Raw genomic sequence first — 57,671 nt, forward strand, 5'->3', positions numbered from 1 at the left:
GAGCGTCGAGCAGCGCGCGGACGTCGCGCGTTTGAATACGTCGCTGAAGTCGCAACTCTCCGGCAAGGGACTAACGTTCGTGCCCGCGGACAGGGAAGCGTTTCGCGCAGCGCTCTCGAAGGGCGGCTTCTATACACAATGGCGCGACAAGTTCGGCGGTGGCCCGTGGAGTGCCCTCGAAGCGGTGACGGGGAAAATATCATGAGCGCGGCACACAATCTTGAAGTGCCGGGGCCCGCATTCGTGCGCGAGGCGCACGGCGAGACCGCCATCGAACGCTGGTTGCGGCGAGGGATCGAGGTGCTCGCCGCGGCGGCGGTCGTGGGCGAGGTGGCGCTGCTGTTCATCGGCATCGTTGCGCGTGCAGTGTTTCACCAACCGCTGATCTGGTCGGACGAACTCGCGTCGATCTTGTTCCTCTGGCTTGCGATGCTGGGCAGCGCGCTTGCGGTGCAGCGTTCGTGTCACATGCGGTTGACCTTCTTCGTATCGCACGTGACACCGCGCGCGCAGGCATGGGCCGAGACGCTGGCGGTCGCTGCTGCGGCCGCGTTCTTCGCGCTTGTCATGCATCCCGCGTTCGACTATGTGCAGGACCAGGCGTTCGTGGAGACGCCGGCGCTCGGCTGGTCGGGCTCGGTCAGGGCACTGGCGATTCCGTTCGGTTGCGCGGCGGCGCTGGTGAGTTGCGGGCTGCGCCTGGCGCGCCGTGATCGACGCCACATCGTCGGTGCGATTGTGCTGATATTGCTGATTGCGTTGGGGTGCTACCTTGCCAAGGCACCCTTGACGCACATGGGCCAGGGCGCGCTGCTGGTGTTCTTCGTCGGCCTCCTCGGTGCGGGGGTGATGGCGGGTGTGCCAATCGCCTTCGCGTTCTCGCTCGCGACGAGCGCCTTTTTGCTGACGACCACATCGACACCGCTCAGCGTGGTGGTCGGACGCATGGACGAAGGCATGAGCACGCTGATCCTGCTCGCCGTGCCGATGTTCGTGCTGCTCGGGCAACTCGTGCATGTGACGGGCGTGGCGCGCGTGATGGTGGCGTTTCTCGCGTCGCTGCTTGGGCACGTGCGGGGCGGCATGTCGTATGTGCTGCTCGGCGCGATGCTGCTGATATCGGGGATCTCGGGCTCCAAGACGGCCGACATGGCGGCGGTTGCGCCCGTGCTTTTCCCGGAGATGCGCAAGCGCGGAATGAAGGACGGCGAACTGATATCGCTGCTTGCGGCGGCCGGTGCGATGAGCGAAACGATTCCACCGTCGCTAGTGCTGATCGCGATCGCATCGGTGACCGGCATATCGATCGCGGCGTTATTTACCGCAGGCATCCTCCCGGCCATCGTGCTTGCTTTCGTGCTGGGCGTCGTCGCGTGGTGGCGTGCAGGGCGTGAGGACGAAACGGACGAGAGCCGCGCGGGAGCGGTGAGGGCACCCTGGTCGCACGTGCGCCGTACCTTCGTGATCGCATTGCCGGCGCTGCTGCTTCCATTCCTGATCCGCAGCGCGGTGGTCGAAGGGATCGCGACCGCGACGGAGGTATCGACGCTCGGCATTGCCTACTCGCTCGTGATCGGCCTGTTGATCTATCGCGGCGGCCTGAAGTGGAAAGCCATCATGCCGATGCTGCTGCAGACGGCGGCATTGTCCGGTGCCATTCTGTTCATCGTGGGGGCGGCGAGTGGGATGGGCTGGGCGTTGACGCAGTCGGGTTTCTCGCACGACCTCGCCAACATGATGACGAGAGTCCCGGGCGGTGCTGCCGGTTTCCTGCTGGTATCGATCGTTGCGTTCATCGTGCTCGGTAGCGTGCTGGAAGGCATTCCGGCCATCGTGCTGTTTGGGCCGCTGTTGTTTCCAGTTGCACATCAGCTGGGGATACACGAAGTGCACTATGCGATGGTCGTCGTGCTCGCAATGGGACTCGGGGTGTTCGCGCCGCCTTTCGGCCTGTGTTATTACGCGGCGTGCATCATCGGTGAGGTATCGCCTGAAGCGGGACTCAAGCGCATCTGGATTTATCTCGGCATGCTGCTTCTCGGGCTGATCGCGATAGCCTTCGTTCCTTGGATTTCGATCGGCTTTCTTTGAACTTATCGAGTAGATGTGGTGCTTAGCGCTGACCACACTTGCCGGTTCCGGCGGTGTGGTTTCGCCCTCGCCCTCGCCCCCGCCCTCGCCCTCGCCCTCGCCCTCGCCCTCGCCCTCGTGCGAGTAGCGATCCGTGTTGTCTCAAGCAATTGTTGGAGGCAAAGCCGTCAAATGGACATTCGTGCGACTGCTCCGCCTTTCTGAGCGGCCGGTCGATCACAACGACGCAGGTCGCGTCGATGAACCTGTTTGGATGCGGTCCACTCGCTCGGGCGCCACCGCCTGCACGCTCCCGGCGCGGCACCGCAGTGCGTGGTTCATAGATGTTTGAACACACCGCTCGCCAGCTTGCGCAGTTCGTCGAACTGCGTAACGAGTTCGAGGCACAGAATAAATGCCAGCATCGCTGAAGGCCCCGGCCAGCGTTCGATCCATCGCAGTGCCGGAGTCGCGTAGCGCACGCGGATCGCATCTCGCGTAACGACATAGGCAATTCCGATTCCCACGGCGGCGCCCACCAGCAAATCGGTTGGGTAGTGAAAGCCCAGGTAGGCGCGCGGAACGCAAATGAACAGCACGGTATAGGCAATCGCCAGTCCACCGATCCCCCGCCACACAAGGAAGATGCCGGTGGCGACCGCCATCCATAGCATCGCGTGATCGCTTGGGAAGGAACTCCAACTTGTCAGCAGTGCGTCCTTAATAGCGCTACCTGCAAAATGCAGATGCAGTTCGGCGCTATAGACGGGGCGCACTCTGAACGGCAACCAGTGAGTCAGCAGTCTTCCGAGGAAAAGCGCCACGACGCCACCGAGAAGCGTCGCGAGAACCATTTCTCGCCGCCATTCACGGCGTTCGTCCTGCTGAAACCACATCCACCACAACACGGGAATGAGTACGAGCCCTTTGAAGGTGTAAAGATCGGCGATGGCTTCTATGGATTGCGTTGCGAAATGACTGAAGTGTATGTTGGACAGATATGTCTCGATAGACGAATCTATGTTGTTCATTATTTTGTAAGAAGCTTAGGAAGTCGCATCGAGGGGTAGCATAGCCCGTTGGATGCCCCGGATTTCTGGTGCTTACTTTCACTGACAACTTTTACTGCGCGATCGACGCCCTCGATCCTTTTCCCAATTTCGTACGTCTCGGCATCTTCCGAACACTCGTTCTTACGTTCTTGGCGGCGTTCTTGCTCATACCCGTCGCGCAAGAGGCCCGTTGAGTCAGATCGATCTTCCGACCGCCGCTAACGCAGGCGCAGCCGACACGATTGCCCCATCTTCCGAAGTCTCGCGCAAAGATCGTCGAGCGCCGCCAAAGATATCGAGGTGCTCATCGAGGCATCGGGATCGCGGGTCGAGGCAGGAGCCGAACTTGTCGCGAGCGCAGGGGAAACCATGGAAAAGGTCAGCATCGCGATTCAGCGGGTGACGGACATCATGGGCGAGATTGCGTCGGCCTCGCACGAACAGAGCCGCGGCATTGAGCAGATCAATCAGGCGATCACGCAGATGGACGAAGTGACGCAGCAGAACGCCGCGTTAGTCGAAGAGGCGGCTGCGGCCGCCGGCTCTCTCGAACATGAAGCGCAGCAATTGCGCACCGCCGTATCGGTTTTCCGCACCGCCTGATACATGGGCCGGCGGGTTCGCGACACAATGCTGGATCATCCGTTATTTAAAGTCGCGTCGCTCGTCCGGCGGCCACGTCCCCTGTTGCGTCACCAGCGCGGCGTTGCGTTTATGGTTGTGTCGTCCGCTGACCAGGCCTGGCCGATTTCGTTGATGCCTTTGCCGAAAGCGAGGAGATGTAGAAACGCTGCGGAGATAGGGTTGCTGTATTCTGTTTCTCATGAAGAAACTCGTTCTCTCCGCCGCTGGCGCTGTAACCTCGATGCTTCCCTTGAGGCTTCGGCATGTGATGGCAAAGTCCCTCCTGGAAGATAACTCGCTCGCGAGAGAGTATGGCTATCTCTACCTGTCCAGCCTCTCACGGAAGCTCAATGTTGTGCGGTTCTCGGCAAATGGACAGTACGGCACGATGGTCAGCAGTTCGAATGATCTGAGCATTCTAAAGAAATACGCCGAGACCGGGCGTTGGGCGCCTGAGCTTTCCGACAAGTTGAAATTGTTCTTCGCCGGTTCGGGAGGAACATATCTCGACATCGGCGCGAACATCGGCATGACGACCATACCGATTGCGCAGCACAACGAGCGCGTGAAGTGTTATGCGTTCGAACCGGAACCGGTCAACTACCGCAATCTTCTGCGCAACATTGCGGAAAATTGCCCGTCACCCAACATAGAGACTTTCCAACTCGCGTTGCACGAACGCGAGGAAGTACTGCCCTTCGAGATTGCCGACGGCAATCTGGGCGACCACCGCCTTCACTTCGAAACCAACCTTCCGGCAAAACAGAACGAGGTGGGTCGCAAGATCATCGAAGTGCGCTGCGCAAGGCTGGATGATCTTCCTATTCAGTTGTCCGGCCCTGTGTTTGCGAAAGTCGACACACAGGGTGCGGAGCCCTATGTCTTTGCTGGCGGCAGCAAGACCCTTGCGAAAGCCGATGCGATTCTCGTGGAATGGTCGCCATATCATATGGCCCGGTTAGGGGGCGATCCCAACGTCGTGCTGCAGTTTCTCGAGGAGCACTTCACTTACGGCAAGGTTGAAGAAACCGACGCAAAGGCGGGAATACCAGCCGAGACGGAACCCATGCGAACAATCGCAGCGCGCCTGCGGAGCACAATTACAAAATGGCGCGACGATCCACTCAATTACGTCGATATCTTCGCGACAAAGACGGCGTCACTCGCGCGATAGCAAAAGCGGCTTGCCGCAAGCGAGCCGCTTGGCGCTATAGAGCCGCAGCGGATAACAGCCGGGACTAACACGGCCTCCGCTAACCAAGAACGTACCAACGAACCTAACAACGCGCTACCGGCTCGCAGCGTCACTCAGTGACCGGTTTTTCGACAGCGTTCGTATGCCCTACGACCGACTCGAAAAACTGCGCGTACTGCCGGGAGCAGGCGTTCCACCCGAACTCGTCGACAGCTTTGCGCCTGGCCGCATTGCTGGCAATGGTCTGCCACGACTCATTGACCGACTTCAGAATCGCAGGAAGCTCGCTTACGTCATTGAACAGCATGACGTTGTCGAACCTCCGCGCGGCCCACGCCATGAAAGGTGTCGATCGTGCGATCAGAACCGGCACGAGACCAATGGCTTCAAAGAAGACGCCGCTGACGAGCATGGAGTCGGCCGCGTGCGGCAAGATCAACACGTCGCTCTGCGCAATGCCTTGCGCGAACTCTGCGTCGGTCAAAAACTTCGAATCGATGCGCACGGCTTCTCGCAGCGATTTCCTGTCGATGATTTCGTTCAGCGTCGCGAGATAAGCTTCGGTGCCGTGGCCGGCGACGTGCAGTTTGCAATCGCCCGGCCAAACGTCGAGTACCGCGTCGATCTGCTTATATGGACGAATCACGCCGAGCATCGTATAAAGCGGCGCCGCGCCGCGGGGCTTCGCCGTACCTGACGGATGGCCGGGAGCGTCCCAATAGAGCGGATGAGGCAAATACTGCGCACGGTAGCGAGCCTGAAAATCCGGCGCGTGTACAACACGGACATCGACAAGACGATGCACGAGCGCAATGATCCGCATAGACAGGCGCCTGTTGAAGCCGACCGTATCGTGCACTGCCTGATCATGTACGAAACACACGACCTTGGCTCGCCCGATCAACATCAATGAACAGTAGAACGCCAGTAGCAGGCAGCCGGTCACGCTAAGTTGTGCCGTGCCTTTCTGACGCCTGAACGCCCGGTATTCAAGCCAATGAAATACGAGCATGTTCTCCGGCTTGAACAGATCGGCAAACCCGCCGCTCAGCAGTCCCCTGATTGACAGCGGGAACACATCGTAGCCGGCGGATCTATATAGATCCTTCTGAATGTCGATGTAGCGGTTTGTAGGATTTCTAAAAGGGCACATTAACACTCGCGGCCGTCTTTTCACTTCGTCTTTTCCATTCGCGTAACTGGTTTCGTCATTGACCTGCGACATTCGACAATCTCCGGTCAAGCTTCACGCGCGAAAATAACACGCTCAGGCGAATACCCGGACATTTACGATGCCCACCATTCAAACGCCTAAACCAGTATTGGGTGAATTAACGCTCCATCTTTAAGTTCAGCTTAGCATGCGCCAAATCGTTTTGCGAAGTTGCATCACCTTAGAACGCGCCAATCTCACAGGAGCCGCGGGCGCCCGTGTCCGAAAGTGCTGAACATAGGCATTCGTGTCGTTTTTGCCACGCGAGGGTGTGGCGGCGGGAAGCTAAGCTGACGCGCATGAAAGCGGAAAATATGACCTCCGTCTCTTAGGGTCAAAGCGAAAAAAATGCAGGGCGACCAGTCCCCATACGATAAGGAGAAAGTAAAACTTATTTGGGACAACCCGCCAAATCGGAAACGATCTTGCTTTCTGGCGGGAATTTGCTATTTCTCGTTTTGTCCGACGAGTCTTGCGGGTAAGATCTACCCCGTTCGCAGTAGCAACCCCGCAAATTTTACGGATTGCGGGTTCGCTTCCCGGCAAACGTTTGCACGGACACCGTTCTGATCCGCGGTTCCGGCAAACAGTTCGGTTGACCCCACTGTTGATGATTCCCCGACGCGCGAATCGGCCCGGCCGTTTCGACTGGCTCGTGCGCGTTTGTTTGAACCGCCTCGTTCATTAAAGCGGCGCAAACCGGTTCGGCAGACGCACGGCGTGACGCACCAAATAGCACTGAGATTTTATAGACGATCAGTAGTGCGAATAAAAACAAAGATTTTCTAGTTTCAAGATCAGTAATCAACAAAATACAAAATCAAATTTATAAATTTTTTCGGGGTTTTTTCGATAGCGGATAATTCAAAATGTTGAAAAGACGACAGTTTATTGGCGCACTGACGGCACTGAGCGGTAGTGTTATTTTGAGCGCATGCGGCGGCGGTGGTGCGGAAGAAGGCGGCACAATTACCGCTAATTCTGCGGCGCAAAAGACGAACGCAACGGCCAAAGGCACGTCGCCGAACGGCGCCGCGATGCCGCCGGCGACATCCCTGATCGACGGCTCGGGCGCCACCTGGACTCTTTCGGGCGGCGTCGCTTATCGCAATGGCGCGAAGGCCGGGAACAACTACAACGTGATTCTCGCGCTGTGCTTCAACGGCAACATCTACGTTGAGAACACCAGCTCACAGTTTTACCAGTGGACTGGATCGACGTGGCAGTCTACGAGTGACCCGCGCCAAGGCACGACGTCGCCGGACGGCACGACGATGCCGTCGGCTCCCAACATTGTCGACAAGACCGGCGCCGTGTGGACGCTGACCAACGGTGTTATCTCCCGGAACGGCGCAGTTGTGGGCAACAACTACAACGTGTCGCTGGTGCTCTGGTACGGCGGCAAGATCTATTGCCGCAACACCAGCGGACAGTTCTACGCGAATGCAGAGGTGGCCGCCCAATGGTTGCCATGTAGCGATCCGCGCATTGCCACCGCTGCGACCGCAGGAAGCTTCTTCGGCATTAACGGCCACTTCGATTACACGTACACGCCGACACAACTCATATCGATCCTGAAGGGCTTGGGCTGCACGAGCTACCGCGTCGGCTGCACGGCAGATCCGAATCAATTGAATGCTGTAGTCAAACTGGCACAGGCGTTCCAGTCGGCGGGTATGACGCTGCTCGTGCTGGTCAACCTGGGTCTTTACGACAGCAGCGGCAGACTGCTCGCAGGCGAATCCGCTGCGTACAACGCTACGTATGGACCGGCATTCACAATCGCCAACGCGTTGAAGCCGTACGGCGTGACGTTCTATGAATGCGGAAACGAGTTGACGCGCGACAGGGCGATCATCATCGATTCGACGAACGCAGGAACGAAGGCCCTCGACTTTAACAACGCAAACTGGCCCACCATGCGCGGCGCAATGCGCGGCATGATCGACGGAGTGAAAGCCGCGCAGCCCGGCGCGAAATGCGGTATCAACTTCTGCGTCGCCGACGTCGGCGCCTCGGACGCGCTGTGGGACGGCATGCAACCCGACGGCAGCGGCGGCTATCCGAAGGTGCGCTGGGACATCACGACATGGCACAACTATGAAGTGTATGGCGACATTTTCAACATCGGTACCGATGGCGCGGGTCCGGGCATCAACCTGCCTGCATACTGCAAGGCCCGATACGGTGTGCCGTTCTTCATCACCGAGTGGAACACTGGCCCGGAGCAGTCGCAAACATATCGAGCGAGTTACATTACGTCGCAATTGGGTTCGTTCTATGCGGCTCGCAAGACGCACAACATCCAGTCCGTCATGTACTACGTGCTCGACAGCGGCAACAACACGTTCGGCATTATGACCAACGGGACCGCGCTGAATCCGCCGTACGGCGCATTCACGAACTTTACGTCGGGCCACGCAGATAGCTGATCCGCCTGCCCGAGTTCGATGTACGAAATGGCCTCCCGCTGCTTTCTGGCGGGAGGCCATTTCTTTTTCACGAGACACCGACACGCGGCGCTGAGACTCTGGCCTGAAGAAATCGCCCGAAGCTGGCTCTACAGGCGACACGAGTTTTGGCGCACACTGCGTACAGAACTCACCGGAGCAGCCATGTACGTACCCGACCATTTCAACGAAGCGCGCAAAGACGTGCTGCATGCGTTCATCGCGCACAATCCCTTCGGCACGCTGATCACTCACGGCACGAGCGGTCTGGACGCTAATCACATTCCGTTCGAACTAGCGCCGGAAGAAGGCGAATTCGGCGTGCTGCACGCGCACGTCGCGCGAAACAATCGGCTGTGGCAGGACGTGGCCAACGCCGATGAAGTACTCGTCGTCTTCCATGCGGGCGATGCCTATATTTCGCCGACGTGGTACCCGAGCAAGCAGGAAACGCACAGACAGGTGCCCACCTGGAACTACATGGTGGTGCACGCGCACGGCCGCATCACGATTCGCGACGATGAAAAATACGTGCGAGGCGTCCTGGCGCGCCTGACTCGCACACATGAGGCGGGCCAGCCTCGTCCGTGGAAAATGGGAGATGCGCCGAGCGAATATATCGACACCATGCTCAAAGCGATTGTCGGCCTGGAGATCGAGATCACGCGGCTCGTGGGCAAAAGCAAGCTAAGCCAGAATAAGGACGCACGCGATATCGAGGGCGCGGCCGAAGCGCTGAAGGAAAACGGCGATCATCGTATCGCCGATGCGATGCTCGAGCACGCGCCCCATAAGCAGTAAGCTATGTTGGCCCCGGCGTCCACCTCATGTCGGCCAGTGGGCGACATGTGCGCTATGCGTTCAGCGCACTACGGGTTAGTAACAAAGCGCCAAAGCGCTGCACACTCGGCACTCGATAGCTCGAAATGAGGCATGGACTTGCGCAACACCACGCTTGCCGGATCTATGCCGTCTTTGACTGCCCGACAGAAGGCAACGGGATCGTACCGACTGGGCGGCCCGCCCCGGCGGCTTCTTGCATCGAGCAAGTAGCCACGAGTAAGGGGCGGTGCAAAGCCGGGCGATGGATCCGTCCGTGTGTGACAATTCACGCATCGCGTGGTCCACTCCGGCAGCGATTGATTGTCGTCGCGCAGGTGCGCTACTGCCGCACGTTGCCCGGTGAAAATCGCGCAGCCCATATCGCCCGGCGAACAGCTCAGGTCGGCATGCGCGAAATGCGCATTGCTTAGTATCGCCAGGCAGATCGTCAACCGAATCGCCCGGCGCAAGGTTGTCGACGTAATCATCAGTGCAGGCGCAGCGTGCGCGACACGCTCGGCACACCGTTGGTGTTCAACGCAAAGAGCATGTAGTAGCCAGGCACGACAACACCGGGATCGGCCGGAATCTTCAGAATGAATTCACCAGCCGTACCTACCGTGAAACTCAACGGCACGCGTCGCTGCTCGTTATTTACAGCATGCGTGTTGGACGACAGGCGCATGAGCGCGAATGCCTTGACACCACTGCTCGCTTTCACGGCGATGGAAGTGCCGAGCTGTGCATCAGCCGGCACGTTACTGAGGGTCGGCCGTGTCGCTGCCGATCCATCCGCATTGAGTAGATACGGCGGCGTAAGTATTTCAATGTCCGTGTGGTTAGTCGCGCAGCCGCCGCACAGTCCCCCGCCTCCGCTCAGCACGCGGCCATCCGCCAACAGCAGCGCAACGCTGTGATACGTCCGCGGCACGGCTTGCGGCGCGAGCTGCGAAAACACTTTCGTCGCCGGGTCCCACAACTCCGGAGTCAGCACAGCAGTGTCGTCCGAGAAAGGCTGCGCAAAGGCTTGACCGCCCACCACGACGACCTGCCCGTTCGGCAACACAACGCTGCTGCTGAATGCCCGCGTATAGCTCATCGGAGGCAGCGCGGTGGCAACCGCTGTGCCGGTGCTGATATCGATGAGCGTCGCATTCGACGTCGCATTCGACTGCTCATAACTTGGCGCACCACCAACTGCGAGAATTTTGCCGATGTCGTACATGACCGCGTTGCCATTCATCGCGTCGGTATCGTTCGCGCGCTTGCCGGCATCGGTCACGTTGCCGTTACCCGCGGTGTCGAACCAGTGCATGGCCTGGCTCGGGCCGGCGTGGAAAACGCGTCCATTGGACACTGCGAACAACCACGCGTGATTGTCGGCGCGGAATATGCCCGCCGCGTCCTGGGTCAATATGTAGTCGGCGAGTATCGCGCCGTTGATTTGCCAGCCCGAACCGGACGTCCACGTTTCGCCGTTTTTGCCGCCCTCGCCGCCATTCCATGAGCCACCGAGCGTGAATACGCTCCCATTGCTCAACGTAACGGTCCCCTGATAGCCGCGTGGGATCTTCATCAGGTTGCTCGACGACCATTGACCGGTCGAAGGCGTGTAGATGCTCGTCTTCGAGCTGCTCGATCCCCCGTTCACCAGCAAGCGGCCGTCCGGCAGATTCGCGATACCGGGGCAGAACATATCGTGCCCGGTGTTGCTGACCAGCACCTGCTTGTTGGTTCCCGTGGTCGGGTTGAAGACCGCGGTGTAGGTCTTTCCCGGCGTGATTTCACCGGACGTAAAGTCGAGAAGCATATCCGACGACCACACCAGCACGTTGCCGTCGGGAAGATTGGCGGCCGCCGCGGGAACCATCGGCACCCCGACGGGCGCCGACCACTTCGACGGCAACGTCTTCACGTTCAGGCCGCTCAACTGCCACGTCTGCAGAGCACTCCCATTGCATACCTGCTGCCGGATTTGCTGACCCCATCCAGTCAGACTCTGCGCCGCCAGACACATGCCGCTGTGCGCAGCGACGATCGCGTAGCCGTTGCCTTGCGGCTTCGCAGTAAATGTCTGGTTCGTCTGACCGTTGCACGCCCACTGGATAATGGCGGCACCAGCATTCAAGCTCTCACCTGTCACGTCCATGCACAGGCCGCTGTTCTGATTTACGAAGTGGAACTGAGATCCGGTGGGTACGGGCCGCCATTGCTGATTTGCACCGCCCGAACAGCCCCAGGAAATGACCGAGGCGCCACCCGTTGTCGATGCAGAGTCAACGTCCGCGCACAGATTCATACCGCTGAGCGTGATCGGACCTACCGTTTGCGCCTCTACGCGGGTCGCAAACGTGGTAAGCGCGAACGCTATAGCGGCGACGCAAAGTGCATTCACGCATCTGCCTGCATAGAGCCAGATGAATCTGACAAACGGAATTGGCGCCATGATCTCTGCTCCAGTTAACGTTGAACTACGCGCGCCCCAATGCGCCCAGCGCATTGCAAATTTCGTCTACACGTGGAAGATCCGCGCTGCGCCAGCGCAACCGCGCGCTTGCATCGAAGCAGTAGATCTGGGTTGCATGATCCGCAATGTTGCCGAGCGGCAAGCGGCTACCTGCAAGTGCCATCCGCATTCCGTCGAGGTCTCGCAGTGTCGGAGTCGCAGCAGTCCATGCTGGCCCGGCCTGAAAACGCTTGAGCCACTCATGCAGCGCGGACGGTGAGTCGGACAGCGGATCGATCCCGATCGAGAGCAATCGAACCGGATAACGTCCACGAATTTGTGCCAACCGTTGCTGCACCCCGCTGAATAGCGCTCCTTGCAGAGGACATACAGAACTACATCCGGTATAGATGGTTTGAACTGCCGTGACGCCATCTAGCAGCATGCTGTTCAGCGATCGCTCTGTACCGGTCTGATCGACCAGCCGCGTGTCTTCCAGACGAACTGGCGGAGTGACGAGCCCCGACGTCCCATGCTGTGCGTACGACGACAAAGGCGCCGCCGCGAGTGCAAGCATTGCGGCATCACGCAGGAAGACGCGCCGTGACGATCTTTCAACCGGCGGGGACTCGCCAGGTTCAGCGCGCATGAGAGCTTTCGGATCAAACAAGGCGTCGTCCTCCGCAAAAGCTCACAGAACTGCACACTCGCCTTCGCAAACAGCGTTTGGCGCGGCAGTCAATGAACACGTCGGGTGAGTCGGCGATCGCTACGTTGCTTCGGTTCCGGAGGCGGCGAACCGGTTACGTGTTTGGAGGCAGCGATTAACGTCGACGGCATTCGATCGTATGCGAAGACGGCGACGACGGTTTGTTTAGTACCCCACACTTCCTGGTGCTTCGTGACGTGAAACTTGTCCACACGCGGCGGCTCTGGACTTCGGCCAAATGAAAGAATCCGGCAATGCGAAGCGTTGCCGTGATCTATATTGATTCGCGTGCCGCGATGTTATTTTCTCAGCCCGCACTGGCGTTGCTTGCCAGGAGCATGCCGGCACCGCGTGCCTGCGAATAACTCGTGCCACAGCTCATTGCACTGTTCCCGGTAACCGACATGGCGGTGCAGCCGTTCAGATTCATGCCCGTCTCGCAACGGCGCACGAGATTGGCCGACACAACACCGCCAACGCGATTTGCCGCCGCAATTCCACTTCCTCCAGGCCCGCTAAAACCCTCGACAACATTTCCCACTACCACGGCCCCCGTCGCGCTCGACTCCAGATAGATGCCATTTTTCGGGCTCTCTTGACCGAGCACGGTATTGCCGTTGATTACCGGGTCGGACACGTCCAGACAATGGATTCCGTGCGCGCCCATGTAGCGCAGGTTATTGCCTAGAATCGACGGCGAATCCTGGTAGAGCGCGAGAATGCCAATTGCGCCATCCGCAGCATTACAAAGCACACTGTTATTGGTGACAGCTGTGCCTTGTCCGCGCTCGTGCCATATGAAAGTCAATAACGGCGAGCCGGAACGTATCGGGTTGCTCGCAACCAGCGCAGTTTCAGCAACGCTCACAACGAAGGTTGCTGACGGCACGCCAGGCCCAGTAATGAGTTGGCCGAGTTGAACCGCAGGATTTGCGGATGTCAGCGTCACACGAGCCGTGCCGTTTGTCGTCGCCCGCTGCTCCACTGAGACCGCATTATCGGTGTCCGAGCCTATCAAGCAAATTGCGGCTCTCGCGTGACCGCGCGTGAGGTCGACCGTGTTGCCCGATATGACGCACTGCACGGCTCCGCCATACACGGCAATGCCTGCGTGAATCGGGTCCCATGCGGACCCAGTGCCGTCGGTTGCGGCGCGGTCGAATATCACCGTGTTACCCGTGACCGAGCACGCCAGCGATCGGACGATAGCTATGCCCCACCACTTCGCGCCCTCGCAGGTGTTGCCCGTAATGGTCGAGTTATTGACGTTCTCCGTCACGATGCTGCGCCGGAACGAACCTCGCACGACGTTGCCCACTACCGTGCACATGTTGTCCTGCAGCGGGAAAGAGTCGGCATGGTAGTTCGCCAGCCCTTCCATGTGTATCCCGATGCGGCAGTCCTGACCGGCTCTGGCTGTCACGAGATTGCCGGTGATCGTCGCTGCGCAACCCCAGACCGTGATACCGTCGCCGCGATCCTCGCCATAAGTGGACTTTTGCGTGGGGCCGCCACCAGCGCCGATACAGTCAATAATCCTGTTATTGGCGATGATGAAGTCGTGGTACTCGCCCGTCGACTCAACCTGAATGCCGTTCTGAAAATAGCGGATGGTCGAGCGCGTCACGGAGCCGAGACTCGCGCGAAACATGATGCCGACGTTGCGCTCGCCGCTATTCGACTGAAGCATGTTCGGGTTCGTGAGATAGACTCCGTCGAATTCACAGCCTTGAGCAGTCACCGTGATCGCCGCTGCATTGGCGATGCCGGCTATAAATCGCAACTCGCCGCCGCCGACTACACAAATTGCCTTCTCAATCCTGAGCGGCTTCGTCACCTTGAACACGTGCCCGCCAGGGACATTCACGACTGCGGCACCGCTGCTAAATGCCGCTTGTATCGCAGCGCTGTGATCGACGGACGGCGCGCCAGAGCGTGCGTCAGTGCGTGCTTCGGGCGACATGAAGTCCAGCACGCTTGCTTCGCCACTCGGCCCGCGTGTATTTGTTGCATTCGACGCAGTTGCCGGTTTAGCCGAAAAGTATCCCGCCACTGCCGCGCCTGCGGTCGTGGTTAACTTCGTCAGGAAGTTGCGCCTCTGTTCGCTCAAAATTTTTCCCGCAGGTTCGAGTACAAATGTTGCCGTCGAGAAGACCTCAGCATCTGCCGCGATGCGATGATGACATCACCCACTGCCCCTACCGATCAATTAACCGGCATTCGTCTGCGGCTTGCCGATACGAGCGAAGTGAAACGTCCTGATCAATATCGACTTCATCGCGCCCAAAGGGAGCCTTCGCCACGCGAGCGGCACTCCGGTCATTTGCGCGGCAAACCATGGCAATGACGAATCGTCTTCGATGTCGAATGCGCTCAGACGAAACGGATCACATTTTTCGTCGTTCCAACCGACTGCTGTAGTGCGTCCACTCTTGTATCCGGTCGCCTTTAGCATCGCCACTTCGCGCGACCCATACCGGCCATAGGGATATGCGAAGTGTTCGCAGGGTGCCCCGGTAAGCTCTTCAACCTCACGCTTCGATTGCGCGAGTTCCTCGATGCACTCCTGATCGTCGAGGCGTGTGAGCGTCGGGTGAAAACGCGTGTGGGACTGAAAATCCACGTACGGCAGCATCGCTTGTATCTGGTCTTCGCTGAGTCCGCTGACCGGAGCTTCGTCGCTGCGTGCATTTTGCTGAAACCCGTACCGCGCCAGCTCTTCGAGCCTTTGCGCGTTTGGAAGCTTGATCAGACGCTTGACGCCCGCATGCTGGGCGCCCGGCGTGAGCCACCAGTGAGTGCGCTCATGTGCCACGACGCTGCTGCAAATATAAATAGTAGGACGAACGCCATGCTTGATGAAAATCGGCAACAGCGCAGCGTTTCCAACATGGCCATCGTCGAATGTGAGCGCCGCGCGCTGGCGACCTTTTCCAGGCGCATTCACTTCGGACATCGGAACAAAGTCGCAATACTGCTTCAAATACGCAAGGTGTGAATCAAGCGTGGCTGGATCGGGATCGTGATAAAGAAGTACCGCAACCCGGTCTCGCCACAGTAGAAAGCGTGTGAGCGCTGGTAAGCCGCTGAGAAGAATGGCGTGCGTAAAAATCGTGCGCATTAGTCGCTTCGGTTTCATGTCGCCTCTTCAAGTCACGAGATACAGCACGGGTTGAGCGCTTCCTTATACCGTTCCCAATAAGGCCCGAACGTGCGGTTAACCACAAAGACGCTGCTTGCCTGCATTCACCTCTAACGGTTTTACTTTTCGCGAATACCGTCGCCGACAAAGCGCATATTCATATCTTATGCACAGTGGTGCTGCGCCTATGCAGCGCAAATGATCCCGCTCAGGTTGTGCGCTCGCGAACATACGCGTCGAAAATGGCACCCCAGACTTTGGCAGTGCTGACTGGTGCGCATTACGCGCTAGTCCACCTTCACACCGTTCTACACGCGACCCGGCTTCATTCAGGCACGATCGGCGTCTGACGAGTCGCAGCATTCCGACAATGTATGAGCCTTGTTTGCCGCCCTCTTCCATTGAAGCGATGGAAAGACTTTCGTCGGCATATTCAGGGGTTCGAACGACGCTCGCAACTCGGGCGGAAAGTATGGGCCGCGACGCTTCACGCCGATACGCAGACGAATAGCGTGCGGCAACGTAACTTTGCTGGCATCAGCACCTGCACATCCATGTGTGCGGGTGGTCGGTTAAACCTCTTCGATGATGGGCTCCTTATGAACGAGTTTTCTCCAAAATCGCAGGCTGCCGGCTCCCGCCAGAATGACGTTGATCTGGTCCGTTACCTTGACGTAGTCCTGGCGAACCGGTGGCTCGTTCTGGCAATCGCGAGCATGGTGCTTGCAATGGGCGTGGCCTACAGTCTTCTCGCACCGCCCGTTTACCAGTCCGATATTCTCCTGCAGGTAGAACAGGAGAGCCCCACCAATACCAAGAGTCTGCTTGGCGACGTATCAAGCCTTTTCGACGTCAAAACAGAAACCACCGCTCAGATCGAGGTACTGCGCTCGCGCATGGTGGTAGGAAATGCGGTCGACAATCTCAAACTCTACATAAGCGCGGAGCCGAAGCGCTTTCCACTGATCGGCAATTGGATTGCGCGTTGGAACAAAGGCCTGTCGCAGCCCGGCTTGCTCGGAGCTGGCGGCTATGCGTGGGGCAGCGAATCGATCAACGTAGGGACGTTCGATGTTCCAGAAGATCTCGAAGGCGACGACTTCAAGCTGACCTCGCTCGGCGGAGGCCGCTATGTTGTCGAACAGAAGCAGCTTGACGCGCCGATCTACGGACGTGTCGGCGAGACGATCGTTTCCAACGAGAGCACGGGAAAGATAACGCTGCGCGTGCAGGCACTCAATGCGAATCCCGGCACGGAATTGCTGCTGGTGAGGAACTCGCGACTGAAGACGCTGGAGAACCTGCAAGACAAGCTGTTCATCGTTGAAAAAGGCAAGCAGAGCGGCATTATTGGCGCGTCGCTGACAGGCACCGACCGGCAGCTGACCGCGAAGATCCTGAACAACATCGGCGACGAGTACGTCGCGGCAAACATCGCGCGCAAGGCAGCGGAGGCCGAAAAATCGCTCGCATTTCTCAGCGACTTACTCCCCCAACTGAAAAGCGAACTTGAAGATTCCGAGCGCAGCTACAACGCGTTGCGAATGAAGCGCGGCACATTCGACATCAGCGAGGAAGGCAAGACCTATCTGCGCGAAAGCATCGAGTTACAGGCTAGTGCACTGGCGCTGAAGCAGAAACGCTCCGAACTCACCGCACTTTTCACGAGTGAGCACCCGTCGGTTCGTGCCGTCGATCAACAGCTTGCGGCCTTGAGCGCCAAAGAGGCCGCTGTTTCGCAGCGAATGACGTCACTGCCGGAACTGGAACAGGAGTCGTTGCGCCTGATGCGCGATGTGCGCGTCAATAACGATCTCTACGTCGGCATGCTCAACAACATGCAGCAGTTGAAACTCGTGCGGGCAGGCAAAGTCGGCACCGTGCGACTACTCGACCGATCCGTCGTACCGAAGGAGCCGATCAAGCCTAATAAGCCGCTGCTGATCGCAGGTTCCGCAGCACTCGGCCTCGTCCTGGGAATAGTGGTGACCTTCATGCGCCACATACTGCGCGGCGGCGTGACAAATCCTCAGGACATCGAGCAGGAAACTGGTTTGACTGTCTATGCGACCGTGCCGGTTTCGCGCACGCAAGCAGCGCTCGAGCATGAATCGCCAAAACGGAACGAGGGGTTGCTGTTGCTCGCCACGCATTCTCCGGGAGATCCATCTGTCGAGAGTCTACGCAGTCTGCGCATTGTGCTGCAGCTTTCAATGCTGGAAGCGGGAAACAATCGCGTGCTGCTCACCGGTCCGAGCGAACAGATCGGCAAATCATTTCTGTCCGCCAACCTGGCAGCCGTGATGACCGGATCGGGCAAGCGTGTGCTGCTAATCGACGCTGATTTGCGCAGGGGTCATCTGAACGAGTATTTCAGCAAGGAATCGCAACCAGGGCTCGCGGACGTTCTGACGCAGAGTGCCACGTTAGACGACGCCCTGCAGCGTAACGTAGCGCCCGGACTCGACTTCCTCCCCAACGGTACTACACCGTCCGACCCCGCGGAGCTTCTGATGGGCGATGCAATGTCCCGCCTCCTGGAGTCGGTAGGCGACAGATACGACATGGTGTTGATCGATACTCCGCCTGTCCTCGCGGTATCCGATGCCGCCGTATTGGCGCACCGCTGCGGCACTGTGTTCCTCGCAACGCGCTTTGGCACGACGTCGGTCGAAGAAGTACGCGAGTCCGTCAAGCAACTCAGGCATGCGAACGTGGAAGTCAAAGGCGTGATCTTCAACGCCTTCCATCCCGCCGCCTATCGCTACAGCTTGGGTTCGCATGCAGGCCGTAACCGATATCTGTCGTATCAGTACGCGACCGCCTCGGGCGACTCCAAATCCGGCAGTTGACCCGTGCGTGAGCGCATGCCGCGGAAAGCCTGTGTGGCCGATGCGGCATAACCGGTACGGCTCTGTCAAACCGAACTCCGAATAGAAGATGATCGTTAATGTAAAGCATTCGGTCGTTAGCATCGCGGGCGTTGTGCTCAGTCAGGCCGCGAACTTCATTGCGGTCATACTGATTGGCAAGTTCTGCGGGCCGAGCGAGCTCGGTTACTTCAGCCAGTTGAATGCGATTGGCCTTTTCGCCGGTTCGGTTCTGGGCTTGCGGCTCGAAGTGGCCTGTATGGCCGCGGATAAAACGCTTGCCGTTCGCGCGCTGGTGAGTTCGAGTTGCGTCGCCATGGCGATCGCACTGCTGCTCGCCGCCGTCGCGGTGGTCAGTGGCGAGCAGAAGTATTTGACCGTAGTGGTGCTGGCGAGCGGTGTATTCCTCCAGCAGGCACTGTCGTCTGCACTGGCAAGCGAGCGCAAGTACGTGAGCATCGCCGTGCAACGCGCATTTCCGAATGTCGCATTTGCGGCGGCATTCGTTGCGCTGATGATGGTGGCCAGACACCCGTGGAGCGGGCCGGATATTTTCGCGGTGTACAGCTTCGTGTTTTTTGCTTCAGCCGCCGTTCCGCTGGCTGGCTATCTTTTCACCTCCCGGTCGATGCTTTCGCCAGAGTGCCTGAAGTTCTCCCGGCTGCAACTCGATTACGCCAAATTCTCGCTGCCGACAACGTCGCTCAATTCGGTCGTGATCTATTCAATCGCGATCCTCATGCCACTCGCTTTCGCGCCCCACGACGCGGGCGTGTTTGCTCTTGCCTATCGCGTCGGCTATTTTCCTGCGTCTCTCCTGTCGCAGAGCCTCGGCGCGGTGTTCCGACGGGATCTCATCGATCTGGTGGAAAGAGGAACGGACGTGCGCGGCGCAAGGAATCCGGCAACATCGTTCTCTCTGGTTCTAATGCCACTGAGCGTGGTGCTCATTGCGGCTGGCTACCTCGGTCTCGCGCTCATCATCAACTTCAAGATGGGAGACCTCTGGCAGCAGTCGATGCACGTTTACATGCTGTTTTCGCCGTACTTCCTGACGATGGCCGTGTTCGGTTCGCTTGCGCAGGTATTTATCGTCTTCAAGCAGCAGAAGTTCGATCTGGTGATTCAACTGATGAGCGCTGTCAGCATATTTATCATTTTCGCCTTCACGAGCGTCTTCAAGCTGAACTTTATGTCGGTTGTTCTGCTTCTCAGCCTATCGGGAACGCTTGTGGCATGCGTCGGCATCTACTATTCGGTGAACGTGGCGAAAGGCGGCATGAGCATCAAGCCGCGGGATTCGGTTGCAATCTAAGGGGGTGAACGTGCGTATTGTCAAAGTACCCGGGCTGATCGGGCGAAGCGCGAGTCCCGGTGTGTCGGCGACGATCTGGCTGCTTCTACTCGCCCTTCTTTGCTTCGTTTCCATCGCCCATGAAACGGTGCTGCCGGCCAAGTTCCTGCTCGACGAGCAAGTTATCCTCGAACGAATGCTGACGGTTAGCCGCTTCGAGGCCTTTGGCGACTCCTTCGACAACCTTGCGTGGACCTTCCGGTCCCTCGGCATTAGCACGCCGGGAATATCGTTGATCGGATTTTTCGCTTCAACAGTCGGACTCGCGCTTGCGATCTGGCGCTCAGGAGTGACGTCGCTAACGTACATGGAATTCCTGCTGGCCTGCTTCTGGCTCTTTGCGCAGACGGTCTACATTGGTATGCCTTCGAAGGAGATCGTTATATCGCTAGCGGTTCTCTTCATCCTGCAGTGCAAGGACTCGCGGTTCATCGTTGTCGTATTCACAGTCTGCGTCGCGCTCATTGCGATCTTCTTTCGCACCTACTGGGCCATCACGTTAGCGCCAGCGCTGTTTCTGTACTTCGGGCCCGCTGTTCTGCGCAGGCCGCCTTTTCTAGCATTGCTGGCTGTCATTCTGTTCGCGTGCGTAGCCGCGAACTTTCGTATGCAATATGGCGAAACGCTGGACTTCGCACGGCAGATGGTCAACGAGTCGAGAGATCCGAGCGAGGTCGGCTCGCTTATCGTGCAGATCATTCCCGGCGGCAATATGGTCTCGGACGTGACCAATGCCATGCTTATTCTGGGCACCTTTCTGCTGCCTTTGCCGCTGGTTCTCTCGGGGGTGGCGACACAGACCATCGGTGGAATATGCACGTTCTTTACTCTCGCCTCGATGTTCTCGCGGTATCAGAAAAGAGGTGCGGTCGCAGCGCCTGCTCGCTTTGAGAAGCTGTGCTTCTGCTTCATCGTCAGCTTTCTTGCAACTCAGGCGATCTTCGAACCCGACTATGGGTCGTTTCTCCGTCACCTGTCGCCGATTTCGCCGCTCTTAATGTATCTGCTGCTTTCATCGCGATTGGAGCGCGAGCCGGACGCGCCTCATGTCGCCGCGACCCGGGGCGTCCGCTTCCATTTCGGCCAGCCAGAGCGCAGATGGCTCAGGTCCCACGATGGTCAATGAACGCGCAGCGCGGCGTTCAGGCAGCGGTCGATTCCCGATGACGCAATGACGTTATTCCACCGAAGATGTTCGAGACTGGAAGGGTCGTTGGCCGGCACCGTCTCATCCGACAGCTGACCTATTCCTGCAAAGATGTCGGGCCCCGTTACCTTGCAGAGAATCCCGAATGCGGCCGCCGCAGTGAGGTTTGACGGTGAGTCGTTACAAATGATCCTTTTGCCCAACGCGGCATATTCGAGCAGCTTCGTCGGAGTCTGGACGTTATAGGGGCGTGAGTACGGAATCGTCGATATGGCGTACTCGCAGTTCTTTACTACATCGAGAGCATCCCGTTGCGGTAGTTTTCCAGTGAATATCAGGCCAGGCGCTCCTTGATAAGCGTCGGCAATCTCCTTTTCCACGGCACCGACAAGTACCAGGGTTTCGGAACCGCGCCGCGCGGACGCGAAACCTGCAAGAAAATCATCGACGCCCCTCTCACGGGTGATCTCGCCCATATAGCAAAACGTTCCCGTCGGCAGCGCCCCGTTACGCGAGCCCTTGCAGGAGAAGATCCAGTCGGGCACGCCCATGGGCAACAGAATGGTTTCGACGCTGTCGTCGAAGTCCATTAGCTTCTGCATTGACTCGTTCTGGAAGATTCTCAGATTTGGACGCGGCTGAAGCAACTTTTTCGCCGCGTCTTTCAGTGTGATATAGCTGCCCACCGACAACGAGCGGTAGTCGTGAATCACGTAGCGGGAGGGCAGTCTCTTTGGGTAGAAGCCCATGATGCACCAGAGCACATAGTTGTGCGGATCCGCAATTTTCCGGTAGTCAGCCATCGTGCCTGAGTTGACGAAATAGCCGTTCTTTTCGAAATACTCCGTGTACGCGGCCACCTCTGGATAGTTCGCCTTGCCCGTATGCAAAATAAACAGTTTCACTTTTTCCTACCTCCGTTGCTCACACTCGGCACCCACGTGGTCGACGAACTCTTTGCTTGCGAAGGCGTTGCGTCCTACTGGCTAAAGTTTATTTTTTGCGAGATATAGCTATTGATGTTCGATTTCTCGATAACGTTGTCCCACGCGAGCTGCGTGAAATTCGCCCTTTGATTTGGCTTCGCCGTCTCGATGGTGGCGGCGGTCATACCGGTGAAAATGGAGGAGCTGGTGATGATGCTGTTGATGTGCAAATCCTCGCAGCACGCGACGTTCGACGGAGAGTCATTGCACAGAATTTTCTTTCCAAGCGCAGCGTATTCGAGAAGTTTGGTCGGCGTCTGGTAGCAATGCGGACGGTGGTACGGGAAATACGACACCGCAATCGACGACCTTGCAACCAGGCCAAGTGCCTCGCGCTGTGGCAACGCGCCAGCGAACACCAATCCACGCTTACCGGCGTACCGCTCGTAAAGACGTGGCTCTGGCTTGCCGACGAGCAGCAGCGAAGCATCCACCTCGCGGAAGTTCTCAAGAAATGCCTCAATGACGAGATGAAAGCCCCGCTCGAAGCTCATGTCGCCGATATAGCAAAAGTCGGCGATATCCTCGGCATCAGGCGGTTGTTGCGGCACCTCGAAGATCCATTTCGGAACACCCATTGGGAGGATCACCGAGGGCACGTCGTCATTGAACTTCATGATGTTTTGCTGGCGCGTATTCTGGAAGATCCGCAAGTTGGGCCGCGCGTTCAGATATCGCTTTGCGATGTCTTTCAGGCCAGCAGAGCCGCCCACTGAGAGCGACCTGTAGTCGTGAATGACGAAATCGGACGCCAGCTGCTTCGGATAGAATCCCATGATCGCCCACACGAGAAAATCTGCCTTATCCGCAAGCGCTTTGTAGTCACTTAGTGTGCCGGCGACCACATCGACACCGCGTGCGGCGTAGTAGTCCTGATATGCCACGAGTTCGGGGTAATTAGCCCGGCCGGGATGTAGCAAGAAGATTTTGTACACGGTTGGTCCCCGTAAATCGTTGGTGCGTTCAACTAGTCGTTCAGATCGTGCGCCGGAACTACAATGACTTGTCCGGGTTGGGCTGGATATCGCAAGGGACAATTGAATGGGTGTCCAGTACTTCCTTGACGTGTTTTTCTCCGCTGGACTCATAGGTGTTCAGCCATCTGTGAAAGATGGTGTCCATCGAGAACTTCGCCACCGCGAGCTCACGTGCGGCCGCACCCATCTGTTCCCTCAGCTTCCGGTCGCCACGGAGCTGCTTCAGGTAACCCGGCATCTCCTCATCCGACCCAACGAACCCCGTGACGCCGTGAACCACCACGTCGCGGTTGCCGACCACGTCGGTCACGACCGCTGGAATGCCAGCTACCTGCGCTTCGATCAGCGCTACAGGCATGCCTTCCCAGCGTGAAGTCTGCACGTAGACGTCGAGCTCAGACATCAACGAAAGCGCGCGCGAACGCGTTAGCCAGCCGCTGCACGTGAGCGCCGACGCCTGACTCGCGTCGGGCAGTTCTTCGCTATTGCCGCCAATCCAGACAAACCTGGTGGTTGCGTCGTGCAACGTGTTCGCGAGAGAGATAAAGAGTTCGTGGTGTTTCTGAAACGACGCACGGCCATTCATTCCGACGACGACATTTTCGTCCTCGCGATTCTTGCGCAGCGGAATACTGCTGATGTCCACACCGTTCTCTATCAGCGTTGCGTCCTTCACTCGAACCTTCTCTTCAATTTCGCGCAACTCTCCGGGTGAACACGCAACGACAGTCCCTCCCATCATGTCGGCCATGCGCTCGAACATCAGATACGCGAGCTGCTTCGCGCGAGAGACATCGCGACGTAAGAATGCCAGGCCGTGCGGCGAGTACAGAACCTTCGCGTTTTGCGTCGCAATTCTGGCGGCCGCTCGCCCCAACACGCCGGCCTTCGACGAGTGCAGGTGGATCACTGTCGGATCGCAGCGCCGCATATGTCTGGCGAGTTCCCACACGCTCGTCCAGTCCTTGCGGACATGGACGTCCCTGCACATGGACACGTGCACGAGGTCGACCTTGGGGTGGAACAGTTCGATGAAGTTCTTGGGAGTTTCCGGCCGCGTCGAATAAAGGACCGTGACATGCGCGCCGATTGCCGCTGCGCGGTTGCAAAGCTCCGTGAGCATCGACAGAACGCCTCCTCCGAATGCCTCGGTAACGTGAACGATTCTCATGGGGCTCCCGCGCCAATTAACGATTTGCCAAGTTATCCACCGTGCTCGCCGCCCAGGTACGCGCCAAATTTATCCAATGACCTGGGAGCCTGCGTTCGTTTTAAAACGCAAAATGCGAAAATTAATCTGCATAACTTATAAATCATGCGAAGTGTCGTGAAATCGCCGATTCCACGACGCCGCGTTTATTTCATGCCGACGCCAAACTGCGTTGGAGCCGCAAAACGCGAAGCAAAGCAAGGGATTGGTACCACTTAACGCGAACACGCAAATTCAGGCTCGCGAATTAGCGCGAGACTTTCAACTCTCTCGGATTCGTGCTTGTCGACCAACAAGCAACCAGGGATGGCTTACTGTTATTGCAAGCAGCGTATTGCGCAAAACGGGATGGAGCACAGCGGGCAAGCAGGTTTGCCTGAATCTTTCGAGTAGCAAACAGTAGAATGCGGAAACCTTGCGTGACGATAAGAGCCTAAAATGTCCCGCTCCGTGCGGAAGGACACATCGCGCGGTAAGTATTGCAAACAACAGTAACAAGTACCGTCAAATAATATTATTACCTTAAGGCGACGTTTCGTTTTATGCTTGGTCCGCGCCTTGCTGGAGAGTACGGTGCCATGGCAATGGGGCGCACGCTCAGCTGACCCCGAGGCCGTTGGATTGATCTAGACAACGGCAGGCCACGGCTAGAACGGCAACGTATGCTTAGGCGAAAAGACAGGCAGACCACGCTGCTGGATGGCCGCCTCGCTCTAACCGTTTCGAGGCAAGCGGGAATAGCTAGCCGCACTGAATGGTTTGCTCATCTCAACGTCAGGAGGCGACTTACTTATAACAAGGCGCCGCAACCAGGCCGGAAGGTTCGACGCGAAGGTGACGCGTTGACGGCTTGCTTGCCATTTTTTTGAGTTCGCCTGGCTTAATCTCTGTGGAGTACGGCATTGACGACGATTCCGATGACCCTGAAGATCAAGCGCGCGTTCTCCGTCGCACGGGTGCTATGCATCTTTCTTGTACTCAGCGTGTCCATGCAAGCATTCCAGACAATAGAACGTTTGGCCGGCCGGCGAAGAGCGCGCCGACCCAACAAATAGGCTCAGCATCGCAACACCCATGCTGGCGCTGATGTGCTTGCCGGCCCGACGTCGGTAGAAATAGACGAGCGTTACATTCAGTACTTTTCGCAGATCGCTGTGATCCCAACAAATGCAGATCGACGCGCCACCATGTTCAATGGCGCGCGTCGAAATTGACTCAGTGCATTTATTAAGGCGCGATTACTGGCCGGTATAACCGAGCGGGACCGTCGAATTGTTTTTCGCCACCGTCGCGTTATTCGACACGATGTACTGCGGCATTTCGGTGAGCGTCAGCGTCACTGAACCGTTGCTATAAGGAAGCGTGCTGACATTGCCGTACCCATCGATCTTCGTCACATTGCCCGACGTGCCCGCATTGTCGACCTGCAACGTATAACTGCTCGAGTAGGTCTGGCTGTACACGCCGTTGCTTGCCGGCCATTGCGCGTTGCTATGCGCCCATGCGGCGGTCACCACTTTGCCGTTGCCGAGTTGCTGGAACGCGTACACAAATGCGCCCGACGGCGTGCCCTTTACGCGACCGAGCGTATTAGTGCCGTCGAGTACGCGGGTCATCGTGGCGAATGCCATTGCCTCCGGTTTTGGCGACAGATTAGTCGCGCCAAATGCACCTTGCGCGTTGTTCAGATCGAAGAACGAGCCGTAGCCCACTTCGCCCGGATAGTCGGGGCCGTAGAACAGTGTGGTGACCTGCGCGCCGCCGCCGAGCACGATGATGTGTGCGCGCACGCCGACTGCCGCGTGAGCGAACAACTGGTTCTGCGACGGCACCGTCGGACCATAACTGAGGCCCGGATCGTAGCTGGTACCCGCTTCGGTGAAAAAGAGCTTCATGTTCGGCTTGCCCGCTTGCATCACCGAACGCAATTGCGTCATCTGGTTGTCGAGCGCGTTGGCCTGGTTCGCCGGGTCCGGGTCGGAGTCCTGCAATTCCGGCGGATGTGCCGGATAAGTGCCGGCGTTCCAGTAACCATGCGTCGACACGGCGTCGATGTAATTCCACAGACCCAGCGCACCGAATTTCTTCAAATATCCGGTCGTGCAGGTGTCGCAATTCGCGGCGAATGGATTACCCGTACCCATCACGATCGCGTTCGGATCTGTCGAGTGAATACCTTCGTATGCGGCCTTGTACATGGCAACGAAATTCGCGTCGCTGTCTGCCCAGCCGAGGCTCGGTTCCCACGTTACCTGATAGTAGTTCTTCTGCTGGTTCGGATAGTTTGCGGCGCGAATTGCGCTCGTATCGGTGCCGACTCTTGCCATGAAGTTCTGGAATTCCGGCATGTTCGACGGCGCGTAATAGCTGTCGTTGAACTGCCCCGTCTTCGAGTCCCACGCAGGCAAACCGTCGAGACGCACAATGCGCATCTGATCGGGATTGGCCTTATAGAACGGATCCAGGTCGTTCACGCTCGGCGTGTAGGTGTTTGGACCGTTGGGTTCCATCGCCGACACTTGCCGATCGTCGATCGTCCACGAGATGCCGAGCGCATGCAGTGCCGCGATATTTCCGTTGAAGCCCTGCATACCGAAGCGGTGCTGATCCTGATGCGCATAGGCGACCGTTCCGATCGCGGAACTCAGATCGGGCAGAACACCGAACGTTGCGATGCCCACCGGTCGCGTTCCGCTCCTGGGCAGCGTGCCGTCGCCGGAGCGCAACGTAGCAGTCAGCGCGCCGTAGCCGGCCCACGTCGACTTGCATGACAGCGTGTTGGTCTGCACGCCCGAACTCACGGCGAAACTGCCCTGCGTCTTGATTGCGCCATTCGAGTCCGCCACTGACCAGACGACGGTGTCGGCGTTCGGTGCGTTCGTCGTAATGGCGATCTTGAACGCGGCATTGTTCGGAAACACGCGCAGACCGTCGGTGGTCGGCGTGTCGGCGCTGATCACGCCGTTAGCAGTTCCGCCCGCCGTTTGCGTCGGGTTGCCGCATGAGATGGCGGCGCTCGTAGTCGTCGCTGCAGACGAAGACGGCGTAGTGCTTGGTGTCGGTGTCGGCGCGGGAGTGGGTGTCGGTGTTGGCGCGGGAGTGGGCGTTGGTGCAGGTGCAGGTGCAGGTGCAGGCGCAGGTGCAGGCGCAGGTGCAGGTGCAGGCGCAGGTGCAGGTGCAGGTGCAGGCGCAGGTGACGGCGTCGCTGCCGCGGCTCTCATCCAGCACGCCTTGTTGTATCCGAACGCGGGATCGGCCTGCGAAACGGAGCCGACATAACACCCGACGCCGTTACTGAACGTACGGGGACTCGTCAGCATTGTCGACGGTGAATCGGGCGGGACCGCGCCGAACACTACCGAAGCCGTGCCGAGAAACGAGCACTTGCCGTTCTCTTGTGCGCACAGCTTGAATTGTTGACCCGCAACCGTAATCGTACTTGGCTGCGCTTGCGCGCTTTGAGCACCCAGGGATGTCAGCGCCGTCGTCGCCGCGATTCCTACCAACCTCGAATATCTAACCATGTCCCTGTCTTTGTGAAGAGAAGTTATCCCCGAAAAAGTAGGCAGGATCGGCAGCGCCGTCACGCCTTTGTCTTATTGGATGTGAGAGAAAAGCTGTCCCCCGGACGCAATGTGGTCCGTCTTGCAGCATCAAACGCGGGACGATCGAAGGCCGGCGCGGCTGTGCCTATGCGCGCGGTGCGAAACAAAAATCACGGCTGTGCGAACGCCGCCGTTCCTAACATTCAATGATTAGGATGCCTAACCTACCACTTCAGCCAGATGGCTTTTCATCAACGATCAATCTGTTCGTTGGTGTAACGTGCGCCACATGAATCACAGACTGGCCGCAGAAACGAAGCAAGCGACAAACGCCTTGAAAATCTGCGCCATTAGCGCGGCCCTGCGGCGAATGCTCGGCGCAAAGGCCAATAAGGAAAAATTACTCAGAGCCGATGTCTGTTGAGAACGCTGCGGCATTAGTTACTGAGCGTCTCGGCGGGAGAATTATAAACGTTTCAAAACTGCAACCAAGGGGGGCTCGCTTCAATAAGTAGCAATTGAAACCGTACTTGCCGTGAAGAGCCTGTGCATTTCGCAATCAGCCTCTGTACGAAAAGCTCGCCTCCGCATTGCGCGGAAAACGTAAAAGCTCTATTCGTCGGCGGATAAGGCCATAACTGTTGCGTGTAGAATTATTTGATCGGCGTTTTCAGCCGCATCGCCAGAAGCAACTTAGCAATTTTCGAAGAATGCGTCACACAGGTACGCGTATTGCGTAGTGTTTAACCCAGGCGAAAGACCATTGGCGACTGTCCTGATTCGACTGCACCATGGCGTTTTCGTGTGTTACGCAACGCACTGATATTACGCACCAGAGTGGTACGCTGAAGAAAGCAGCCTTCGCGGGCAGTGAGCCGCCGCATTGCGGCGACAATCGAGCGACTAGAACGCACCGCGAAGCGCAATTGCCGGCTAACGGCTCAACATCGCTGCGGGAGCCACTGCGATGGGATACAAAACCTATACCTTGATGGCCTTACTGGCGGTTAGCAACGCAGCCCAAGCGTGGCAGCCGCTCATCTACCCCATTCGAAGTCAAACCGCGTATCAGCGCAGCGTCGACAGTGCGTTGTGCTACGCGTCTGCGAATAAGGAAACCAAAGTCAACACCGTGCGCGAGGCGCAAATGCCGCCGCCAAAGCCAACGGCAACCAAGACGTCTTCTACTGGCGCACCATCGCGTCCGCCGCTACCGCCGAGCACGTTCTCAGCCGCGCCTGCTGGTCCCGCGTTGCCTGATGGCACAGCGCCGGCCGCGCCCAACGCCGCTTCGGCGCCGAAACCCGGTGCCGCCACAGCGAGCAATGGCGCGCCTGCGACTCGTGCGACACCCGCCAGTGGAGTTCCAGCGGCACCCAAAACCGCGGATGCGGGGCACGCTGCATCTGCCGCATTGCCGCCTTCCGCGGCAATCGTGCAGCAGCCCGCCTCTGAGCCAGCGACCACGGCAAGCGCTGCGGGCGCGTCGCAACCGGGCACCGCCGCCCTGCCGCCACTACCTGCGCCCGAGCCACCCATGACCCGCTACTGGGCCGCCTACGGCGCATGCATGCAGGCACGAGGCTATGTCGTTGCGCAGTGAGCCTTCGCCGCAAGCATGCTTGCGGCGTCCACTACGCCGGCTACGGGGAGCGCGCCGCACGCCTTCGGCAACATCGCGGATATAACGACATGAATAGAGACCAAAACCATTATTCGGAATGCGAACAATGTGGCGCGCCGCTCGTGAGCCGCGACGCTCCCTGCCCCTCATGTCATGCGCGCAGCGTCCCTGCGTACGGCGCGATGGTGCCCACGCTGACCGTGCGACTCACCGACGCGCGGCCACCGAAAGCACGGCGCCTACCGGCGCGAAGAGTCTGGAGCCCGACACGTGCGCTCGCCAATCCATATGCTGTGGTGGAAGATGCAGCCATCGTGCAGAGCACCTATCAACGGATGCGCGAGCCGCTGGCTCTGGCCGCCTCCGCTCTGATCGTGGCTTCGGCGGTCTACGTCGGCTTCATACACAATCAGGACAGCGATGCAGACGGCGACCCCATAACGGTGTCGGGTGCGATCAGCAGACCGAAGAGCGCGCCGCCGGTCCTGGCGGTGCAGCGTCCTGAGACTGCTGCGCCTGCGCGCGCGACAGCGGTCACTGCCGCTCCGCGCGTCGACACGGCGCCGAGGTTGCCAGCGGCATCGACCGCGGAGTCAGCCGCGTTCGCGTCGTTGCCCGCGCGCCGCACTGCGCCGGCCGCTTCGGCTGCCGGGACCACGTCCGCTGCGCCGGCCACCGCCGCTCTCACGACTGCATCCGCGCAAGCAAAACGCAATCCGGATGTCGCACCCCCGCTCACCCCAGAAGAAAAAGCGCGTGCCGACCTGGCGCGGCATCTGCGTGCCGCGCGTGCAAGCCTTCAGAACAATAATCTATCTGCGACGAAAGCGCGCGTCGCCGCGGCGATCGCGGTACAACCTCAAAGCCGCGACGCTCAGAACCTGCGCGCGGCCGTCAATACACGCGAACAGCAGCGCGACGCATTGTTGAGTCTTGCCCGAGGCTGCGGCCACATCGGCCGGTGGGATTGCGTGTCGCTCAATGCAGGCAGCGCACTCGGTATCGATTCGAGCAGCAAGGAAGCGCGGCATCTGATGACACTTGCGGCACAGGAGTCGGCGCTAGATAGTGCGCGGACCATCGAGCCGACAACCGAAACCGCGGCCGATACACGCGACATCAACTTGCACCATTAAAGCGCACCCGGCTCGAGGTTTAACGCGCCGACACTGCCGGGCACACTTGTCGCGCGATCGCGCGATATCGCTCGGCCGTGTCTCTCAGCGTGAGCCCCACAAGCGATCTTTGCACGCGCTTCTCGCTCAACGCCTTTACGATGGCGTCGGCGTAACCGCTCACGTTGTCGGTATCGACCAATTGAACGCCGGGGAAACCATTGGCGAATGCGAACGCCGGTATCCTGCTCGCGACGATCGGCACGCCCGAAGCCAACGCCTCCAGAAACGCGACGCTGTGCCCTTCCGAACGCGAAGGCATGACGAAAACGTTCGACTCGGAGAGCACGGTCGCCACATCGCTGCGCGGCCCGGCGACCACGACACGCTCTGCGATGCCCAGTTCCGTTGCGAGCGCAACGACCGCGCGCTGATAGTCGGGGTCCTCGACTACGCCGTACAGCACGAGCCGTGCGTCGTCGATCTGTTTGAGCACTTCCCCGAAAGCCCGCACCGTCAGCAGCTGATTTTTGACGGACGCGTATCGGCCGATCTGAACGATCTGCGGAACACTTGCAGCTCGCTGCGCACCGTCGGTAAATGCGAAGCGCGCAAGATCGACGCCGTTCGGCACCACCGTCATCGACGGATGCACGCCGATTGCCTGGATGTAGTCCGTGACGCCTTGCTGCGATACGCCGATCACGACGCTCGCGCGCCCCGACAGAAGATGTTCGATGCGCCGGAACAACGGGCGCTCGAAATCGTTGGTCGCGGAATGCATCACGTAGACGACAGGCACGCCCAGCGGCAACGCACGCGCGTAGAACGACGGAATAGTCGCATGCGCGAAGATCACGTCTGGGCGGAACCGCCGCACCGCGACGAACAGATTCCACAGTTTGCGTGCCGCGTGGTGCCGTTTCTGTGGAAACCAGCACTGCACACCGTGCGCCTGCAACTCGCTCGCCAGCGAAGCGAAGTCGTCATGAGCAGGCAGTAGCGACCCCACGCATACCGCCATGCCCCCGGCGCATTGATCGAGCGCGAGGTCTTTCGCGAGCACTTCAGCGCCGGACAAGCGCGGCGCCAGTACGAGATGGAAGACGCGCATCATGCAGTCCTTGCTCTCAAGGTTCTATAAAGCATCCACGCCGCGGCGCAGCCGAGGCCCAGTGTCATTGACCATGCGATACCAGTCACGCCCCACCAGCGGACCGCGAGCGGCGCGCTGATCAGCAGCACCACGACCTGAATCGCCGACGCATGCACAGTCGCTTTTGCATCGCCGATTGCCCGCAAATACGAAACGAGCACCGCAATCAAAGCGCCGATTGCCATGTTGATGACAAGTATTCTGAAGAGCGGCACCGCGGGCAGCCAGGCCGCGCCGAGAATCAGCGAGAACATTGGCTCCGCGATCAGCCGCAGCACCTCGACAAACGCGGCGAGCCCGATTGCGGCCGCCAGCAGATAAACCCTGATGAGGCGCGACGCCGCCTTGGGATCGCGGCGATGATGCGCGGCAAAAGTCGGAAACAGGTATTGCGACATCGCGATCGCCGCATCGGCCAGCAGCATCTGCGCGAGACGCGACGACATCTGATAGCCGCCGAGTTGCGCGGGTCCGAGCAGCTTGCCGACCACCACCTTGTCGAACTGGTTGAGCAGCAGGTTGATCACACTGCTCGCCCAGATCCATCGACTGAAGCCGACATACTGGCCAATGCCGGACCACACCGGGCGCACCGGCGGCCTGGGTGTCATGGTGGCCCACGTCAGCACGCTTTTGAGCGATTCGCCGGCGACGAGGCCGATCAGTACCGAAGCGGCGCCCGCGCCGAGATAAGCGAGCGCAAGGCCGACCGAGCAGTCAACAAAGGCCGCGGCCACCTCAACGCCCGCAATATGCTGAAAGCGCCGCTCGCGCTGGACCACGTAATAGGTCGGCGACGCGAGCCCGCGCAACAGCGGCAGCAACGCGGCAAGCTGGACCAGCACGAGCGATCCGTCGAGATGAAACTGACTGCTCAGTAACGGCGCGAGCGCCACCAGTAACAGCGAAATCAATAAACCACGCGCCGTTAGTGTGGTCCATACCGCGCCGAGCTGCGAGCGCGTCGGTGCGTGCTCGCCTTGAATGACTGCCTGCGCGAGTCCCGTGTCGGATAGCGCCTCGGCAATTGCGACCGCGAGCAAAGCCACGCTCACACTGCCGATCGCCGCCGGCCCGAGCATCCGGCCGATCGCAAGAAATTTGATGGCCACCAGTCCACGCACCGCGAACTGTTGCAATAACACCCATGTCGCCGCGCTCGCGCCGAAACTGCTGGCTATCGAGAGCGCGGGAAGCCTGATCGCCCGCAAGCTGGTTCTCCGTCTAATTGCAGCGCTTTGCAGCGGTTTAACCAGCGTGTCGTGACTCGCTGTGAACGCCGCGGCGCCTGATTGGAATTGGTCCCGCCAGCAAGCTGGCGACGGTTCATGTATCACCGTAAGCAGGACCATACCGCGAGACATTCGCCGTCAACCGCCATCAACCAGGCGGCTTCGGCCCAAGCCTTTGTCTGGTAGTACGTTTACCCACACAACGCGAGAGATAGGTGTTTTTCATGCGGTGGCGAGTGCTACCGTTATTCATCTGACGCCACGGCAGAGCCCGCGGCTCGGGCCATTTCCGCTCGCTGCGGAGAACCCGCTGACGCAATTCGTCCACCCATGCACGCCTATTTTCACTATGCCTACCGACGTGATCGAACCTGACTTTGTCCTGATCGTGGAGCCCAATCTCACCGGCCACCGGTGGCGGTATGCCGAGTGGACGATGCAAGCCTGCGCAGAGGCCGGCTATCCGTGCATTCTCGTCACTGAATGCGCCAACGAAGATCACCGGCTCGCCAAACAGATCACTGCAGCCAACCGCCCCGATCAGCAGATTGCCTTTGTCGATCCGGACGAAAGCCGCACTCACCGTTTGCGCGAGCGCAATCAGTACTGGCGCTTTCACAACTATTTCCAGCGTGCATATCGCATTCTCAGCCGCACTCAGTCGATCCGGCTGGTCGTCGTGCCCTATGCCGATTATTTCTTCAATGGACTGCCGTTTCTCGGCTCGCCGTTCGGCAAGACGCCATGGGTCGGCATTACGATGCGCTCGACGTTTCATCATCACAAGGTCGGCATCAAGGCGCCCGATCGTCCGCTCGTCAACGCCATCAAGGCACAGTTGTTCAAACGCGCGGTTCGCACGCCGGGACTGCGCACGTTACTGAGCATCGATCCCACTTTGCCGGAATGGGCGGCGCTCAATACGTCGAAAGACAGTGCAAAGGTCGAGTATGTGGCCGACCCTTTCCCGGATGAACGCGCGGAAGACCCTGCACTCGCGCGCGAGCGGCTCGGGCTCGATCCCGCGCAACGCTACCTGCTCGTGTACGGTGCGATTACCGAGCGCAAAGGTATCTACGAACTCGTTCATGCGATGACGCGTCTCGAGAGCGCCCCCACGCTGATCGTTGCAGGCGAACAGGATCCAGTCACGCGGCACTTCATGCGCAATCACGTTCGCAGTCTGACGCCCGCGCCGCTCGTGCTGGATTCGTTTATCTCCATCGACATGGAGCGCGATCTGTTCTCCGCTTGCGACGCGGTATGGCTCGGTTATAAAGGCCATTACGGCATGAGCGGCGTGCTCGTGCAGGCTTACCGCTTCGGCAAGCCGGTAATCGCAACAGAAGACGGGCTGATTGGCTGGTTTAGCAGGCGCTGCGAACTGGGACCGATACTGAGCGACCTGAGCTCCGCGTCGATCGGCAAGGCCATTGCCGAAACAATGACTTCGTGGCCGCACGAACATGCAACGGCATCGTCGCGCGACAATCTACTGTCGCGGAATACGCTCGGCGAATTCAAGCAAACCTTGCTGCAACAGATGGCGTGATTTAACCGCCATCCGCATGATGTGCGCCGCCGGTCACGCCGGCGCACATCATGCGTTTACTCACGACAACTGCCCGCTGGCCACAGGCACTTCCTCGCGCACCGAGCTGCTGCGCTTTTCCGGAAACAACGCGTTGCGCATCAGCAGGAACGGATATTCGATTGCGCGCGTAGTCACATAACCAATCACGATTGCAATGACGAACTGCGCCGTGAGCGCAACGATCCAGATGACGCTGGGGGCGAATCCAAGCGCGGTGGCCTTGCGAATCACCATGTCGCCGGGAGCGAGCGCGAGAGAGTGCCACAAGTAGATTCCGTACGAATACAGACCCACCCAGGCCACGCCGCGATAAATCCATGTCGTGCGCAGCGACCCCGAGTACTCCAGAACCAGCACGATCAGCGCGGCAAAACCGAGTGCCTGGATCGTGTATCCAATGCTTTCGTCGAGTGCGATGTTGCTCGTCGCCAATACGAGCCATGCACATAGCAGCGCGACACTCCCGATCAGCAGCCACTTGCGCTTAGCGATCTGGTGATAGATGCCCGGCTTCATCCAGTAGATCGCGGACAGGATCACGCCAATCAGCAAGCTGTCGATGCGGTACTGGGTATAAGCAAACGCCCCTTGCAGGTCGCCGCCTGCCACCGCAAAGCAACGCGCTGTGAGCGTTACCGCACAGATTGCCGACAGTACGCCGATGATCGTCCACGCGCCGAGTCGCAAGCGTGAGAAAAGTAGAAGCAGCGCCGGCAGCACGAGATAAAAATGTTCTTCAACCGCGAGACTCCATGTCTGCGTGATCGAAGTGCCGAGGTAATTCTGCAGATGCGTCATGTTCTGGAAAAGAAATGTATTCCACGGATGCCGGCCGGCCAGCACATGGAAAACAATCAGAACGTAATACGCGGGCCAGATACGGAACATCCGCCGCACGATAAAGCGGCGCGCGTCGACATGACCCGTTTCAGCGTATTGCCGAAGCAGCAGGCCTCCGACGAGAAAGCCGCTCAATGTGAAGAAGAGATTGACGCCCTCTCGTCCAAAGTTCTTGAGTGGATACTCGATAATCTGAAGGAGTACATTGTCGGTATGAACAGCGTGAAAGTGAAAGCCCATCACCGCAATGATCGCGATGCCACGAACGAAGTCGAGTTCGATCGCACGTCCGGCTTTCGCGGGTCCCGTCCCGCCAAATAGCTTCATTTTGTTTTCCCCTTTCCGTTTTTTCGGTCGCATCCCCCGTCTTTGCATCTTCGGTGTCGGCAGGTACAAGCGACCGCCAAGATCAAGGCATTCACCGACAATAAACGAGAGCTTGCGTGCGTCTTGCAGGCATAGCCCTTTCCACTGTCGCCAGAATCCAGGCAGGCGGAGACGAACAGCAATTTGCGATATCCGCAAGCACAAAGTTGCGCTCACAATGACCCGACGCGAGACCGTCCGCTTAGACGACGGCAAACGGCGACGGGGAGGAAAAAAGAATGCGCCATCAGTATGCAGCACCTTGGATATGGATTTTTCTATTACCGCTTGCGCTGGACTACAAGGCCACCAACGCGACCACGGGCCATTTCGCCCAATTCATATTCGTCGCTCCAGCAGTGGCAGCGGGGCTCGCCCTCCTGCTCATTGCACCGCGCTTTCACGAGCGCTCCCGGCTTCGCACGATCGTCACCACGAGCCTGCTGTTGTGCGTATTCGGTAGTGTCGTTGCGCAACTCATCCAGGATAACGACGGCGGCAACTATTTACGCGTGCTGCTGCCGTTCATGCTTTTTCTGCTCGGCTATCTCGTCGCTTGCAGGCCGTGGAGCGAGCAAAGAATCGCGCAGTTCGAAAAAGCGCTCTTCGCGGCGAACGTAGTCAGTCTCGTGTTCACCTTCGTCTATGGTCTCGCGACGAGCGGCGGCCTGGACGACGCGCGCTTTCGCATCATCTCCGTAACTTTGCTCGGACTGCAAGGCGTGCTGCTTCACGAATTCGTGGTCGCCAAACGCTATTCGCCGTTCACCATCGCCGTCTTTGCCGGCACCGTGATTGTCGAACTGCTGAGCGTGACTCGCAGCCTGCTGGTCGGTACGGTGCTTCTGTTCGTGATAGCAATGGCACTCAGCGCGCCGTCGATGCGGCAGATCTGGCGTGCCGTCGCTCGTGGCCTCATGGTTGTCGTGGTGTTGGCGGGCGTGGCGGGTATCGCGGTACTGGCGGTTCCCAATGTCGCGGAGCACTGGACGCAGCGCATTTTCGTGGCGGAAGCAACCATCTCCGGGAAGGATCCGACCACCATCACGCGTCTGGCAGAAATGCGTGACCAGTATGACCAGGTCACCGCCTCGCCGGAAACGCTGCTGTTCGGTGCGGGCTACGGGCACTACTACCGTTATTCGCCGGATTACCTGCCGGACCTTGCAGGCCAGTTCAGCAAGCAGGATTTCTACGCGATCAACGAATGGGCTGCGGGCCACAACTTCTGGGTCTATCAGCTGTTCGCGGGCGGGCTCGTGTTCGGTATCGCGATGCCTCTCGCCACACTCGGCGCGCTCGCGCTCTGTTTCTTCGCCTATCGCTACTGGCGCTCGGTAGTACCCGATGCGCCCATGCTGCCAATACTCGGCCGCGCGATCATGCTGTTCGCCGCGCTGCCGGCCACCTCTATTGGCGGCAATCCACTTGGGCCTCGCTTTTCGGGGCTCGTATTCGGCATTGGACTCGGTTTGATGATTGCCACTTACACGCGTTTGCAGCGCGCGCTGCCGGCACGCGCGAATCGCATGAACGCCGCGCGCCGCATGCGGGCCGCCGCCTCGCCAGACATACCGCGCCGCATGCAGCCAGGCATGGGCCGCACGGATGTCGCCAGCACGCTGGGCATGTCGCAGACGGCACGCCTGCCGGGTTCCAACCGACCGGATATCGCGCGATGAAAATCCTACACGTGCTTGCAAGCGTCGATCCGCGCGCCGGCGGTCCAGTTGAAGGCGTTCGCCGTAGCGGCGTGGCCATGCAGGATGCCGGTCATGAAGTCGAAGTTGCCACCTGCGATGCCCCGGACGATCCATACCTCGCGGCTTTTCCGTTCCCGGTTCATGCGTTCGGACCCACGACCAACCGCTACAGCTATAGCGCCTATCTCGCGCCGTGGCTCGCGAATCATGCGAAGCGCTTCGACGCCGTCGTCGTGCACGGCCTGTGGCAATACCACGGTTTTGCGACATGGAAAGCGCTGCACGACAGCGGCGTGCCGTATTACGTGTACACGCACGGCATGCTGGACCCGTGGTTCAAAGAGGCGTATCCGCTCAAGCATCTGAAGAAGTGGCTCTACTGGCCGTGGGCTGAGTATCGTGTGCTGCGCGACGCGCGCGCTGTGATCTTCACCACCGAAGAAGAACGCACCAGGGCCCGCCAATCGTTCTGGCTCTATCGCGCTCGCGAGCGCATCGTGCCGTTCGGAACAACGGTGCCCAAGGTCGACGCAGCGCCGGTACGCGAAGCGTTTTTGCAGGCAGTACCCAGCGCACGCGGCAAACGCGTCGTGCTGTTTCTCGGCAGAGTGCACGCGAAAAAAGGCTGTGATCTGCTGATCGACGCATTCGCGCGCGTGGCCAAACGTGACGAGAGGCTGCATCTCGTGATCGCCGGCCCGGATGAAACCGGCTGGGCCGCGAGTCTGCGCGCTCAGGCGCAGGCTGCCGGGATCGCGCATCGCATGAGCTTGCCGGGTATGCTGCAGGGCGATCTGAAGTGGGGAGCCTTTCACGCAAGCGACGTATTCGCGCTGCCGTCACATCAGGAGAACTTTGGCGTCGCGGTGGCCGAGGCACTCGGCTGCGGTTTGCCCGCGTTGATCTCCGATAAGGTCAACGTGTGGCGCGAAATCGAAGAAGACGGCGCTGGGCTGATCGGACCGGACACCGTCGAGGGCACCGAAAAGAGCCTGGTTCGCTGGCTGGAACTGGACGACGCTGCTCGTGAAGCGATGCGTGTGCAAGCCGCGCGCACATTCAACGCCCGCTTCAGGATCGAAACCATGGTGAGCGCGTTGACCACCTTGCTTGAAACGAGAGGCGGTCACCACGACGAAGCAGAGAAGGCCACGCTCCCCGCTTTTCGCAAAGCAACTCAGCAGGCTCGCTGACATCCAAAAAAAAGGCGGCACTTATATAAGCGCCGCCTCTTTTTATTCCAGGCGACGCCGCGTTCACCGCGCCGTCGCCTTTTCATTGCACTGCCGGTTCACTGCTCCTTCATCAACGGCGTCAACGTCGAGGCCGCGATCGGCAGCGTCTCTACCGGCGACTGCGCCGGCGTAACACCGCTATTGGCCGCTTCCGCGCGCGTATTGCCGACGATGTTCGGAACGTCGAGCTGCCGGGCCAGGTGGCCGGCGAGCCGCAACGACAACGCGGCGATCGTAATGGTCGGGAAGTTCGCGCCGACAGTCGGGAACACCGAACTGCCGCCAATGTAAAGATTGCTGATGCCGTGTACCTTGCAATCGCGATCGACCACGCCCTCGCGCGGCGAATCATGCATGCGCGTCGTGCCCATGTGATGCCACGTCCCTTCCAGTTTTTGCGGCCAGGCCCTGCCTTCGAGCGGCGCATCGAGCTGGACTTCGGCGACGCGTGCGAGCCGCAGTTCCTTCGCGAGCGCGTCGAACGTTTTGTCGAAGGTACGCTTCACCTGGTCGCCGAGGCGCCAGTCGACCTTCACGCGCGGCATGCCGAACTGATCGCGTTTATCGGCGCTCAGTGTGACGCGGCTATCCGGATCGGGTACTGCCTCGACGATTGCCTGCAGCGTGACGTCGGTGATCAGCGCCGGCCACTGTAGCAGCCGCGTCAAGCCATATCCCACCGTATGCAGAGGATGCGCCGCCATCGTCGCAATGTCCGCCTTCAGGCTGCGCCCCGGCTGGTCCTTGTGCATCAGCGCTTCCTTGCAGCGGATCAGCGCCTCGGAGCCCGCACTGCCTTCGCCGTACCACCGCGAATAAAGCCACACGCGAGAATTGAGCAGTTTTTCGCGCTCCATCATCTCCGGTCTCGGCGCGAACTGAGAAGAGATCTTCGTTCCGTGTGCCGAGACAGCCGGGTTCTGGTAGTGGTACTTGATGTCATACAGCTTGTTGCGCGCAACGCCCGGCAGGAAACGCACTTTCCCCGACATCATGCGCGGGTGATCCATGAAGTAGCGTCCCACCAGATCGTTCGCGTTGCCGAGTCCCGCCGCCTGCACGTTGTTCGAAGCAAGCAGCAGGCGCGCGTTCTCGATTCCGCCCGTGGCCAGCACGAAGATGCGCGCCTTCACGGTCATCCTGCGGCCGCTGAGCGTGCCGACCTGCACTCGGGTGATCGTCGTGCCTTGAGCATCCGCGTCGATGTTCAGAACGTTCGCGTACAGAAACACGCGCACGCGCGTAGAGCGCGCCAGTTCCTCGCGATACACCTTGCCGAAGCGCACCGGAGGGCTGAACTGGGCGACGGTGTCGCGCATATCGCCGGTGCCTAGCGGAATGCGGCGCACGTCCGGGCGGCCGATCTCGCGCTCCCAGTAGGCGGGGTCGAAGGTTTGAGGGCCGAGCTTCAGCAGATCGTGCGTGCGCGCATAGTATGGCGCGAGCTCGTCCAGACCGAACGGCCAGCCGCTATGCGGAATCCAGTCGCGCTTCTCGAAGTCCCACGGATCGAGCGGGCGGCACCAGCCGCCCCAGCAGTTGCTGCTGCCGCCAAGGTAGCGGCTGCGCGAGCCGTCCGCGAACCGGTACGGCAGTCCGGCGTTCTCGCCGCGATAGAGGTCGCGTGTCTCCTCGTCGGGAACGAGGCCGCCGCTTTCAAGCATGCAGGTATCCACGCCGATCCGCGACATTTCACGAACGAGCGTAATGCCCGCGACCCCTCCCCCGATGATGCAAACCGTCGTTTCAATGACCGTGTTTTGCTCGACATTGCGAGTATCGATGAACATCCGCAGCTCCCGTATTCTTCATAATGTTTGTGGGGCGTCGCTGGCTCGCAAGCGAGCGGCTTGCGAGCAACGCGCCCACATGCCGTGACCGGATGTGCCATTTCTCCGGTTGCCACCACGTCGGTCTCCTCAGCGTATAAACGCTGCGGCTTTACTTCTGTGCTTCAGGTCACGAAAGAAACCTCTTCCGTAAAAAACGGCACGGATTTCCGCCATACACGCCCTCGGCTTCAAGCGAACGATGTACGACCGACAGCGGCGTGACGACTGCCGAGCGGCCGATCGTCACGCCCATTTGCACGACGCATTTCGACGTGATCCACACGCCGTCCTCGATCACAATAGGCGCTACCCGCAGGTCCATCGTCGTGCTCATGTCATGCGAGCCGGCCGTGAGGAACGTCCCTTGAGAGATGCACACATTCGAGCCGATGCGAATCGGTGCCTGGTTGTAGATCCATACGTCGACGCCAAACCAGCACTTGTCACCGACCTCGAGATTCCATGGCGCCTTCACGCGCAATGGATGCACGAAACGGCACCCTGTACCGATCTTTGCACCGAAGAGGCGCAGCAAAGCCACTCGCACGAATGAGAACGGCAGTAGCTTGTTGTTGATCACGCACGCTTCCACGAAGAACCAGATGAGCTCTACGAGCGCACTGCGCCCCGCGCGGTAATTCCCCTTGCCGGCGAGACTCAGGTCGATGACGCGGCGCCCGGCGGCGCCGCTTTCTGCTTGCGGCGCACATGCGAGCCGCGGATCGTCAGCAATGTTGCCCATCATGCTCCTCCATACCTTGCTTTCCTGCTGATATACACAGGGATACTGATCATTTTTCTGCGAGTGGCATTGGCCGCCATAGGTGCGTTCAAACGTGTCGGTCCAGGCAAGCGTTTTGGCGGCTACGTGCATGGATTCTGGCGCACGATATCTTCACCACAACTGTATTAACCCGGGGACCACAATGACCACTTCGCTTCAACGTACTGCCACCTGCATGCTCGTCCTTGCCGCCGCGTGCGCAGGACCCGCGCTCGCCCAGAACGCCGCGCCCGCGCGAGCACCCGCAATGACCGCCACCGCGCCGACCGGCTATGGCGCGCCCCAGCAAGCTCCCATCGATCGCCGCGCCGTGCAGCGCAAGCGGGAGCAGAAGCTGCTCGGCGCGCCCGACGGATACGGCGCCGCCGATGCGCGAGGCGGCAACATCGACGACGCACGCCGCGCGGCGTTGATGGACGAGCAACGCATGACTGTTATCGGAGGCGAGCAAGCCGGTCAGCAGGGCGCCGCGGGTAAGCGCAAGGCGCCTGCCGCAGCCAACGGCCAGTTGCGGGTGGCCGACGCGGCCCCCGGCCAACGCGCGGCGGACAAGCTGCTGCCCGACGGCGCCGCCAAGGCCGCCTACACCGACCCGTACGCAACGGGTAAGCGCTCCGTCTACCGGTCGCCGTGGTGATCGCGCATTCATGAGAAGGCCGCATGCCGGTTCAGTCCGGCGCGGCATCCTCCGTAGTAGCCGGCTTTGCGTGCGGCACCGCCACCGCTGAAGGCCTTGCGTCGAAATACGTCTTGCTCGCTTTCGCACGCCTTCTTCCTGCCGCGCGGCACAGCATTCCCACGCGTTCTTCAAACGTACTGATCGTCGAATCCGGCGACAGCGTGCTCTCCGCATAGTCACGCCCGGCGCGGCCGAGTGCTGCCCGCCGCTGCGAGTCGTTTGCGAGTGCAGTGATAGCGCCGACCAGCGCCTTCACGTTATCCGGCGGCACCACTACGCCACGCGAATGCACCGCCTCGTGAAGCGCCGTGCCACGCCGTGCCATCGCAATCGTCGCGCGACCGCTCGCGAGCATGCCGGTCAGCTTCGACGGCATCACCAGATCGGCCGCATCGGCGCGTTGCGGCAGCACGTGAATGTCCGCGAGATTAAGCAGTTCGTTCAGGCGCTCCACCGGCTGCAGCGGAAGAAAGATGCAGTTCGGCAACGCGGCGCAGCGCTTGACGAGGTTCTCTCTGGCGGCGCCACTACCGCAGAAAACGAACGTGACGTCGGGGCGAAACGCGAGCGAGGCCGCCGCTTCCGCAAGCGTCTCGATACCCTGCTTCGCGCCCATGTTGCCCGAGTACAGAACGACCTTCTGCTCGTCGGATATGTTGAGCAGGCTTCGATACTCGCTCGGCCGCGACAGCGGGAACACCGCTGACACGTCGACCCAGTTGGGCAGGCACACCACCTTCGAAGGCTCGACGCCCTTTGTCGACGCACGCGCGCTCATTTGCCGCGTGATGGACGACACTGCATCGAAGCGGCGCAATAACTGGCTCTCGATCCAGCGCGCGATCCGCGCGGCACGCGAGCCTTTGAGCAGGCCGAGTTCAAAGGCGGCGTCGACCTCATAGTCCTGAATGTGCAGCCACGCGCTCGCGCGGGCGACCTTAGCGAGCGCGATCGTCGCGGGGGCGCACATCAAGGTCGGTGCGATCAACAGTACTGCATCGGGTCGCCAGAAGGCCTGCAACGCGAGCAACGGCAAAGAGGTTGCCGCGAAGCTGGCCAGATGAATCATCCGCTTCACGCCGGTCGGGCGTGAAGGCACCCATAGCGGCGCGCGCCATACCGTGACACCGTCGCGCTCTTCCCGACGATAGCGCCACGATGTGTACCCCGAGGAAACTCGCCAATCCGGGTAGTAAGGCGGAGCGCATACCACGCGGACGTCATGCCCCCGGCTCGCAAGCAGCGCGGCCATTTCTGCCGTGTACTTGCCAGTCCCCGTGAGTTCGGGCGCGTAATTGAGGCCGTAGATCAGGATCTTCATTGTGCGTGTCTGAACGTGTTTAAGGCTGCTATGCCCGACCTCGCGGCGACGCCGCGACGCCCGTCAATCGCTCAGCATCAGCGCACAGCCCCGGGCAATATTGGCGGCTGCAGAAGGCGGATCGAAACGACGAATTACATCCATGCACCGGTGAGCGGTGCCGCTCGCATCGGCGAAAGCCTCCATCGCCTTCAGGAGCGTGCGCTGCAATCCGGCAACATCGCCGGCGGTAAACGAATAGCCGCTCACTCCATCGACGACGAGTTCCGGCACGCAGCCGCAGCTTTCGCTGACCACTGCCGGACAACCGTGCGCGAGCGCCTCGTTTACCACGAGGCCCCACGGCTCGCTATAGCTCGGCAACACCATGCACGTCGCGCCGTAGTACTCCCGCGTGAGCGGCTCGTCCTGCAGACTGCCGGCGAAAGTCACCGCACCGGTCAGTTGCAGTTCCGCGACCTTCGCGTGCAATGCGTCGGCCATCGGCCCCGTGCCCACAATGCGCAACTGTGCTGCAGGAATACGCTTGCGCAGGCCGGCGAACGCTTCGATCAGCGTGCCGATGCCCTTCTCTTCCGACAGACGTCCCACGTACAGAAAAACCGGAGGATTGCCGGCGCGCGCGGCGACGCGCTCCACTAACGCGCGTTCCGGAGAAAACGAGCCCGGCAACGCGGCCGCCTGGCACGGCACGAAAATCTTCTCCCGCTTCGCGCCGAGCGACAGCAGATAATCGCGGCTGCGTTCGCCGAACCCGAAATAGCCGTCGCACAGCGAAAAGAACACGCGCTTTGGAATCGACGTAATGAGCTTCTTCGGCCGATCCCGCGCTGTCGAATCGCAAAACACCGCGCGCCGCTTGCCCGTCACGATGCACGCCGCAAGCATCGCCCAATATTCCGGACGGTGATAGCCGGGAAGCACGATCAGATCGGACTTGGCCTTCAGCACCTCCCATGTGAGCCGGGCGATCATCTTGATTGTCGGCACGTCTTCGTAGCAGCCGTCGAACAGCTTTTGCATCGGATACCGATGGTACGAATAATCGACATCGGAGAAGCCGATGCGGTCGTGCTCGGTATCGGCGATCTGGACCATTGAATAGCGAATTGCTCCGGATGCCGAAATATTGTGCAGCGCAGAAAAGACGACACCTTTGTGACGCGACCATACGACGTTGTGGAAGATGGTGACTGATGCAGACATTTTTATGCAGCTCCTCGACAAGGCGTCATTGCATGGCAGCCGTAGTCGCCGACCCGGTATACGATTCGACGAAATCCCGATACGTCGATGCGATTCCCTGCTCGAGTCCGATCGTCGAGCGCCAGCCCATCTTCGCAAGACGCGAGACGTCGAGCAGCTTGCGCGGCGTGCCATCCGGCTTCGACGCATCGAACACCAGTTCGCCCTCGAAACCCACCACCTTGCAAATGCATTCCGCCAGTTCGCGAATCGACAGATCTTCGCCGACGCCCACGTTGAAGAGACCTTCGGTCACGTTGTTTTCAAGCACGAACAACGTGGCCGCTGCCAGATCGTCGACATGCAGGAACTCGCGGCGCGGAGTGCCCGAGCCCCACACCGTCAACGTGTCCGCTCCGTTCAGCTTCGCTTCATGCGCCTTGCGCAAAAGCGCCGGCAACACGTGACTGCTGTTCAGGTCGTAGTTGTCGTTCGGGCCATACAGATTGGTCGGCATCAACGACACGTATTGCGTGTTGTATTCGCAGTTGTACGCCTCGCACAACTTCACGCCCGCGATCTTCGCAATCGCGTACGCGTCGTTGGTCGGCTCGAGCGACGAGGTCAACAGATATTCCTCGCGAATCGGCTGCGGACACTGCTTCGGGTAGATGCACGACGATCCGAAAAAGACGAGCCGTTCCACCTGTGCGCGATACGCCGCGTGAATCACGTTGGTTTCGATCACCAGGTTTTCATAGATGAACTCGCCCGGCCGCGACGCGTTGGCAAAAATGCCGCCCACGCGCGCCGCGGCCAGCAGCACGACATCGATCTTCTCCGCCTGAAAGAAGCGGTTCACGGCTGCCTGATCCGTGAGATCGAGTTCGACGCGCGACCGGGTAATCACGTTGGTATAGCCCGCGGCAGCGAGCCGTCTGACCAGCGCAGAGCCGACCATGCCGCGGTGCCCCGCGACGAAAATGCGTGAATGTTTGTTCATCGCAGTCACTCGTGATGTTCGAGCGCCGTGAAACCGGCGAGCGTGACGAGCGCGTCACGACGTGCAATCTGAAAGTCGGAGCGAACCATCTCCTTGACGAGCGAAGCGAACGACGTGGTCGGCTGCCATCCGAGCTGCGCATGCGCCTTGGACGGATCGCCGAGCAGCGTCTCGACTTCCGCCGGCCGGAAGTAGCGCGGATCGACGCGCACGATCACGTCGCCCGGCGACATTCTGGTTTCGCGCCCTTCCACCTTCTCGACAATGCCGATTTCCTCGACACCTGTGCCCTCGAAACGCACGGTAACGCCCAGTTCGGCGGCAGCGTGCTGAACGAACTGACGCACGCTGTACTGCACACCAGTGGCGATGACATAATCCTCCGGCCGCTCCTGTTGGAGCATGCGCCATTGCATCTCGACGTAGTCGCGCGCATGGCCCCAGTCGCGCAACGCGGAAAGATTGCCGAGATACAGCGTTTTCTGCATGCCGACCGCGATACGTGCAATGGCACGCGTGATCTTGCGCGTCACGAAGGTCTCGCCGCGTACGGGCGATTCGTGATTGAACAGGATCCCGTTGCATGCATAAAGGCCATAGGCCTCGCGATAGTTGACGGTCGTCCAGTACGCGAACATCTTCGCCACTGCATATGGGCTGCGCGGATAGAACGGCGTGGTCTCCGATTGCGGCACCTGCTGGACGAGGCCATACAGTTCCGAAGTCGACGCCTGATAAAAGCGCGTCTTGTTCTGGAGTCCCAGGATGCGAATAGCCTCGAGAATACGCAGCGTGCCGAGACCGTCCGCGTTAGCCGTGTATTCCGGCTCTTCAAACGATACTGCAACGTGACTTTGCGCCGCCAGGTTGTAAATCTCGTCCGGCTCCACGCGTTGAATCACGCGCAGAATACTGGTGGAATCCGTCAAATCCGCATGATGCAGAAAGAGCCGCTGTTCCGGATCGTGTGGATCGCGATACAGGTGATCGATTCGATCTGTGTTGAATAGCGACGAGCGGCGTTTGATGCCGTGAACTTCGTAATCCTTAGCGAGCAACAGCTCGGCAAGATACGACCCGTCCTGCCCCGTGATCCCCGTGATCAGCGCGACCTTGCGTTTCATGAAGCTTCCCCTTTTGAACTTTTTAGTACTTGTGGCGAGAAAACTCAGCCCCGATCTTCAACCTGTAATACTGTCTTTCAACCCGCGATACTGTCTTTTCAACCCGCGATACTGTCGTATCCGTAATAGCCGCCCTGATAACCGGAACCGAGGAATGCTCCTTCCTGCGGCACATCAGTGAGCAATACACCTCTGAGTCCGACGCCTCCATTACGAAGACGCTTGGCGGTCTCCGCAATTTCATTCACCGGATGACGGCCATGGCGCACCACCAGCAGTGTCGTACCCGCATGCTTGCCGATCAGCGTCGAATCGGTCACCGCAAGAACCGGCGGCGTGTCGATGATCACCAGGTCGTAACGCGCCTTCAGTTCTTCGAGCATCGACTCGAAGCGCGAGCTCATCAGCAGTTCGGATGGATGCGACGGCAGCGTGCCCTTCGCCAGCACGTCCAGACCCGGCAGCACGTCACGCTGGATCATCGACGCCAGATCGCCGCCGCTCAGCACATCCGACAAACCGGGTTGATGCGCAATGCCGAAATGCGAGTGCACGTCACCGCGCCGCATGTCGCCGTCGATAACCAGCACGCGTTTGTTTGCCGACGCCACCAGTGCCGCCAGATTCACCGACAGGAACGACTTGCCCGCGTCGGGCCGCGAACCTGTGATCATCACCACGTTATTCGGTGCGTGGTCGAGTGAAAGCTGCAGCGAGGTACGCAGATTCCGCACGCCTTCGACGGCGATATCTTCCGGTGCCTGCTGGGCGAGAACATGCAAGCCGCGACGGCGCAACATGACGTTTTCCTGCAACCGCAACTGCGTCTGGCTGCGCGGCACCACGGCGAACACCGGGACGCCCAGCACCGCTTCGAGCTCGTCCGGACGCTCCACGCCGCCGTACATCGCGCGCTTGAAGAAGGTCAGCATGATGCCGAGCACGAGGCCGCCGCCAAGCGCGATCAGGATTGCGATCACGCGCTTCGGACGGACCGGCTCATCCGGCGCCTCGGCGAAATCGACCACCCGCACGTTGCCGACCTGACCAGCCTTCGCCACGCGCAGTTGTTGCGCGCTATTGAGCAGGTTCGTGTAGAGCTCGGTATTGACATGCACATCACGCAACAGACGCAACGCGGTCTGCTCCGTGTCCGGCATCACCGACACACTGCGGTTCATATTGGTCTGCGCGCCCTGCAGTGCTGCGATTTGCGCATCCAGCGACGCGACCGCCGGGTGGTTCGCAGTAAAGCGTTGCGACATCTCCGCACGTTGCGTTTGCAGGTCCAGCAGCTTGGTCTTGTTGTCGACGATCTGCTGAAGCAGCAAGCGGCTCTCTTCGCCAAGATCCACCGTACCGTGCGTATTGCGGAACTTGTTGTAGCGCTGTTCGGCGTCGTCCAGCTCCTTGCGCAAGCCCGGCAATTGCTGATCGAGGAATGCGAGCATGTGCTCGGCTTCCGTCGAACGGCTCGCAACGTCCTGGCGCACGAATTCACGCGCCATGCTGTTGACGATCGCTGCGGTCAACGCGCTGTCGCCGCCTTCGAGACTCGCGCGGATCACGCCGGACTGCAGCGTGGTTTCCTGCACGACGAGCGCTTTCTGCAAACGATCAACCGTGCTCAACGTCGATGCACGCGACAACTCGAACTGCGAGCCCGGCGCGCCGGTCAGCGAATCGACACGCAGGGCGATCGGACCGTCGGCCGTGTCGGTTTCCACCGTTTCGCCAACGTGGCCAGACAGAATCGCAATGCCGTTCTTGTCGCGCAGCACATACGAACGGTCGTTGCCGGCGATCAGCGTGAACGTCGTGTCGTACATCTCTTTCGACGTGTCGAAACGCGACACCGCGATACTTTCATTGCCCCATGCGTAGCCGGACAGATTGATGAACTGCGGCAGTTTGAAGCCCCACTGCCCGTTCACGAGCCCGGCAATCAGGCTGCCGATAACCGGCATATAGCGCGGCGTAGCGGTGATGTCGAGATGCAGCTTCTTAACGGTCTCCTCGGTCACGAGACGCGATTTGAGCAGCTCGATTTCGGCCGCGGTCGACGGCTTCGTATCGAACATCCCCGTGAGCGGCGGCAAGGAGTCCTTGCCGTTCGCGTTGGCATTCGCCGTCTTGTCCTCGACGTGAAACAACACATCCGCTCGATACGTTGGCGGGGCCAGGAAAGCGTACGCGCACCCCAGCGCGAGCGCGATCAGCGTCACCATAGCAATGGTGCGCCAGCCCCGCACGATCGTGCGGAGATAGTCCGACAGATGAAGCTCGTCCGGTCCGGACACGTCGGTGTAGCGGTTTTCGAAATTGATTGCCATTTTGGTCACCCAGCGGAACCCGGCGGTTCTGATTTACGTTATAGGGTCGTTATTTCGCGAGCACGGCACCAGTCACAGCCGCATTGATTGCCGGCAGCAGCAGGTTCAACACACGGTTAAAGCGAACCAGTCCGCCCTGACCGACATACACCACGTCCTTCGGTTGCAGCTCGAACTGGTTGGCGAGAATCATCGAAACCGGCGAGGTTGCGTCGAGGTGATAGACCTGCGGCGAATCGCTCGTCGAGTTGCGGATCACGAACAGTTGCCGCGTGGCGGCTGTGTTCGAATCGAAGCTGCCGCTATCCGAAATGGCTTGCGAAAGCGTCAGCGAACCGTTGCGCATCGGCGTGATCGTCGCAGGCTTGTTCACTTCGCCCATCACATAGACACCGCTGTCTTCGCGCGAAGCCACGCGGATCGCGTCGCCCGGTTGCAGATAGATGTTCGACGGGTTGTGTCCGCGCTTGAGCAGCTCGTCCATGTTCAGCTGATACGTGACGCCATTACGAACCAGCTCGACGCGGCTGCGATCGGCATTCGGGCTGAAGCCACCGCCCTGGTTGATCGCGCTCGTGAGCGACATCGAAATGTCGTTGATCGACTGCGTGCCAGGCGTGCGCACTTCACCGTCTACGTAAATCTGCGCAGCGCGGAAAGACGCTACACGCACGGTCACTTCCGGCTTCTGATAGACCTTGCTCAGGCGGCTATACAGTTCCTTCTGGATCGTGCCGACGTCTTTGCCGGCCACGTGCACCGTGCCCGCGTACGGGAACTGCACATCGCCCTTTTCGTCGATGAGAAAGCCCGATGCGGCGTCGGTCGTCTTGCCGTTCTGCGCCGGCTGGCCCAAAGCTGCCGCGAGTTCCGGGTGATCCCACACGACGATTTGCAGCACGTCGCCGGGGCCCACGCGATAGGGGGTCGGCTTGCCGAAAAGCGCCAGTGTTTCGGGCGGCAATGCGGCAGTAGATTGCTCGGTGCGCATCTTGCGCACCAGCGACAGATTGATATCGGTAATCGGTATCGTCTGTTGCTGCGCGGGTTCGGTGCTGAAATCGCCACCTGTTTCCTGAAGCATGGCCGGTGTGTCCATCCGCTGACCAGGCGCGGCGGCGCAGCCCGCGAGCAATGCAGCGATGGCGAAAACCGTAAGACTTCCCGTGCGTGTACCAAGCGAGCTCATAACATTTCCTCCTTGCGCGGGAGCGGCGTTCCCCAGATAAGGCGACGCCCCGCGTGCTTTGTTAACAACTAGTAAGCGTTTCGATGCACCAGTCCGGCAACAATCGTCGCGCCGATGATCCGCATGTCGAGTGCGAACGACCAATGCCCCAGGTAGTAGAGGTCATGTTCGACGCGACGTTCCATTTTTTCTATGCGGTCGGTCTCGCCACGAAAGCCGTTGATTTGCGCCCAACCTGTAATGCCCGGCTTGATCCGATAGCGATTGATGTAGCCCGCGACCACTTTCTGATAGAGGTCGTCGTGCTCGAGCGCATGAGGACGCGGTCCAACGACCGACATGTCGCCACGCAATACGTTAAAAAACTGCGGCAGTTCGTCGAGGCTCGTGCGGCGCAGGAACGCACCCACCTTCGTCACGCGCGGATCGTTGCGCGTGGCCTGTTTGACGGTGCCTTTTTCTTCGGTGTGCAGGCGCATCGAACGGAACTTGTAGATGGTGAATACGCGTCCGTCCGCACCCTTGCGCTTCTGCCTGAAAAACACCGGCCCACGCGAAGACAGCTTCACCGCAATGGCGATCGCAACCAGAACCGGAGCGAGACAAAGGAGCGCGGCGGCCGCGAACAGGCGGTCGAAGATCTCCTTCTTCAGCATTGAGTTCGCCGACAGCGGCGACGCAACCAGGTTGATCGCCGGCACGCCGAGAAGGTCGATCACGCCGCTGCCTTCGAAGAGTGCCAGGCTGCGCACGTCGGGCATGAAACGGATGTTCACCAGATCGTCGCGGAACTCGCTGACGAGCGAACAGATCAACGGCTCTTCGGAGAGCGACAACATCAGCCACAACTCGTGAACATCGTTCGTGCGGATGTATTCAGCGAGCGCATCCACACTGTCGAACACCGGCACCCGCGTACTCGTGACTGGCGACTTCTCCGGGCTCGTGTTGTAGACCGCAGTCGCGCGAAAGCCCGTGGTGGGTGCGGATTCGATACGGCGAATGATCGCGTCGCATTGCGAGCCGCTCCCTACTATCGCCACCTGATGCAGATTCATGCCCGCACTGCGTGCTCGCGCAAGCACCGCATGCGTGATGAGCCGGTACGAGATCAGCAAGCCACCTGTTACGGCAGTCCAGTACGAGAACCACAAACGCGACACGAAGTCGATCCGATGCAGCGAATACATGAGCACGAGCGCACTGCCCTGCACGATCAGCCATGCAAGCGACACCTGACCGGCCAGCATCAGCTTCGAGCGGCCGCGCCACGATTCATACACGCCGAACGCGGGAAAGATCGCCAGCGCGAAGGCAGCGGCAAACATCACCAGCGCCCAATAGAAACCAGATTGAGCGAGGTAATCGAAGCGGATCTGCGACGCTACCGCCGCACCCGCCAGCACCAACGCGACATCGAACATTCGCGCGAGCAAATCCTGAAACTTGCGCATTTTCCTTACCTCGTACTGGCCGTTCCTGTTCGCAACCCGTCCGGCCCGCTGCCTATGAGCAACGGCCGTAGTTGTCGTTGAATCGCACGATGTCGTCTTCGCCCAGATAAGTACCCGACTGGATTTCAATAATTTCGAGCGGCACCTTGCCCGGGTTTTCGAGCCGGTGGCGCGTGCCGAGCGGGATGTAAGTCGACTCGTTCTCGCTCAGCAGGAATTGCTCTTCGCCTCGCGTGACGAGCGCCGTGCCGCGCACCACGACCCAATGTTCCGCGCGGTGATGATGCAGCTGGAGCGAAAGCTGTGCGCCGGGCGACACGACGATGCGCTTCACCTGAAAGCGCTCGCCGTGATCGATCGAATCGTAAAAACCCCACGGGCGATGCACCTTGCGATGCGCATCGGCTTCCGGTGCGTGCTGCGCCTTGATGCGCGACACGAGACCCTTGACGTCCTGCACATGCGAGCGGTCCACCACGAGCACCGCGTCAGCGGTTTCGACGACCACCACATTCGTCGTGCCGACGCACGCAACAAGGCGTCCTTCGGAATGCGCGTAGCTCGACACCGCTCCTTCGAACGTCACGCGGCCACGCCCTGCGTTGCCGTTGGCGTCTTTCTCCATCGCGGCCCACACCGCATCCCACGAACCCAGATCGGACCAACCGGCCTCCAGCCTGACGACCACACCCGCCGGCGATGCGCCGTCTGCGTGAGCGGCCTCGGTCGCATTTGCGTCCGGTGTATCGGTCAGGCGCTCCATCACGGCGTAGTCGATCGAATCGGCAGGCGCACTGAGGAACGCGTCAACGAGCGGCCGGAAATACGCGCCTTCGCTGCGCCCGTCACGGAACGCGCGCTCGCATGCAGCGTGCATCTCGGGCTGGAGGCGCGCGAGGGTATCGAGCCACACGCTCGCACGCACGATGAAGATGCCGCTATTCCACCAGTACGTTCCCGCGGCAACGTACTTCGCAGCGAGTTCCTCCGCTGGCTTCTCCACGAAGCTGTCGATCGCATGTCCACCGTCGGGCAACGCGGCACCGATACGGATATAGCCGAAGCCGGTATCCGGCCGCGTGGGCGGCACGCCCAGCGTCGCGATCGCGCCTCGTTCCGCGTAAAGCGCTGCGCTTTCCAGCGCGGCCTGCAATGCGCCGAGATCCGCGATCGAATGATCGGCCGGCATCACGACGAGAATGCCGTCCTTACCGTCCGCACACGCAAGCGATGCCGCGAGCGTAAGGGCGGGCGCCGTATCGCGACGAGCGGGCTCGACGATCAGGCGGGCCTCGACACCGTTCTCATGCAACTGCTCGGCAATCACGAAGCGGTGCTCTTCTCCGCAAACGATGATGGGCGAAGCGTCGACCTGCCAGTTCGACGGGAATCCGTTCATGCGCCGCGCAGTGGCTTGCAGCAGAGAATCCGAACCCACCACGTCGATAAGCTGCTTCGGATAGTTCTCGCGCGACACCGGCCACAGCCGCGTGCCCGATCCGCCCGCAAGGATGACGGGGACGATGCGCGTGCAACGCGCGCCGGTTGCCTCGCCACTCGCATTGGAAGACGCGCCGTTTTCGGTTCCCTGAGTCAACATATTCGTAATCCTTATGATTCTTCAATAACGCCAGAGCAGACGTGGCGACTGCGCGTATCAGGCGGGCCCGGCTCGCGCCGTCGAAGCTATTGACCCACCATGCGGCGGCTTTGAATCCGGAACTCCGTAGGCGAAATTCTCATTCGCTTGCGAAACACCTTCGCGAGCCTGTCACCGTTGCCCATGCCGGTGCGTCGCGCGATTTTGTCGACCGGCAGTTCGGACTCGGTCAACAGACTGCACGTCACTGCAAGACGCTCGTGCAGCAGAAAACTCGAAGGCGTAATGCCCATTTCCATCTTGAAGCGGCGCAGGAAGTTGCGCTCGCTCATCGCCGCGAACTGGGCAGCGTCGGCAATCGAAATCGACTGCTGACAGTTTTCCTGCAGCCAGCGCGCCGCCGCGCGGACCTTGTCACCCGGCGTAAGCGCGCCGTCTTCGCTCAGCAGCGGACCGAGGTTCGAGCACGAATCGGCCAGCAAACGCTCCGCAACGGTGCGCGCGGTCGCGGCGCCCAGATCGCGCTTGATCATTGCGAGCGCACTGCGCATGGACTCGAGACGATCGCCTGCGTCGGCGGTCTGCTCGGTCTGGCGCGGCAGTGCCGACGGCTCGCGCAACTCGTTGCCGCCGGTTGCGTCCGGCACGTATGCCGCGTCGAGCAGTGCGCGCCCTTCCGCGATCGGCCGGATCATCCCTGTGTTGTGACGCACGCGGCGCAACCAGGCAATCAGGCGTTCGTCCTTCGCAGCGGCCAGGGCACCCTTGCCGCCGGCCACGTACAACGCGTCGAAGCCGCTGTAATGTCTCGCGTCGAGTCCATCCGTCCACACTCGCAGAGCAGACGATGAAGTCACCATGCCGCCGTCTGCCGACAGGAAACACACGTCATAAGAACAGCCGCCGGAGCCCGTGGACGCGAGATCGTTCGCCGCCTGAAACACTTCGGCTACGACGCCGGCGCCTTGCAGCGAGCAGTCGTTGAACATCAATATCGCGATGCGACGCATCCCTTTGTTCGGTGCGTGCACCCAGCGCAGCATTGCTGACTCGAGACTCGCGCAGGTCATAGCTATCCTCACCAGAAAACGGCTTCCTTCACCGTCACGGCCACTACGGGCCGACTCCGAGCAGTGCATCATAGCCACCCTAAATCAAGTATTTAGCCGCCATGACCGATAGTGTTGACATGTTGGCGCATTGACAGGGGTGGCTCGCCGGTGATTTTCGGCAATATTCTGCCGACACCGAATTGCACCGAATTAATTGCCGATTCCGCATATCATTGAATTGGCGTTGTGCGAATGTTAGTGCAAAGCAGGAGCGCATTTCGTTCGCCACCGCACACTGGATCACGACTCAAAAAAGGGCGGTTACAATCCAATCCGCGCGCGCCGGTCGCTGTTATAAAGCTGTTTTTGCCGGTTGCTGCGCGATGTGCAGATGATTTCTCCTCCACGCCAAGGCTCGCCGCCCAACCTGCTGCGCACCTTCGCGAGTTCGATGGACACCGCGCACTTCAAAATCGCAAAGAAGTGTCTAATATAGGCGCGTTACTGCTCACTTAAATTATTTAATTTGTTCTTATTGGGCGACTTGAATATAAAGATGCCGATTAATGTTTCAGACCTGAAACATCGAAATAACATCTGATAACGCGGCAGCGCAAATGACGGACCAGAAGCGTAAGGCGCGAGACCGCAAACCGGCGAAAACCGCCACGAAATTGCGGAATTGCACTATGCGCTTTCCGCAACACGCCGAAACGGACGCTACACCGAGGCGGCTCTGACCTGGTGAATTAGCAGTTTGACGACGTTCGCGCGTCCACATACGCCGCGAACGCACGGGGGAATGTATGTCGAATCGAAGCAAATACGGCGCAACGCGGAGCTTGGGCGATCTATCCGGAGCGCGCGCTCCAACGCGGCCCGCCGCCCTCTTTTTCGCCGTCGTCACGCTACTGTGGTGCTTCCCGGCTCAATGCAATGCAGCCGCTGCGGCCGCGGCCGCATCCGCGGCGCCAGCCGATCTTAAAGCGCCGTCGGGTCAAGGTCTGCGCTGTTGGGCACCGTCATCGCAGACGCGCGCGGCATCCAACGGCGATCTCATCGAAGCCGACACGCCCAGCGACGGCACGCGCCTCTTCGCCGCGTCGAAACCGTTCACGCTCGTCATCACCGCGCGCGCACCGCAAAACGACACGCTCAACTGGCAGATACGCGACACGTGGAACGTTGTGCGTGCAAGTGGGAGCTTCGGCGTCGCGGCGGGCACGACGTCGGCGACGCTAAGTTGCTCATCTACAGTGGCGGGCTACTTTGCCGTGTCGGCCTCGCTCGCACGTGCGCGAGGCCAGCTCGAATCGCGCGGCACACGTCCCGCAGGAATCGCGACCTTCGGGGTACTGCCCGATACCGCGCCGGCCTTGCCCCCGGTGCGGTTTCCCTACGACGACCTGCACCGCTTCGGCGGCCAGGGCACCGCTTATCTCGCGCCCGGCCAGCATTGCTGCGACGGCGACGGCTACCGTCCGGTCTATACCGCGCTCGGCCTGACGTGGGCCAACGACAATCGCAACTGGTATATGGAGGAGCCCGATAAGCCGGGCACCTTCAATCCCGCGACGAAGCAGCTAACGCCGTACTTCCAGCGCGGCGACATCATGCGTCTGATCCAGCTCGACGGCATCCCCAAGTGGGCAAGCACCACGGGCAAGGAGACTCATAGCTACGCACCTACTTCACTCGCGCGGATGAAGGACTACATGGCAAAGGTCGGCGCGGAGTCGAACCGGGTCCGCACCACGTATTTTCCGAAGCAGCGTGACAACTACTATCAGGTGACGTGGGAGCCCGACGCGGATGGCGGATTGCCATGGCGCGATAGCGACGCAAATTTCGTCGCGATGTACAAGGCAGTGTGGGAAGGCATCCATCAGACAGACCCGCATGCGGTGGTCATGGGGCTCACGTATTCATCGGTGCAGGGCAACGTGACGTGGATGCGCCGTCTGGGTCCGCTAGGCATCGGCCGCTATATGGACGGCATGACCGTTCACGGTTATTACGACATCGGCACGACGCCATCGCACCCGCCGGAGCGTGTCGCCGACACACGCAATGAGGGCACCGTATCCGGAGCACTGGCTGCTTCAATGCGTGCGTTGCGCCACGAAATGCGTCAATACCTGAAGCCGGGCGCGCCGCTCTTCGTGACCGAAACGGGCATCAGTTACGACATCGGCGAATCGTACGGTAAGAACTATCCAGGCGCGGACGTGCTGTACGCACAAGCCGCGGTTGTCGCCCGCACGCATTTGATCCTGCTCGGCGAGGGCGCCGACATGACCTACGTGTTCTATCTCGCGGACATGCCGGATGCCGCGCCGGGCTACGGCATCTTCTTCGAGCTCGAACACGCGAAAGGCGCGTATGGTCCCTCGCGGATCAGCCCAAAACCCGCGGCGCTCGCGGTCGCGGCAATGACACGCATCATCGACGGAACCAATACGCTTGGGCCTTTGAAGGGCCTGCCAGCAGGTGTCCATGCATATGCGTTCAGACGGCTTGGCGGCGGCAAGATCGTGACTGCGCTGTGGACTCACGACAACGGCCGATGGAGCGCGAAAACCGGTTTCAACGCGGGACAAAGCGTCGACTACCGCTTGCGTGTCGACGCACCCGGCACGAGCGGCGAAGTCACTGCGCTCGACATGATGGGCAACGCAACGGCCGTACTGTATCGCGACGGCGTCGCGAACCTGAAACTGTCGCCCGCGCCTCTCTATGTGCTGTCGGGGAACGCCGACGTGTTCAAGGACGCGGTGACTGCGCCGGAAGGCTACGTTGCCCGATAGAGATCCGGACGCATGACGCGATCGGTACGCGACATCGCGCGGCGAAACCGCCGCGATAGCTAGGTAGCGCACAAAAACTCCGCGCCGGTAAAGCTAGCATTCTTATCGACGCGCTGGAGCCGCCCAATGAACGGCGTTGCATGGATCAAGCTGTTACTCGCGGCGGTGGCCGGCGCGTTTGTGCTTGCGGCGGCGGGCACACTCGTGCTCCTGTTGCTGTTCGCCTATGTAGCCGAGAAGCTGACCCGCGACGATGACAACCGCGGCGATTACTAGCGATCATTAGCCATCCGGCCGCTTGCAACAGAAAAGTCGCGCCGGACATCGCACCTTCGCTTAAGGAACTGAAATGCTGACGGAGATCGACTTTCTCGACGTTGTTCGTCTAACGCCACTCGTCGCGATCGATCTGATCGTGAGGGACGCGGACGGACGAATCCTGATCGGCCATCGCCGGAACCGGCCCGCGCGCGGCACGTGGTTTGTGCCCGGTGGCCGCATTCTGAAAGATGAAACGCTCGACGCCGCGTTCGCGCGCATTGCGGACGCCGAACTAGGTATCGCAAAGCTTGCGCGTTCGTCCGCGCGCTTCGAAGGCGTGTTCGAACATCATTACAGCGACAATTTCGCG

The 57,671-nt window shown here is 59.9% G+C and carries 41 protein-coding genes and 2 pseudogenes (1 of these 43 running past the window's edge); 19 read left to right on the forward strand and 24 right to left on the reverse strand.

The window, feature by feature from the left end; translation table 11 throughout:
* Positions 1 to 205: pseudogene (locus ACTJLB_RS31515) on the forward strand (TRAP transporter substrate-binding protein); the annotation flags it as partial.
* On the forward strand, positions 202 to 2,091 hold the full coding sequence (locus ACTJLB_RS31520) for a TRAP transporter large permease (protein WP_440785582.1): 1,890 nt from the start codon (positions 202 to 204) through the stop codon (positions 2,089 to 2,091). The pseudogene ACTJLB_RS31515 and the gene ACTJLB_RS31520, both read left to right, overlap by 4 nt.
* A 317-nt stretch (positions 2,092 to 2,408) precedes the next feature.
* Here the strand turns inward: ACTJLB_RS31520 and ACTJLB_RS31525 are convergent, their stop codons facing one another.
* Positions 2,409 to 3,101 carry a phosphatase PAP2 family protein gene (locus tag ACTJLB_RS31525; RefSeq protein ID WP_408470103.1) on the reverse strand — a complete coding sequence of 231 codons (693 nt, stop codon included), beginning with the start codon at positions 3,099 to 3,101 and terminating at the stop codon, positions 2,409 to 2,411.
* A 276-nt stretch (positions 3,102 to 3,377) separates the two neighbouring features.
* Here ACTJLB_RS31525 and ACTJLB_RS31530 point away from each other — a divergent pair.
* Positions 3,378 to 3,725: pseudogene (locus ACTJLB_RS31530) on the forward strand (methyl-accepting chemotaxis protein); the annotation flags it as partial.
* A 220-nt stretch (positions 3,726 to 3,945) separates the two neighbouring features.
* Complete coding sequence (locus ACTJLB_RS31535; RefSeq protein ID WP_288824332.1) at positions 3,946 to 4,920, forward strand: FkbM family methyltransferase; 975 nt, start codon at positions 3,946 to 3,948, stop codon at positions 4,918 to 4,920.
* A gap of 130 nt (positions 4,921 to 5,050) precedes the next feature.
* On the opposite strand, the gene ACTJLB_RS31540 is transcribed toward ACTJLB_RS31535, so the two are convergent.
* A complete protein-coding gene (locus tag ACTJLB_RS31540; protein WP_440785583.1) occupies positions 5,051 to 6,019 on the reverse strand; it encodes a glycosyltransferase in 969 nt (322 codons plus the stop codon).
* A 1,004-nt stretch (positions 6,020 to 7,023) separates the two neighbouring features.
* On the opposite strand from ACTJLB_RS31540, the gene ACTJLB_RS31545 reads away from it, so the two are divergent.
* Positions 7,024 to 8,586: a hypothetical protein gene (locus ACTJLB_RS31545; protein WP_204520328.1), complete on the forward strand. Its 1,563-nt coding sequence runs from the start codon at positions 7,024 to 7,026 to the stop codon at positions 8,584 to 8,586.
* 183 nt (positions 8,587 to 8,769) lie between these two features.
* The gene (locus ACTJLB_RS31550) at positions 8,770 to 9,405 is read left to right on the forward strand and encodes an FMN-binding negative transcriptional regulator (RefSeq protein ID WP_440785584.1); all 636 of its coding nucleotides are present in this window, start codon (positions 8,770 to 8,772) and stop codon (positions 9,403 to 9,405) included.
* Positions 9,406 to 9,913: 508 nt separating this feature from the next.
* Here the strand turns inward: ACTJLB_RS31550 and ACTJLB_RS31555 are convergent.
* From ACTJLB_RS31555 to ACTJLB_RS31570, 4 genes are all read right to left on the reverse strand, one after another.
* Positions 9,914 to 11,872 carry an RICIN domain-containing protein gene (locus tag ACTJLB_RS31555; RefSeq protein WP_440785585.1) on the reverse strand — a complete coding sequence of 653 codons (1,959 nt, stop codon included), beginning with the start codon at positions 11,870 to 11,872 and terminating at the stop codon, positions 9,914 to 9,916.
* A 25-nt stretch (positions 11,873 to 11,897) separates the two neighbouring features.
* Positions 11,898 to 12,521 (reverse strand): SCO family protein, encoded by a 624-nt coding sequence (locus ACTJLB_RS31560; protein ID WP_440785586.1) that lies wholly within the window; start codon positions 12,519 to 12,521, stop codon positions 11,898 to 11,900.
* 367 nt (positions 12,522 to 12,888) lie between these two features.
* Positions 12,889 to 14,556: a NosD domain-containing protein gene (locus ACTJLB_RS31565; RefSeq protein WP_440785587.1), complete on the reverse strand. Its 1,668-nt coding sequence runs from the start codon at positions 14,554 to 14,556 to the stop codon at positions 12,889 to 12,891.
* Positions 14,557 to 14,790: 234 nt separating this feature from the next.
* Positions 14,791 to 15,720, reverse strand: coding sequence for a polysaccharide deacetylase family protein (locus ACTJLB_RS31570; protein WP_440785588.1), 930 nt, complete (start codon positions 15,718 to 15,720; stop codon positions 14,791 to 14,793).
* Positions 15,721 to 16,322: 602 nt separating this feature from the next.
* Here ACTJLB_RS31570 and ACTJLB_RS31575 point away from each other — a divergent pair.
* The 3 genes from ACTJLB_RS31575 to ACTJLB_RS31585 all read left to right on the forward strand — a co-directional run bounded on the left by ACTJLB_RS31575 (position 16,323) and on the right by ACTJLB_RS31585 (position 21,073).
* Positions 16,323 to 18,575: a polysaccharide biosynthesis tyrosine autokinase gene (locus ACTJLB_RS31575; protein ID WP_440785589.1), complete on the forward strand. Its 2,253-nt coding sequence runs from the start codon at positions 16,323 to 16,325 to the stop codon at positions 18,573 to 18,575.
* Between the two features lie 88 nt (positions 18,576 to 18,663).
* On the forward strand, positions 18,664 to 19,908 hold the full coding sequence (locus tag ACTJLB_RS31580; RefSeq protein WP_408192949.1) for a hypothetical protein: 1,245 nt from the start codon (positions 18,664 to 18,666) through the stop codon (positions 19,906 to 19,908).
* A 61-nt stretch (positions 19,909 to 19,969) separates the two neighbouring features.
* On the forward strand, positions 19,970 to 21,073 hold the full coding sequence (locus ACTJLB_RS31585; protein WP_440785590.1) for a hypothetical protein: 1,104 nt from the start codon (positions 19,970 to 19,972) through the stop codon (positions 21,071 to 21,073).
* Here the strand turns inward: ACTJLB_RS31585 and ACTJLB_RS31590 are convergent.
* From ACTJLB_RS31590 to ACTJLB_RS31605, 4 genes are all read right to left on the reverse strand, one after another.
* On the reverse strand, positions 21,067 to 21,999 hold the full coding sequence (locus ACTJLB_RS31590) for a glycosyltransferase (RefSeq protein ID WP_288824348.1): 933 nt from the start codon (positions 21,997 to 21,999) through the stop codon (positions 21,067 to 21,069). The two genes, ACTJLB_RS31585 and ACTJLB_RS31590, sit on opposite strands and share 7 nt — an antisense overlap.
* A 74-nt stretch (positions 22,000 to 22,073) precedes the next feature.
* Positions 22,074 to 23,015, reverse strand: coding sequence for a glycosyltransferase (locus tag ACTJLB_RS31595; RefSeq protein ID WP_088173034.1), 942 nt, complete (start codon positions 23,013 to 23,015; stop codon positions 22,074 to 22,076).
* A 58-nt stretch (positions 23,016 to 23,073) separates the two neighbouring features.
* Positions 23,074 to 24,228 (reverse strand): glycosyltransferase, encoded by a 1,155-nt coding sequence (locus ACTJLB_RS31600; RefSeq protein ID WP_440785591.1) that lies wholly within the window; start codon positions 24,226 to 24,228, stop codon positions 23,074 to 23,076.
* A 1,277-nt stretch (positions 24,229 to 25,505) separates the two neighbouring features.
* Positions 25,506 to 27,227 (reverse strand): hypothetical protein, encoded by a 1,722-nt coding sequence (locus ACTJLB_RS31605; protein WP_440785592.1) that lies wholly within the window; start codon positions 27,225 to 27,227, stop codon positions 25,506 to 25,508.
* Positions 27,228 to 27,319: 92 nt separating this feature from the next.
* Here ACTJLB_RS31605 and ACTJLB_RS31610 point away from each other — a divergent pair, with 92 nt between their 5' ends.
* The 3 genes from ACTJLB_RS31610 to ACTJLB_RS31620 all read left to right on the forward strand — a co-directional run bounded on the left by ACTJLB_RS31610 (position 27,320) and on the right by ACTJLB_RS31620 (position 30,572).
* The gene (locus ACTJLB_RS31610; protein WP_440785593.1) at positions 27,320 to 27,565 is read left to right on the forward strand and encodes a hypothetical protein; all 246 of its coding nucleotides are present in this window, start codon (positions 27,320 to 27,322) and stop codon (positions 27,563 to 27,565) included.
* A 1,214-nt stretch (positions 27,566 to 28,779) separates the two neighbouring features.
* Positions 28,780 to 29,415 (forward strand): hypothetical protein, encoded by a 636-nt coding sequence (locus ACTJLB_RS31615; protein WP_440785594.1) that lies wholly within the window; start codon positions 28,780 to 28,782, stop codon positions 29,413 to 29,415.
* Positions 29,416 to 29,504: 89 nt separating this feature from the next.
* Positions 29,505 to 30,572 carry a hypothetical protein gene (locus ACTJLB_RS31620; protein ID WP_440785595.1) on the forward strand — a complete coding sequence of 356 codons (1,068 nt, stop codon included), beginning with the start codon at positions 29,505 to 29,507 and terminating at the stop codon, positions 30,570 to 30,572.
* 19 nt (positions 30,573 to 30,591) lie between these two features.
* On the opposite strand, the gene ACTJLB_RS31625 is transcribed toward ACTJLB_RS31620, so the two are convergent.
* Together ACTJLB_RS31625 and ACTJLB_RS31630 are read right to left on the reverse strand one after the other, a co-directional pair.
* Positions 30,592 to 31,665, reverse strand: a complete 1,074-nt coding sequence (locus ACTJLB_RS31625; RefSeq protein WP_410801370.1) for a glycosyltransferase family 4 protein — start codon at positions 31,663 to 31,665, stop codon at positions 30,592 to 30,594.
* The gene (locus ACTJLB_RS31630) at positions 31,665 to 32,918 is read right to left on the reverse strand and encodes an oligosaccharide flippase family protein (protein ID WP_440785596.1); all 1,254 of its coding nucleotides are present in this window, start codon (positions 32,916 to 32,918) and stop codon (positions 31,665 to 31,667) included. Before ACTJLB_RS31630 ends, ACTJLB_RS31625 begins: the two co-directional genes overlap by 1 nt.
* 370 nt (positions 32,919 to 33,288) lie before the next feature.
* On the opposite strand from ACTJLB_RS31630, the gene ACTJLB_RS31635 reads away from it, so the two are divergent.
* Positions 33,289 to 34,491: a glycosyltransferase gene (locus tag ACTJLB_RS31635; RefSeq protein WP_020069794.1), complete on the forward strand. Its 1,203-nt coding sequence runs from the start codon at positions 33,289 to 33,291 to the stop codon at positions 34,489 to 34,491.
* A gap of 60 nt (positions 34,492 to 34,551) precedes the next feature.
* Here the strand turns inward: ACTJLB_RS31635 and ACTJLB_RS31640 are convergent, their stop codons facing one another.
* Complete coding sequence (locus tag ACTJLB_RS31640) at positions 34,552 to 35,700, reverse strand: acyltransferase family protein (protein WP_020069793.1); 1,149 nt, start codon at positions 35,698 to 35,700, stop codon at positions 34,552 to 34,554.
* 278 nt (positions 35,701 to 35,978) lie between these two features.
* Here ACTJLB_RS31640 and ACTJLB_RS31645 point away from each other — a divergent pair, with 278 nt between their 5' ends.
* Both ACTJLB_RS31645 and ACTJLB_RS31650 read left to right on the forward strand, forming a co-directional pair.
* Positions 35,979 to 37,421: a hypothetical protein gene (locus ACTJLB_RS31645; protein WP_310065723.1), complete on the forward strand. Its 1,443-nt coding sequence runs from the start codon at positions 35,979 to 35,981 to the stop codon at positions 37,419 to 37,421.
* Positions 37,418 to 38,635: a glycosyltransferase gene (locus tag ACTJLB_RS31650; protein ID WP_440785597.1), complete on the forward strand. Its 1,218-nt coding sequence runs from the start codon at positions 37,418 to 37,420 to the stop codon at positions 38,633 to 38,635. Before ACTJLB_RS31645 ends, ACTJLB_RS31650 begins: the two co-directional genes overlap by 4 nt.
* A 98-nt stretch (positions 38,636 to 38,733) precedes the next feature.
* Here the strand turns inward: ACTJLB_RS31650 and ACTJLB_RS31655 are convergent, their stop codons facing one another.
* Together ACTJLB_RS31655 and ACTJLB_RS31660 are read right to left on the reverse strand one after the other, a co-directional pair.
* Positions 38,734 to 40,467 carry an FAD-dependent oxidoreductase gene (locus tag ACTJLB_RS31655; RefSeq protein ID WP_440785598.1) on the reverse strand — a complete coding sequence of 578 codons (1,734 nt, stop codon included), beginning with the start codon at positions 40,465 to 40,467 and terminating at the stop codon, positions 38,734 to 38,736.
* A gap of 169 nt (positions 40,468 to 40,636) precedes the next feature.
* The gene (locus ACTJLB_RS31660) at positions 40,637 to 41,251 is read right to left on the reverse strand and encodes a DapH/DapD/GlmU-related protein (protein ID WP_310065725.1); all 615 of its coding nucleotides are present in this window, start codon (positions 41,249 to 41,251) and stop codon (positions 40,637 to 40,639) included.
* Between the two features lie 184 nt (positions 41,252 to 41,435).
* Between ACTJLB_RS31660 and ACTJLB_RS31665 the strand changes: the two genes are divergently transcribed.
* Positions 41,436 to 41,930, forward strand: a complete 495-nt coding sequence (locus ACTJLB_RS31665) for a hypothetical protein (RefSeq protein WP_087751509.1) — start codon at positions 41,436 to 41,438, stop codon at positions 41,928 to 41,930.
* Between the two features lie 31 nt (positions 41,931 to 41,961).
* Here the strand turns inward: ACTJLB_RS31665 and ACTJLB_RS31670 are convergent, their stop codons facing one another.
* From ACTJLB_RS31670 to ACTJLB_RS31710, 9 genes are all read right to left on the reverse strand, one after another.
* Positions 41,962 to 43,293, reverse strand: coding sequence for a glycosyltransferase WbuB (locus tag ACTJLB_RS31670; RefSeq protein WP_440785599.1), 1,332 nt, complete (start codon positions 43,291 to 43,293; stop codon positions 41,962 to 41,964).
* Between the two features lie 63 nt (positions 43,294 to 43,356).
* Entirely contained in the window at positions 43,357 to 44,499 is a 1,143-nt protein-coding gene (locus ACTJLB_RS31675) for a glycosyltransferase family 4 protein (RefSeq protein WP_088173045.1), read from the reverse strand.
* Positions 44,500 to 44,524: 25 nt separating this feature from the next.
* A complete protein-coding gene (locus ACTJLB_RS31680; protein ID WP_440785600.1) occupies positions 44,525 to 45,481 on the reverse strand; it encodes a GDP-L-fucose synthase family protein in 957 nt (318 codons plus the stop codon).
* A 5-nt stretch (positions 45,482 to 45,486) separates the two neighbouring features.
* Positions 45,487 to 46,605 (reverse strand): GDP-mannose 4,6-dehydratase, encoded by a 1,119-nt coding sequence (gene gmd, locus ACTJLB_RS31685; protein WP_087751513.1) that lies wholly within the window; start codon positions 46,603 to 46,605, stop codon positions 45,487 to 45,489.
* Positions 46,606 to 46,703: 98 nt separating this feature from the next.
* Positions 46,704 to 48,938: a polysaccharide biosynthesis tyrosine autokinase gene (locus ACTJLB_RS31690; protein WP_020069783.1), complete on the reverse strand. Its 2,235-nt coding sequence runs from the start codon at positions 48,936 to 48,938 to the stop codon at positions 46,704 to 46,706.
* Between the two features lie 49 nt (positions 48,939 to 48,987).
* Positions 48,988 to 50,127, reverse strand: coding sequence for a polysaccharide biosynthesis/export family protein (locus ACTJLB_RS31695; protein ID WP_020069782.1), 1,140 nt, complete (start codon positions 50,125 to 50,127; stop codon positions 48,988 to 48,990).
* A gap of 68 nt (positions 50,128 to 50,195) precedes the next feature.
* Positions 50,196 to 51,581 carry an undecaprenyl-phosphate glucose phosphotransferase gene (locus tag ACTJLB_RS31700; protein ID WP_310354273.1) on the reverse strand — a complete coding sequence of 462 codons (1,386 nt, stop codon included), beginning with the start codon at positions 51,579 to 51,581 and terminating at the stop codon, positions 50,196 to 50,198.
* A gap of 52 nt (positions 51,582 to 51,633) precedes the next feature.
* Positions 51,634 to 53,181: a mannose-1-phosphate guanylyltransferase/mannose-6-phosphate isomerase gene (locus tag ACTJLB_RS31705; protein WP_408192927.1), complete on the reverse strand. Its 1,548-nt coding sequence runs from the start codon at positions 53,179 to 53,181 to the stop codon at positions 51,634 to 51,636.
* Between the two features lie 86 nt (positions 53,182 to 53,267).
* A complete protein-coding gene (locus tag ACTJLB_RS31710) occupies positions 53,268 to 54,251 on the reverse strand; it encodes a helix-turn-helix domain-containing protein (RefSeq protein WP_027804910.1) in 984 nt (327 codons plus the stop codon).
* A gap of 788 nt (positions 54,252 to 55,039) precedes the next feature.
* On the opposite strand from ACTJLB_RS31710, the gene ACTJLB_RS31715 reads away from it, so the two are divergent.
* From ACTJLB_RS31715 to ACTJLB_RS31725, 3 genes are all read left to right on the forward strand, one after another.
* Complete coding sequence (locus ACTJLB_RS31715) at positions 55,040 to 57,040, forward strand: hypothetical protein (RefSeq protein WP_440785601.1); 2,001 nt, start codon at positions 55,040 to 55,042, stop codon at positions 57,038 to 57,040.
* Positions 57,041 to 57,166: 126 nt separating this feature from the next.
* Entirely contained in the window at positions 57,167 to 57,316 is a 150-nt protein-coding gene (locus tag ACTJLB_RS31720) for a hypothetical protein (RefSeq protein ID WP_214877251.1), read from the forward strand.
* 73 nt (positions 57,317 to 57,389) lie between these two features.
* Positions 57,390 to 57,671 carry the 5' portion of a GDP-mannose mannosyl hydrolase gene (locus ACTJLB_RS31725; RefSeq protein WP_027777968.1) on the forward strand. 171 nt of this gene lie beyond the right edge of the window, so 282 of the gene's 453 nt are visible here — the first part of the coding sequence; it begins with the start codon at positions 57,390 to 57,392; the stop codon falls past the right edge of the window.

The organism is Paraburkholderia sp. 22098 (genome assembly GCF_052045935.1).
Classification (GTDB): domain Bacteria; phylum Pseudomonadota; class Gammaproteobacteria; order Burkholderiales; family Burkholderiaceae; genus Paraburkholderia; species Paraburkholderia caledonica.

Excerpts from the sequence above, each read along its gene's own strand:
- ACTJLB_RS31520 (WP_440785582.1), top strand. The coding sequence starts at position 202 with ATGAGCGCGGCACACAATCTTGAAGTGCCGGGGCCCGCATTCGTGCGC.
- ACTJLB_RS31525 (WP_408470103.1), bottom strand. The coding sequence starts at position 3,101 with ATGAACAACATAGATTCGTCTATCGAGACATATCTGTCCAACATACAC.
- ACTJLB_RS31535 (WP_288824332.1), top strand. The coding sequence starts at position 3,946 with ATGAAGAAACTCGTTCTCTCCGCCGCTGGCGCTGTAACCTCGATGCTT.
- ACTJLB_RS31545 (WP_204520328.1), top strand. The coding sequence starts at position 7,024 with ATGTTGAAAAGACGACAGTTTATTGGCGCACTGACGGCACTGAGCGGT.
- ACTJLB_RS31550 (WP_440785584.1), top strand. The coding sequence starts at position 8,770 with ATGTACGTACCCGACCATTTCAACGAAGCGCGCAAAGACGTGCTGCAT.
- ACTJLB_RS31555 (WP_440785585.1), bottom strand. The coding sequence starts at position 11,872 with ATGGCGCCAATTCCGTTTGTCAGATTCATCTGGCTCTATGCAGGCAGA.
- ACTJLB_RS31560 (WP_440785586.1), bottom strand. The coding sequence starts at position 12,521 with ATGCGCGCTGAACCTGGCGAGTCCCCGCCGGTTGAAAGATCGTCACGG.
- ACTJLB_RS31570 (WP_440785588.1), bottom strand. The coding sequence starts at position 15,720 with ATGAAACCGAAGCGACTAATGCGCACGATTTTTACGCACGCCATTCTT.
- ACTJLB_RS31575 (WP_440785589.1), top strand. The coding sequence starts at position 16,323 with ATGAACGAGTTTTCTCCAAAATCGCAGGCTGCCGGCTCCCGCCAGAAT.
- ACTJLB_RS31580 (WP_408192949.1), top strand. The coding sequence starts at position 18,664 with ATGATCGTTAATGTAAAGCATTCGGTCGTTAGCATCGCGGGCGTTGTG.
- ACTJLB_RS31600 (WP_440785591.1), bottom strand. The coding sequence starts at position 24,228 with ATGAGAATCGTTCACGTTACCGAGGCATTCGGAGGAGGCGTTCTGTCG.
- ACTJLB_RS31615 (WP_440785594.1), top strand. The coding sequence starts at position 28,780 with ATGGGATACAAAACCTATACCTTGATGGCCTTACTGGCGGTTAGCAAC.
- ACTJLB_RS31620 (WP_440785595.1), top strand. The coding sequence starts at position 29,505 with ATGAATAGAGACCAAAACCATTATTCGGAATGCGAACAATGTGGCGCG.
- ACTJLB_RS31625 (WP_410801370.1), bottom strand. The coding sequence starts at position 31,665 with ATGCGCGTCTTCCATCTCGTACTGGCGCCGCGCTTGTCCGGCGCTGAA.
- ACTJLB_RS31635 (WP_020069794.1), top strand. The coding sequence starts at position 33,289 with ATGCCTACCGACGTGATCGAACCTGACTTTGTCCTGATCGTGGAGCCC.
- ACTJLB_RS31640 (WP_020069793.1), bottom strand. The coding sequence starts at position 35,700 with ATGAAGCTATTTGGCGGGACGGGACCCGCGAAAGCCGGACGTGCGATC.
- ACTJLB_RS31645 (WP_310065723.1), top strand. The coding sequence starts at position 35,979 with ATGCGCCATCAGTATGCAGCACCTTGGATATGGATTTTTCTATTACCG.
- ACTJLB_RS31650 (WP_440785597.1), top strand. The coding sequence starts at position 37,418 with ATGAAAATCCTACACGTGCTTGCAAGCGTCGATCCGCGCGCCGGCGGT.
- ACTJLB_RS31655 (WP_440785598.1), bottom strand. The coding sequence starts at position 40,467 with ATGTTCATCGATACTCGCAATGTCGAGCAAAACACGGTCATTGAAACG.
- ACTJLB_RS31660 (WP_310065725.1), bottom strand. The coding sequence starts at position 41,251 with ATGGGCAACATTGCTGACGATCCGCGGCTCGCATGTGCGCCGCAAGCA.
- ACTJLB_RS31665 (WP_087751509.1), top strand. The coding sequence starts at position 41,436 with ATGACCACTTCGCTTCAACGTACTGCCACCTGCATGCTCGTCCTTGCC.
- ACTJLB_RS31670 (WP_440785599.1), bottom strand. The coding sequence starts at position 43,293 with ATGAAGATCCTGATCTACGGCCTCAATTACGCGCCCGAACTCACGGGG.
- ACTJLB_RS31675 (WP_088173045.1), bottom strand. The coding sequence starts at position 44,499 with ATGTCTGCATCAGTCACCATCTTCCACAACGTCGTATGGTCGCGTCAC.
- ACTJLB_RS31680 (WP_440785600.1), bottom strand. The coding sequence starts at position 45,481 with ATGAACAAACATTCACGCATTTTCGTCGCGGGGCACCGCGGCATGGTC.
- gmd (WP_087751513.1), bottom strand. The coding sequence starts at position 46,605 with ATGAAACGCAAGGTCGCGCTGATCACGGGGATCACGGGGCAGGACGGG.
- ACTJLB_RS31690 (WP_020069783.1), bottom strand. The coding sequence starts at position 48,938 with ATGGCAATCAATTTCGAAAACCGCTACACCGACGTGTCCGGACCGGAC.
- ACTJLB_RS31695 (WP_020069782.1), bottom strand. The coding sequence starts at position 50,127 with ATGAGCTCGCTTGGTACACGCACGGGAAGTCTTACGGTTTTCGCCATC.
- ACTJLB_RS31700 (WP_310354273.1), bottom strand. The coding sequence starts at position 51,581 with ATGCGCAAGTTTCAGGATTTGCTCGCGCGAATGTTCGATGTCGCGTTG.
- ACTJLB_RS31705 (WP_408192927.1), bottom strand. The coding sequence starts at position 53,181 with ATGTTGACTCAGGGAACCGAAAACGGCGCGTCTTCCAATGCGAGTGGC.
- ACTJLB_RS31710 (WP_027804910.1), bottom strand. The coding sequence starts at position 54,251 with ATGACCTGCGCGAGTCTCGAGTCAGCAATGCTGCGCTGGGTGCACGCA.
- ACTJLB_RS31715 (WP_440785601.1), top strand. The coding sequence starts at position 55,040 with ATGTCGAATCGAAGCAAATACGGCGCAACGCGGAGCTTGGGCGATCTA.
- ACTJLB_RS31720 (WP_214877251.1), top strand. The coding sequence starts at position 57,167 with ATGAACGGCGTTGCATGGATCAAGCTGTTACTCGCGGCGGTGGCCGGC.